General features: G+C 47.9%; 57 protein-coding genes and 1 tRNA gene (1 of these 58 only partly in view). 26 read left to right on the plus strand and 32 right to left on the minus strand.

Going from position 1 to position 56,838, the window contains the following annotated elements:
• Window positions 1–130 precede the first annotated feature (130 nt).
• The 11 genes from AC5JLB_RS14035 to AC5JLB_RS14085 all read left to right on the plus strand — a co-directional run bounded on the left by AC5JLB_RS14035 (window position 131) and on the right by AC5JLB_RS14085 (window position 10,848).
• On the plus strand, window positions 131–985 hold the full coding sequence (locus AC5JLB_RS14035; protein WP_495874446.1) for a transporter substrate-binding domain-containing protein: 855 nt from the start codon (window positions 131–133) through the stop codon (window positions 983–985).
• 18 nt (window positions 986–1,003) lie between these two features.
• Window positions 1,004–1,645 carry an amino acid ABC transporter permease gene (locus AC5JLB_RS14040; RefSeq protein ID WP_495874447.1) on the plus strand — a complete coding sequence of 214 codons (642 nt, stop codon included), beginning with the start codon at window positions 1,004–1,006 and terminating at the stop codon, window positions 1,643–1,645.
• Window positions 1,642–2,304: an amino acid ABC transporter permease gene (locus tag AC5JLB_RS14045; RefSeq protein ID WP_495874448.1), complete on the plus strand. Its 663-nt coding sequence runs from the start codon at window positions 1,642–1,644 to the stop codon at window positions 2,302–2,304. Before AC5JLB_RS14040 ends, AC5JLB_RS14045 begins: the two co-directional genes overlap by 4 nt.
• Window positions 2,291–3,097, plus strand: a complete 807-nt coding sequence (locus AC5JLB_RS14050; RefSeq protein ID WP_495874449.1) for an amino acid ABC transporter ATP-binding protein — start codon at window positions 2,291–2,293, stop codon at window positions 3,095–3,097. Before AC5JLB_RS14045 ends, AC5JLB_RS14050 begins: the two co-directional genes overlap by 14 nt.
• A 3-nt stretch (window positions 3,098–3,100) precedes the next feature.
• Window positions 3,101–3,490 carry a RidA family protein gene (locus tag AC5JLB_RS14055; RefSeq protein ID WP_495874450.1) on the plus strand — a complete coding sequence of 130 codons (390 nt, stop codon included), beginning with the start codon at window positions 3,101–3,103 and terminating at the stop codon, window positions 3,488–3,490.
• Window positions 3,491–3,535: 45 nt separating this feature from the next.
• Window positions 3,536–4,297: an HAD family hydrolase gene (locus AC5JLB_RS14060; RefSeq protein ID WP_495874451.1), complete on the plus strand. Its 762-nt coding sequence runs from the start codon at window positions 3,536–3,538 to the stop codon at window positions 4,295–4,297.
• Window positions 4,298–4,360: 63 nt separating this feature from the next.
• Complete coding sequence (locus tag AC5JLB_RS14065) at window positions 4,361–4,612, plus strand: hypothetical protein (protein ID WP_495695682.1); 252 nt, start codon at window positions 4,361–4,363, stop codon at window positions 4,610–4,612.
• Between the two features lie 87 nt (window positions 4,613–4,699).
• The gene (locus AC5JLB_RS14070) at window positions 4,700–5,947 is read left to right on the plus strand and encodes an MltA domain-containing protein (protein ID WP_495874452.1); all 1,248 of its coding nucleotides are present in this window, start codon (window positions 4,700–4,702) and stop codon (window positions 5,945–5,947) included.
• 310 nt (window positions 5,948–6,257) lie between these two features.
• Complete coding sequence (locus tag AC5JLB_RS14075) at window positions 6,258–8,150, plus strand: cation:proton antiporter (RefSeq protein WP_495874453.1); 1,893 nt, start codon at window positions 6,258–6,260, stop codon at window positions 8,148–8,150.
• A gap of 95 nt (window positions 8,151–8,245) precedes the next feature.
• Complete coding sequence (locus tag AC5JLB_RS14080; protein ID WP_495874454.1) at window positions 8,246–9,934, plus strand: DUF4394 domain-containing protein; 1,689 nt, start codon at window positions 8,246–8,248, stop codon at window positions 9,932–9,934.
• Between the two features lie 338 nt (window positions 9,935–10,272).
• Complete coding sequence (locus AC5JLB_RS14085; RefSeq protein ID WP_495874455.1) at window positions 10,273–10,848, plus strand: Uma2 family endonuclease; 576 nt, start codon at window positions 10,273–10,275, stop codon at window positions 10,846–10,848.
• Window positions 10,849–10,851: 3 nt separating this feature from the next.
• Here AC5JLB_RS14085 and AC5JLB_RS14090 read toward each other — a convergent pair whose 3' ends face one another.
• From AC5JLB_RS14090 to AC5JLB_RS14105, 4 genes are all read right to left on the minus strand, one after another.
• On the minus strand, window positions 10,852–11,445 hold the full coding sequence (locus AC5JLB_RS14090; RefSeq protein ID WP_495874456.1) for a hypothetical protein: 594 nt from the start codon (window positions 11,443–11,445) through the stop codon (window positions 10,852–10,854).
• Window positions 11,446–11,581: 136 nt separating this feature from the next.
• On the minus strand, window positions 11,582–12,421 hold the full coding sequence (locus tag AC5JLB_RS14095; RefSeq protein ID WP_495874457.1) for a metallophosphoesterase: 840 nt from the start codon (window positions 12,419–12,421) through the stop codon (window positions 11,582–11,584).
• A 93-nt stretch (window positions 12,422–12,514) separates the two neighbouring features.
• Window positions 12,515–14,062 (minus strand): mercuric reductase, encoded by a 1,548-nt coding sequence (locus tag AC5JLB_RS14100; protein ID WP_495874458.1) that lies wholly within the window; start codon window positions 14,060–14,062, stop codon window positions 12,515–12,517.
• Window positions 14,063–14,091: 29 nt separating this feature from the next.
• Entirely contained in the window at window positions 14,092–14,712 is a 621-nt protein-coding gene (locus AC5JLB_RS14105) for a TVP38/TMEM64 family protein (protein ID WP_495874459.1), read from the minus strand.
• Between the two features lie 308 nt (window positions 14,713–15,020).
• On the opposite strand from AC5JLB_RS14105, the gene ureE reads away from it, so the two are divergent.
• The 3 genes from ureE (at window position 15,021) to AC5JLB_RS14120 (ending at window position 18,340) form a co-directional block, all read left to right on the plus strand.
• Window positions 15,021–15,449, plus strand: a complete 429-nt coding sequence (ureE, locus tag AC5JLB_RS14110) for an urease accessory protein UreE (protein ID WP_495874460.1) — start codon at window positions 15,021–15,023, stop codon at window positions 15,447–15,449.
• 32 nt (window positions 15,450–15,481) lie between these two features.
• On the plus strand, window positions 15,482–16,171 hold the full coding sequence (locus AC5JLB_RS14115; protein WP_495874461.1) for an urease accessory protein UreF: 690 nt from the start codon (window positions 15,482–15,484) through the stop codon (window positions 16,169–16,171).
• A gap of 1,110 nt (window positions 16,172–17,281) precedes the next feature.
• Complete coding sequence (locus tag AC5JLB_RS14120; RefSeq protein ID WP_495874462.1) at window positions 17,282–18,340, plus strand: 2-oxoglutarate and iron-dependent oxygenase domain-containing protein; 1,059 nt, start codon at window positions 17,282–17,284, stop codon at window positions 18,338–18,340.
• Window positions 18,341–18,508: 168 nt separating this feature from the next.
• On the opposite strand, the gene AC5JLB_RS14125 is transcribed toward AC5JLB_RS14120, so the two are convergent.
• The 4 genes from AC5JLB_RS14125 to csaB all read right to left on the minus strand — a co-directional run bounded on the left by AC5JLB_RS14125 (window position 18,509) and on the right by csaB (window position 21,980).
• A complete protein-coding gene (locus AC5JLB_RS14125) occupies window positions 18,509–18,697 on the minus strand; it encodes a hypothetical protein (RefSeq protein ID WP_495874463.1) in 189 nt (62 codons plus the stop codon).
• A gap of 5 nt (window positions 18,698–18,702) precedes the next feature.
• A complete protein-coding gene (locus tag AC5JLB_RS14130; protein WP_495874464.1) occupies window positions 18,703–18,912 on the minus strand; it encodes a hypothetical protein in 210 nt (69 codons plus the stop codon).
• Window positions 18,913–18,937: 25 nt separating this feature from the next.
• Window positions 18,938–20,746 (minus strand): hypothetical protein, encoded by a 1,809-nt coding sequence (locus AC5JLB_RS14135; RefSeq protein WP_495874465.1) that lies wholly within the window; start codon window positions 20,744–20,746, stop codon window positions 18,938–18,940.
• Window positions 20,747–20,951: 205 nt separating this feature from the next.
• Window positions 20,952–21,980, minus strand: coding sequence for a polysaccharide pyruvyl transferase CsaB (gene csaB, locus AC5JLB_RS14140; protein ID WP_495874466.1), 1,029 nt, complete (start codon window positions 21,978–21,980; stop codon window positions 20,952–20,954).
• 116 nt (window positions 21,981–22,096) lie between these two features.
• Here csaB and AC5JLB_RS14145 point away from each other — a divergent pair, with 116 nt between their 5' ends.
• The 4 genes from AC5JLB_RS14145 to AC5JLB_RS14160 all read left to right on the plus strand — a co-directional run bounded on the left by AC5JLB_RS14145 (window position 22,097) and on the right by AC5JLB_RS14160 (window position 23,921).
• On the plus strand, window positions 22,097–22,405 hold the full coding sequence (locus tag AC5JLB_RS14145) for a DUF2499 domain-containing protein (protein ID WP_495874467.1): 309 nt from the start codon (window positions 22,097–22,099) through the stop codon (window positions 22,403–22,405).
• Window positions 22,406–22,469: 64 nt separating this feature from the next.
• Window positions 22,470–22,775 carry a DUF3593 domain-containing protein gene (locus AC5JLB_RS14150; protein ID WP_495874468.1) on the plus strand — a complete coding sequence of 102 codons (306 nt, stop codon included), beginning with the start codon at window positions 22,470–22,472 and terminating at the stop codon, window positions 22,773–22,775.
• Complete coding sequence (gene tsaB / locus AC5JLB_RS14155; protein ID WP_495874469.1) at window positions 22,775–23,416, plus strand: tRNA (adenosine(37)-N6)-threonylcarbamoyltransferase complex dimerization subunit type 1 TsaB; 642 nt, start codon at window positions 22,775–22,777, stop codon at window positions 23,414–23,416. The genes AC5JLB_RS14150 and tsaB overlap by 1 nt, the downstream gene beginning before the upstream one ends.
• 22 nt (window positions 23,417–23,438) lie before the next feature.
• Entirely contained in the window at window positions 23,439–23,921 is a 483-nt protein-coding gene (locus tag AC5JLB_RS14160) for an ureidoglycolate lyase (RefSeq protein WP_495874470.1), read from the plus strand.
• 92 nt (window positions 23,922–24,013) lie between these two features.
• Here the strand turns inward: AC5JLB_RS14160 and AC5JLB_RS14165 are convergent, their stop codons facing one another.
• From AC5JLB_RS14165 to AC5JLB_RS14175, 3 genes are all read right to left on the minus strand, one after another.
• Window positions 24,014–24,382: a hypothetical protein gene (locus tag AC5JLB_RS14165; RefSeq protein WP_495874471.1), complete on the minus strand. Its 369-nt coding sequence runs from the start codon at window positions 24,380–24,382 to the stop codon at window positions 24,014–24,016.
• 314 nt (window positions 24,383–24,696) lie between these two features.
• On the minus strand, window positions 24,697–27,027 hold the full coding sequence (locus AC5JLB_RS14170; RefSeq protein ID WP_495874472.1) for a transglycosylase domain-containing protein: 2,331 nt from the start codon (window positions 27,025–27,027) through the stop codon (window positions 24,697–24,699).
• 55 nt (window positions 27,028–27,082) lie between these two features.
• A complete protein-coding gene (locus AC5JLB_RS14175) occupies window positions 27,083–27,370 on the minus strand; it encodes a YiaA/YiaB family inner membrane protein (RefSeq protein WP_495874473.1) in 288 nt (95 codons plus the stop codon).
• A gap of 375 nt (window positions 27,371–27,745) precedes the next feature.
• Between AC5JLB_RS14175 and AC5JLB_RS14180 the strand changes: the two genes are divergently transcribed.
• Both AC5JLB_RS14180 and AC5JLB_RS14185 read left to right on the plus strand, forming a co-directional pair.
• Window positions 27,746–29,083 (plus strand): NAD(P)/FAD-dependent oxidoreductase, encoded by a 1,338-nt coding sequence (locus AC5JLB_RS14180; protein WP_495874474.1) that lies wholly within the window; start codon window positions 27,746–27,748, stop codon window positions 29,081–29,083.
• An 85-nt stretch (window positions 29,084–29,168) separates the two neighbouring features.
• Complete coding sequence (locus tag AC5JLB_RS14185) at window positions 29,169–30,479, plus strand: tetratricopeptide repeat protein (protein WP_495874475.1); 1,311 nt, start codon at window positions 29,169–29,171, stop codon at window positions 30,477–30,479.
• Window positions 30,480–30,622: 143 nt separating this feature from the next.
• Here AC5JLB_RS14185 and AC5JLB_RS14190 read toward each other — a convergent pair whose 3' ends face one another.
• The gene (locus AC5JLB_RS14190; protein ID WP_495874476.1) at window positions 30,623–30,811 is read right to left on the minus strand and encodes a CsbD family protein; all 189 of its coding nucleotides are present in this window, start codon (window positions 30,809–30,811) and stop codon (window positions 30,623–30,625) included.
• 355 nt (window positions 30,812–31,166) lie between these two features.
• Here AC5JLB_RS14190 and AC5JLB_RS14195 point away from each other — a divergent pair, with 355 nt between their 5' ends.
• Window positions 31,167–32,492: an MFS transporter gene (locus tag AC5JLB_RS14195; RefSeq protein WP_495874477.1), complete on the plus strand. Its 1,326-nt coding sequence runs from the start codon at window positions 31,167–31,169 to the stop codon at window positions 32,490–32,492.
• A gap of 154 nt (window positions 32,493–32,646) precedes the next feature.
• Here the strand turns inward: AC5JLB_RS14195 and AC5JLB_RS14200 are convergent, their stop codons facing one another.
• The 3 genes from AC5JLB_RS14200 to AC5JLB_RS14210 form a co-directional block, all read right to left on the minus strand.
• A complete protein-coding gene (locus tag AC5JLB_RS14200) occupies window positions 32,647–34,041 on the minus strand; it encodes a glycoside hydrolase 100 family protein (RefSeq protein WP_495874478.1) in 1,395 nt (464 codons plus the stop codon).
• A 495-nt stretch (window positions 34,042–34,536) separates the two neighbouring features.
• The gene (locus AC5JLB_RS14205; RefSeq protein WP_495874479.1) at window positions 34,537–35,676 is read right to left on the minus strand and encodes a hybrid sensor histidine kinase/response regulator; all 1,140 of its coding nucleotides are present in this window, start codon (window positions 35,674–35,676) and stop codon (window positions 34,537–34,539) included.
• A 3-nt stretch (window positions 35,677–35,679) separates the two neighbouring features.
• Window positions 35,680–37,818, minus strand: a complete 2,139-nt coding sequence (locus AC5JLB_RS14210; RefSeq protein ID WP_495874480.1) for a histidine kinase dimerization/phosphoacceptor domain -containing protein — start codon at window positions 37,816–37,818, stop codon at window positions 35,680–35,682.
• 641 nt (window positions 37,819–38,459) lie between these two features.
• Between AC5JLB_RS14210 and AC5JLB_RS14215 the strand changes: the two genes are divergently transcribed.
• Window positions 38,460–39,752 (plus strand): glycosyltransferase family 4 protein, encoded by a 1,293-nt coding sequence (locus tag AC5JLB_RS14215; RefSeq protein ID WP_495874481.1) that lies wholly within the window; start codon window positions 38,460–38,462, stop codon window positions 39,750–39,752.
• 19 nt (window positions 39,753–39,771) lie between these two features.
• Here AC5JLB_RS14215 and AC5JLB_RS14220 read toward each other — a convergent pair.
• The 7 genes from AC5JLB_RS14220 to purE form a co-directional block, all read right to left on the minus strand.
• Window positions 39,772–39,853: transfer RNA gene (locus tag AC5JLB_RS14220), tRNA-Leu, on the minus strand.
• Window positions 39,854–39,950: 97 nt separating this feature from the next.
• A complete protein-coding gene (locus AC5JLB_RS14225; RefSeq protein WP_495874482.1) occupies window positions 39,951–40,283 on the minus strand; it encodes a hypothetical protein in 333 nt (110 codons plus the stop codon).
• 187 nt (window positions 40,284–40,470) lie between these two features.
• Window positions 40,471–41,811 (minus strand): 2-succinylbenzoate--CoA ligase, encoded by a 1,341-nt coding sequence (locus AC5JLB_RS14230; RefSeq protein ID WP_495874483.1) that lies wholly within the window; start codon window positions 41,809–41,811, stop codon window positions 40,471–40,473.
• Complete coding sequence (locus tag AC5JLB_RS14235; RefSeq protein ID WP_495874484.1) at window positions 41,796–42,740, minus strand: o-succinylbenzoate synthase; 945 nt, start codon at window positions 42,738–42,740, stop codon at window positions 41,796–41,798. Before AC5JLB_RS14235 ends, AC5JLB_RS14230 begins: the two co-directional genes overlap by 16 nt.
• On the minus strand, window positions 42,740–43,645 hold the full coding sequence (gene menA / locus AC5JLB_RS14240) for a 2-carboxy-1,4-naphthoquinone phytyltransferase (protein ID WP_495874485.1): 906 nt from the start codon (window positions 43,643–43,645) through the stop codon (window positions 42,740–42,742). The genes AC5JLB_RS14235 and menA overlap by 1 nt, the downstream gene beginning before the upstream one ends.
• Before the next feature lie 131 nt (window positions 43,646–43,776).
• The gene (locus tag AC5JLB_RS14245; RefSeq protein ID WP_495874486.1) at window positions 43,777–44,217 is read right to left on the minus strand and encodes a hypothetical protein; all 441 of its coding nucleotides are present in this window, start codon (window positions 44,215–44,217) and stop codon (window positions 43,777–43,779) included.
• Between the two features lie 384 nt (window positions 44,218–44,601).
• Entirely contained in the window at window positions 44,602–45,120 is a 519-nt protein-coding gene (purE, locus tag AC5JLB_RS14250; protein WP_495874487.1) for a 5-(carboxyamino)imidazole ribonucleotide mutase, read from the minus strand.
• A gap of 39 nt (window positions 45,121–45,159) precedes the next feature.
• On the opposite strand from purE, the gene nagA reads away from it, so the two are divergent.
• From nagA to AC5JLB_RS14265, 3 genes are all read left to right on the plus strand, one after another.
• Entirely contained in the window at window positions 45,160–46,395 is a 1,236-nt protein-coding gene (gene nagA / locus AC5JLB_RS14255) for an N-acetylglucosamine-6-phosphate deacetylase (protein ID WP_495874488.1), read from the plus strand.
• A 514-nt stretch (window positions 46,396–46,909) separates the two neighbouring features.
• Window positions 46,910–47,593, plus strand: a complete 684-nt coding sequence (gene bchM / locus AC5JLB_RS14260; protein WP_495874489.1) for a magnesium protoporphyrin IX methyltransferase — start codon at window positions 46,910–46,912, stop codon at window positions 47,591–47,593.
• 134 nt (window positions 47,594–47,727) lie between these two features.
• The gene (locus AC5JLB_RS14265; protein ID WP_495874490.1) at window positions 47,728–48,105 is read left to right on the plus strand and encodes a VOC family protein; all 378 of its coding nucleotides are present in this window, start codon (window positions 47,728–47,730) and stop codon (window positions 48,103–48,105) included.
• 221 nt (window positions 48,106–48,326) lie between these two features.
• Here AC5JLB_RS14265 and tilS read toward each other — a convergent pair whose 3' ends face one another.
• The 5 genes from tilS to AC5JLB_RS14290 form a co-directional block, all read right to left on the minus strand.
• Window positions 48,327–49,316, minus strand: a complete 990-nt coding sequence (gene tilS / locus AC5JLB_RS14270) for a tRNA lysidine(34) synthetase TilS (RefSeq protein WP_495874491.1) — start codon at window positions 49,314–49,316, stop codon at window positions 48,327–48,329.
• A gap of 3 nt (window positions 49,317–49,319) precedes the next feature.
• A complete protein-coding gene (locus AC5JLB_RS14275) occupies window positions 49,320–49,685 on the minus strand; it encodes a KGK domain-containing protein (protein ID WP_495874492.1) in 366 nt (121 codons plus the stop codon).
• A gap of 195 nt (window positions 49,686–49,880) precedes the next feature.
• On the minus strand, window positions 49,881–50,855 hold the full coding sequence (gene ccsB / locus AC5JLB_RS14280; protein WP_495874493.1) for a c-type cytochrome biogenesis protein CcsB: 975 nt from the start codon (window positions 50,853–50,855) through the stop codon (window positions 49,881–49,883).
• Window positions 50,856–50,971: 116 nt separating this feature from the next.
• A complete protein-coding gene (locus tag AC5JLB_RS14285) occupies window positions 50,972–51,340 on the minus strand; it encodes a type II toxin-antitoxin system PemK/MazF family toxin (protein ID WP_495874494.1) in 369 nt (122 codons plus the stop codon).
• Window positions 51,306–51,557 (minus strand): hypothetical protein, encoded by a 252-nt coding sequence (locus tag AC5JLB_RS14290; protein ID WP_495874495.1) that lies wholly within the window; start codon window positions 51,555–51,557, stop codon window positions 51,306–51,308. Before AC5JLB_RS14290 ends, AC5JLB_RS14285 begins: the two co-directional genes overlap by 35 nt.
• Before the next feature lie 311 nt (window positions 51,558–51,868).
• On the opposite strand from AC5JLB_RS14290, the gene AC5JLB_RS14295 reads away from it, so the two are divergent.
• Window positions 51,869–52,897, plus strand: coding sequence for an adenosine deaminase (locus AC5JLB_RS14295; protein WP_495874496.1), 1,029 nt, complete (start codon window positions 51,869–51,871; stop codon window positions 52,895–52,897).
• Window positions 52,898–52,986: 89 nt separating this feature from the next.
• Here the strand turns inward: AC5JLB_RS14295 and psb27 are convergent, their stop codons facing one another.
• From psb27 to pstS, 5 genes are all read right to left on the minus strand, one after another.
• On the minus strand, window positions 52,987–53,382 hold the full coding sequence (gene psb27, locus AC5JLB_RS14300) for a photosystem II protein Psb27 (protein ID WP_495874497.1): 396 nt from the start codon (window positions 53,380–53,382) through the stop codon (window positions 52,987–52,989).
• Window positions 53,383–53,591: 209 nt separating this feature from the next.
• Window positions 53,592–54,398 (minus strand): phosphate ABC transporter ATP-binding protein PstB, encoded by an 807-nt coding sequence (gene pstB, locus AC5JLB_RS14305; RefSeq protein ID WP_495874498.1) that lies wholly within the window; start codon window positions 54,396–54,398, stop codon window positions 53,592–53,594.
• 125 nt (window positions 54,399–54,523) lie between these two features.
• Complete coding sequence (gene pstA, locus AC5JLB_RS14310; RefSeq protein WP_495874499.1) at window positions 54,524–55,411, minus strand: phosphate ABC transporter permease PstA; 888 nt, start codon at window positions 55,409–55,411, stop codon at window positions 54,524–54,526.
• A gap of 98 nt (window positions 55,412–55,509) precedes the next feature.
• Entirely contained in the window at window positions 55,510–56,466 is a 957-nt protein-coding gene (pstC, locus tag AC5JLB_RS14315; RefSeq protein ID WP_495874500.1) for a phosphate ABC transporter permease subunit PstC, read from the minus strand.
• Between the two features lie 122 nt (window positions 56,467–56,588).
• Window positions 56,589–56,838, minus strand: the end of a protein-coding gene (gene pstS / locus AC5JLB_RS14320; RefSeq protein WP_495874501.1) for a phosphate ABC transporter substrate-binding protein PstS. Its footprint extends 863 nt past the window's final position; 250 of the gene's 1,113 nt are visible here — the last part of the coding sequence; its start codon lies beyond the right edge, outside the window; it ends in the stop codon at window positions 56,589–56,591.

Here is a 56,838-nt window from a genome sequence, read left to right on the forward strand (position 1 = left end):
ACTGATTCTAAGCGAAATGCAATTCTAAATTCAACATCTACAACTGTAGTAATTTTTAGTTACAAATCACATTTCAATTCAGTGTTTGGCCGTGTCGCCTTCGTAAAAAAGCCATTATTGACTGGATACTATGATTCAGCGTCGATTTCTAGGTTGGATTGGGTTACTGTTGGCGACTTGCTTGGTGGCTATTGCTTGTAGCAAATCGCCCCAAATGTCGAGTTCTTCGAGTCCGGGTTCTTCGATGGCTAACAATGAGATTGTTGTTGCTTCAGAAGATGATTATCCACCCTTTGACTTCCTGGAAAACGGTCAACACGTTGGCTATAACCAAGATCTGTTAGCGGTTGTTGCTAAAGAGAAAGCGCTCAAGATCAAACAAGAAGTTTTACCATTTCAGGGTATTTTGGCAGGCATTGCTTCCGATAAATATACAGCCAGTAATGCATCGGTTGGAATTACGAAAAAGCGAGCTAACGTGGTTGACTTCACGATGCCAACGACCGAATTAACCAGCTTTTTCGTAGTCCGTAAAGGCGACAACACCCTTAAAGAACTAAAAGATTTTTCAGGAAAAACGATCGCGATTCAGCAAGGCGGAATTACTTCTGCAGTTTATGAAAATTATGCCAAGCCAGAACTGGCTAAACTTGGCGTGAACGTGGCTGGCGTGAAAGAGTACGGTGCGTTTGCTGAGGCGTATCAAGACTTGCTCAATAAGCGGGTTGATATTGTGATCAACAACATCGTTGCACTGAAGCGTTTAGTGAACGAAAAGCCCGATTTATACCAGATTGGCTCACAAATTGGGCCAAAAGTATACGCTGCTTGGGCCGTGAAGAAAGGCAACCAAGCCATGCTGGATGTGCTGAATGATGGACTGGCAAAAGCAAAAGCCGATGGAACCATGAAACAGCTTCAGGAAAAATGGCTCAAGGTCTCGTTTAGCGATTTACCCAATAAAGCAGAAATTCCTCCCGCTTAAATCACTGGTCAGAGCTTTATGGACAATCTGCCGTACTTTCTGGGTGGAGCCGCAATCACGGTTTTCGTTTCCCTGATTGCCTGGGTGCTGGGTCTTCCTTTGAGTTTGATTATTGCGATCGCTCGAATTCAACGCATTCCAATTGTTGATCTTGTCTTCAGCCTCTACGTCAGCTTTGTGCGGAGCTTACCGTCACCCTTGCTGGTGATGCTGCTCTACTTTGGCTTGCCAGTGGTTGGACTTGATCTCAATCCGCTTGTGGCAGGAATCATTGCCATGACGATCAATACCTCTGCGTTTAATAGCGAGATTTGGCGATCGGCGATTCTCAACTTTCCGTCCGACCAACTCGATGCCGCCCGCTCAGTTGGAATGTCACCCAATCAAAGCTTCTGGCGCATTGCATTTCCGCAAATTTGGCAAGCGAACATTTCTAACTTCATCAATGAAGCCACCTTTCTCGTGAAATCGAGTCCTGCTGTGGGAATTATTGGAATTGATGATTTAACCCGCCGTGCTGGAAAAATTGCCGCCAGCAATTACGAGCCTCTACCAACGATCGTATTAGGAATGATGCTGTACGTCGTCGTTCTATTTGCCGTTTCTCTTGCCAGCCGTCAGCTTGAGCGCTATTTCCACGATCGCTATCAATTGGTATGAGCCTACGATTTGACCTCATCTGGGAACAAGCTCCTGCATTTCTGAGCGGATTGTGGAACACCGTCTGGATTTGTGCGATCGGGATTTCGCTATCGCTGATTCTCGGCATTTTATTACTACTGCCATTATTTTCTCACCATAAAGTAGTGCGATTGCCCACCAAACTACTGGTTGAAGCTGCTAGAGCGATTCCATTTTTGATGCTGGCTTACTTGGTTTACTACGGTTTACCTTCGTTGGGGTTAACGCTCGATAGTTGGTCTACTGCGATTTTGACGATCGTGATCTACAACGCTGCCTATGTTGCTGATATTCTGCGATCGGCTTGGGTCAATCTACCGAAGGGGCAAACCGAAGCAGCGCGAGCCTGTGGGTTTACGGGCGTTCAGTTGCTGCGGCGAATTGTTCTGCCGCAAATTCTCATTGCGGCTGCTCCGATTTTGGGAAATCAAGCGATCCAAGTCATTCGAGATTCGTCTTTTCTGGCAATCATCACAGTGCCTGAGCTGACGTTTACCGCAAAGGCTGTTCAAGCTGACTCGTTTGTTCCCTTTGAATCGTTTATTACAGCCGCCCTACTGTATTGGGTGTTATGTTTACTGATTGAGTTTGGCGTTCAGCGACTGGAATGGGTCAGGAACTTTTATGGCAAAGCTTGAGCAACCAATTGATGCTGCACAACCGTTACCTGTCATTCAAGTTGTGGGGCTGAGCAAATGTTTCGGGTCGCATCCCGTCCTGACAGATATTAACTTGGCGATTATGCCCTCGGAGACGGTTTGTTTGCTTGGACCAAGCGGCTCTGGAAAATCGACGCTGCTGCGCTGCATGAATTGGCTAGAACGCCCAAGTAGCGGAGAAGTATGGCTGCACGGAACGCAGATGGGGTATCAGGCGGGGAGAAAGCGTTTAGCTTCAGAAGCAGAACTGGCAAAAATGCGGACTCGAATCGGCATGGTGTTTCAGCAGTTTAATTTGTGGTCGCATCTCACGGTGCTGCAAAACGTGATCGAAGCCCCGATTCATGTGCAAAAGCGTCCGAAAGCTGAAGTGGTTGCCGAAGCCGAACACCTCCTAGCCAAAGTTGGATTGCACAATAAACTACAGGCCTATCCGTCTCAACTATCGGGAGGACAAAAGCAGCGAGTCGCGATCGCGCGAGCCTTAGCGATGAAGTCTGACGTGATTTTGTTGGATGAACCTACCAGTTCTCTCGATCCAGAGCTTGTGGGAGAAGTGTTAGCTGTGATTCAGGATTTAGCGCAAGCAGGAATGACGTTGGTGATTGCGACCCACGAGATGAAATTTGCGGAAGAAGTCGCCAGTCGAGTTATCTTTTTAGATCAAGGTCGGATTGTCGAAAGTAGCGATCCAAAAACGTTCTTTGCACAACCCGAAACGGCGCGAGCGCGCCAATTTCTAGAACGCTATATTCATGTTGGAGCGATTTAACGAGTGCTAGAGTACATTACCTTACCGACCCTGCCGCCAGTTGCGCCTTACTCTCACGCTGTGCAGGCAGGCGATTTTTTATTTGTCACCGGACAGCTTGCCGAAGATCCTGAAACTGGTGAAGTGCAACGAGGGACAATCGAGGCGCAAACCAAACAAGTGATGGAAAATCTAAAGCTGGTTCTCACGCACGCAGGCACCGGCTTCGATCGCGTGGTGATGGCACGAATTTTTGTCACTGATTTTCGAGATTACGCGATCGTAAACGAAATTTATGCGTCTTATTTTGATCAAACTCGCTTGCCGAGCCGAACCACGGTTGGCGTTTTGGCACTCGCGGGTCAAGGCAATGTAGAAATTGATTTGATTGTTTATTGCGGTACTGAGCAATGATTCTAGAGGCTTGTTCGCTCAGGGCAAGTCCAAAAGGTTGAACTTATGACGCTACTTCCTCTTTCCCATGCCACCGATTTACAGTCGGTTCGACTCGTCGCGACTGACATGGATGGCACGTTAACGATTGCTGATAAATTCACGCCCCATGTTCTAGAAGCGTTTCAAGAACTAAAGCAGGCTGGAATCTCGGTTTTAATTGTGACCGGACGCTCGGCAGGATGGGTGAACGCGATCGCAGCTTATCTTCCAGTCGTGGGTGCGATCGCAGAAAATGGTGGACTCTTTTATCAAGGCGAATCGCAATCTCTAATCACGCCGATTCCCGATCTCAAACAGCATCGCCTCAAGCTGTTTGAAACCTTCAAAATATTAAAAGCCCAATTCCCCAAGATTCAAGAAACGAGCGACAATCAATTTCGCTTAACTGATTGGACATTTGATATTGAGGGCATCAGCCCATCAGAATTAGAAACAATGGCTGAAATTTGTCAAACTCAAGGCTGGAGCTTTACCTATAGCACCGTTCAATGCCACATCAAACCGATTCAACAGAACAAAGCAGACGGACTATTGCAAGTCTTAAATCGGCAGTTTCCAGAAATCTCACCAGAGCAGATCATTACCGTTGGCGATAGCCCAAATGACGAAACCTTGTTTAATAGCCAATATTTTCCGCGATCAATTGGAGTTGCGAATCTGTTGAAGTATAGCGATCGCTTAACTCATAAACCCACCTACATCACCACCTTGCCCGAAGGCAACGGCTTTTGCGAACTCGTCCAGCATCTCACCCAATCTGTTTAGAAACGAGTTACTTCCGCCGACTTCGTGCCCATACTAACGGGGTCATGCTACGGAAGACTCACCATGCCTAGAACACCCAGCGAATTTTCAGTCCATCTCATGCTCGAAGGTGGTCATCGCGAAGAAGTCAGATTCGCCACCATTCAAGACTTTCAAAAATGGTACAGCGGAGAACTCGTTCCCAAAGCCACATCCGACGACTTTATCAGCGTACCGATTAAAAACATTCAAGGTGAATACATGGTGGTGCGCCCCGCACGAGTCGTGAGCATCCGAGTTGAGCCAATGTTTGCGGGAAGTGTCGATCGCTATTAGCGCAACTATTAGCGCAACGGAGAGACAAAGGAACTTAGAATACTCTAATTCTGTCGAATCTGAGTGTCCGGCTTGGTTGTGCTGCTTATGAAACGTTTATTGGTCACTGGTGCGTCTTTTATTGCAGGGTTAGCGATCGGGACGGTCGTTAGCCTTTCATACAATGTTGTAGAAAACGCTCTACAAGCTCCTACAGAAGCCGCACCAGCAATTCCTACCCCAACCGTTAACCCCACTCCAGCCGCAACACCCAAACCGCAACCCACTCCAGCATCACCGCCCCTTGTTCTTCAACCCTTGCCAAAGCGTGCAGACTTTGGCTTAGACCCGCAAGTGTTGCAAGATCGGCAAGCGTTGATTCGAGGCATTGATCAGAGCTTACGCTATCTCCAAACGCCAAAAGCAATCGAAGCCTATCGACGGTATCCCGTTAAAGGAGTGAGCCGCGATCGCGTCGATCGCAGTCTCCGTCGCTTTCGAGAACTCGTCCTCAAATCTCGCTCTGCCGCAGAACTCCAAAAAGCGGTTCAGACCGAATTTGCGCTCTATCAATCGGTCGGCAAAGACAATCGAGGCACCGTCGGCTTCACCGGCTACTTTGAACCTGTTCATGCTGCCAGCCGAGTCCGCACCGCAGACTACCGCTATCCGCTGTTTCGCTTACCTCCTGGCTTTGACACCTGGAAAGGCAAGCTCACCCGAGAAGATCTAGAAGGAAAAGACGGCTTACAAACGGGGCGACTCAAAGGATCAGAACTCGTGTGGATGCGCGATCGCTTAGAAGCCTTCTTGGTTCAAGTCCAAGGCTCCGCTCGCCTAACCCTCACCGATGGCAGCACCATGACCATTGGAGTAGCTGGGCTTACTGACTTGCCCTACACCGGCATTGGACGCGAACTCGTCAAAGACGGCAAACTCCGCCTCGAAGACTTACAGCTTCCCAACGTCATCAACTATTTCAAACAGCATCCTGCCGATCTCAACGTCTATCTGCCGCGCAACAAACGCTTCGTCTTCTTTCGCGATACCGGAGGCGCACCTGCCCTTGGAAGTTTGGGCGTTCCGGTCACAGCAGAACGTTCGATCGCCACCGACAAAGCCCTGATGCCACCCGGAGCCTTAGCCCTGATTCAAACTCAGATCCCCGCTTTAAACGCCCAACGCCAATTAGAGCAACGATCGGTCAACCGCTATGTCTTAGATCAAGACACCGGAGGAGCGATCAAAGGCGCGGGTCGAGTCGATGTGTTTATGGGGACTGGAGAGCAAGCTGGTAACAAAGCGGGACTAGTGAATTCCACGGGACAGCTTTACTATTTGTTGCTCAAATCTTAGTAAGGAGGATAGGATGGGGAGCCTATTGGATTGAGGAGGAGCATTTGAGCCTACCAATCGCTTTGTAACGTTCCCAAAGGGTTAGCTTATATCAGTTCAGAGAAATTAGCGTTGCCAAGCTCAAAGAATAGTGCTGACCATTACGCTCAACGACGAAGTGCAGATTAAGAATTACAGTAATGGTAGGTTGTAAATTGTCCTAATCTTCGAGGGCAGTTAGCAGGTTTGAGAAACTGGCACGGGCGGTTTCATCTTGTTGCTCTCTGCTTGCTTTAGCGTTGCCGAAAGGCGTCCTTTCGTCTCCCCCTTTATGGATTCATCCTTAACCATCACCTTACAAATCGTGATTACCGTCATTGCGGGAATTGCGGCACAGGTGATTGCAGAACTCGTTCAGGTTCCTGGCATTGTGTTCTTGCTGATCATTGGCATCGTTCTTGGGCCGAGCGTTTTGGGTTGGCTCCACCCCGATCAGCTAGGCGTTGGGCTAGAAGTGATGGTTTCGCTGCTCGTTGCCGTCATCCTGTTTGAAGGGGGATTTAATTTACAGCTACGAGAATTAGGGCGTGTTTCAGATAGCTTGAGAAACTTAGTCACGGTTGGCACGCTGTTCACAATGATCGGTGCAGGCATGGCAGCCCACTGGTTAAGTGAGTTCCCCTGGTCGATCGCGTTTCTCTATGGGTCGCTGGTCGTCGTCACAGGCCCCGTGGTGATCAACTCTTTGCTAAGACACGTAAAAGTCGATCGGCAAGTCGCCACCTTGCTCGAAGGCGAAGGCGTGTTTATTGATCCGGTCGGTGCAATTTTGGCAGTGGTTGTTCTCAACGTTTTGCTAACCGATAATCCCAGCCCGTTAAATATTGGCAGCGACTTACTGATTCGGCTCGGCGTCGGAGGGGGCATTGGCGCGATCGGAGGTGGACTGCTAGGAGTCTTCGTCAAACGCGCCAAGTTTTTGTCTGAAGATCTTAAAAACTTAGTTGTATTGGCGAGTTTGTGGGGCTTCTTTGGCTTAGCTCAAACGATTCGCAGTGAAGCAGGGTTAATGGCAACGGTGGTATCTGGCGTTGTCCTTAGAGCCTCTGCGCTACCAGAAGAACGATTGCTAAAGCGGTTCAAAGGTCAGTTAACAATTTTAGCCACGTCAGTTCTGTTTATTTTGCTATCAGCCGATTTGTCGATCGCGGGAATTCTGGCCTTGGGCTGGGGTGGTTTGTTGACCGTTCTGGCGCTGATGTTTATCGTTCGTCCCCTCAGCGTTTGGGTTTGTACGTGGAATAGCGACCTCAATTGGCGTCAAAAGATTTTCTTAAGCTGGATTGCGCCCAGAGGCATCATTGCGGCTTCTGTGGCGTCGCTGTTTGCCATTGTACTAGCGCAGCGTGGCATTAACGGTGGCGATTCTATTAAAGCGCTTGTCTTCCTAACGATTATCTTAACCGTCGTGCTTCAGTCAATCTCAGCACAAGCGATCGCAGATCTACTGCAAATTACTTCCAAAGAAACAACAGGAATCGTCATTGTGGGATGCAGTCCCTTGAGTTTGCTGATCGCACGGCTGTTTCTAGAACGAGGAGAATCCGTTTCGCTGATTGATACCGATCCAGATTCGTTTCCAGAAAATCTAGATTCTAATATCAAACCATTCGTCAGCAGTGCCTTAGATACCGAAGTGTTAGAAGAAGCAAAACTCGCCTCAAGCGGAACCTTTCTCGCGATGACCAATAACGGTGAGGTGAATGCGGTAGTGGCGCAGCGAGCGGTAGAAGAGTTTGCGCCGCCGCGAGTCTTAGCCGTCTTTCCAGGCGATGCTCAGGTGACGGTATTACCGAAAGTTCAGCAAGCGTTTACGCCTCAACTGCTGCTCAAAACCTGGAACGAGTATTTAACGAGTGGAGACATCAAACTCGGAGAAACGACCTTTCGAGAAGAAGGATTAGAGTTTCAGCAAGCCCATTTACGAGCGCTGATTGAAGCGGGGAGTTTGTTGCCGCTATTGTTAGAGCGCGATCGCGTCTTGCAAGTGTTTCCCGCCGAAACCGAATGGCAGATCAGCGATCGCTTAATCTATCTGCTCCACGATCCCAAACCCAAACTGCTCAAACTGTTATCAGGTTCGAGTCAACTCCGCCTCACGCTAGAAGAACTACCCGAGATTGAAGAAATTCCGCTTCTTGAGAGCGCACCCAGTCGAGAGTAACTAACGATCGCGCTCCTGATATCTCTTATTGCACGCACACATCCGATTTGCCGTGGGCAGCGTACCGTTATTGTCCCAGCTCAACCATACTGACAATGACTTCCTACAACACCGATAAAATCCTTAATCAGTTGGATCAAGCGCTCAGTCGTATTGGAGTACAAGACAATGGAACGATTCGCGATCCAATCAGTCAGTTTTTGTCTGCCTCAAAGGTAGACCTGTCTGAAAACACGCTCAAACGGTTGCTCAGATCTTTAAAGAAAGATTCTCCTAAGCCTGATCCAACCACGGCTGATTTTGTAGGGCTAACGGCTAAAAATGACCTGGCATTCTTCAACGCAGACAATTTGAGTAATGTCACCACCGTAAAGGTGAAGGGACTACAAGGTAATGAAACGTTAGTGGGCGTTGACTTTCGCCCCAACACAGGTCAACTCTTCGGTGTCGGCAGCAGCGATCGCCTCTACACAATTGATGCTAACTCTGGCGCGGCTACTCAAGTCGGGACTGGCACGTTTGCAGTAGAACTAGACGGCAAGGCTATAGGTGTTGACTTTAACCCTGTTGTCGATCGCATTCGAGTCGTGAGTGATGCAGGTCAAAACCTACGGCTTAATCCCGACACCGGAGCGGTAGTGGACGCCAACCCGATGATGGATGGAGTCCAGCCAGACGGTAATCTCAATGGAGCCACCGACTCCATCGTGGCAACAGCCTACACCAATAGCTTTACAGGAACTCCCACCACGGTTCAATACGGCATCGATGCAGAGACTGACCGACTTTTCATCCAGAACCCGCCTAACAATGGTACTCAAACCTTGGTTGGTTCGTTAGGGGTTGATTTTGCCGAGGGTGCTGGCTTTGATATTGTCTTCAAGAACGGCACGAACTCTGCGTTTGCCACGTCTAACTCATCGCTATATTCCATCGACCTACAATCGGGTGCGGCTACCTTGCTCGGTAGCGTTAAAGATGGGAAAAAAACAATTGACCTGGTTGGCATTGCCGGAAGAAGCCCAATTGTGAAACCTGATCCCACTAAAGCCGAGTTTGTGGGGCTAACCGATTCCAGCGATTTAGTGTTCTTCAATTCTAATGCGCTAAACAATGTCACTAAGGTTGATGTCAAGGGACTACAATACGGTGAAACATTAGTAGGCGTTGACTTCCGTCCTAACACAGGTCAACTCTTTGGCGTCGGCAGTAGCGATCGCCTCTACACGATCGATGTGGTCACCGGTGCGGCTACTCAAGTTGGAACTGGCACTTTTGCAGTAGACCTGAACGGCAAGGCGTTCGGCGTTGACTTTAACCCGGTTGTTGATCGAGTTCGCATCGTCAGTGATGCTGGTCAAAACCTGCGGCTCAATCCTGATACTGGAACGGTCGTCGATGCTAACTCGATGTTGGATGGCGTGCAGCCAGATGGTAACCTCAATGGAGCCACGGACTCTATTGTTGCCACAGCGTACACCAACAGCTTTACAGGAACTCCCAACACGATTCAGTACGGCATCGATGCGAAGACTGACCGGCTGTTCATTCAGAACCCACCCAACAATGGGACGCAAACCTTGGTTGGGTCGTTAGGGGTTGATTTTGCCGAGGGTGCTGGCTTTGATATTGTCTTCAAAAACGGCACGAACTCTGCCTTTGCCACGTCCAACTCATCGCTGTATTCCGTTGACTTGCAATCGGGTGCAGCTACCTTGCTCGGTAGCGTCAAAGATGGAGTAACACCCCTTAAGTTGACTGGTTTTGCAGCAACTGGGATGTAAGCCTTACCTCGTCAGATCACCGTTGTGTGGCAACGGCGTAAAAACAGCAAGCGTGCCGCCAGACGCCATGTGATCGCTCAAATCCTTTGAGAATTTGAGCGAGCTTTTTTTGTATCAAAGCATTCGATTAAATATGGCAAATCAGCGATCGCTTGATCTATTTGCTCTACGATCCCAAACCCAAACTGCTCAAACTTTTGTCAGGTTCAAGCCAACTCCGTCTAGCGCTAGAAGAACTCCCGGAAATCGAAGAAATTCCGCTTCTTGAGAGTGCATCCAGTCGAGAGTAGCAGAAATTCTCCATACTAGAATTATCGCTTCTGAGGTTTCATCCTGCCATGCTCACCTACACGATTGACCTCAAACCTTTTATTGAATTGACGGACGATCAGTTTTTTCAGCTTTGCTGCAATCATCCCGATATCAAATTTGAACGTAGCGCTGGGAGGGAACTGATTATCGTGCCACCAACCGGAGGAGAAACGGGAAATCGAAATTTTGAAATTGCGACAGAGTTTGGAATTTGGAATCGACAGTACAAGCTCGGAGTCTGCTTTGATTCCTCCACAGGTTTTAACTTGCCAAATGGTGGAGATCGCGCTCCTGATGTTGCTTGGGTTCGTCAAGACCGATGGGACACACTCACCCCTGAGCAGAAAGAGAAGTTTCCCCCGATCGCGCCCGATTTCGTCTTAGAACTGATGTCACCGAGCGACAAATTATCAGATGTTCAAGCCAAGATGCAGGAATATATGACAAGCGGAGTTCGATTAGGTTGGCTTATTGATCGTAAGACTCATCGAGTCGAAATTTATCGACTCAATCAACCTGTAGACGTGCTGCAAGATCCAGAGACGCTCTCTGGAGAAGATGTATTACCAGAGTTTGTCTTGAGCCTCAATCCAATTTGGTAAAGTTTAATTCTGCCGCCCCTCTTGGAGATTGATCGAACCACCTAACTCCAACTCCGTCGCATCAGCTATTTCCCAAATTAGTGTCAGGATGTCCATAACAATCACTGCAAAAGCATATTCATCTATGCTAAATGATAACCTTCCCAAGCTTTTCCACTGTTGATACCTAGGACGGTGGTTTTTAGCACTATGTGCAATGGAGCCATAAACAAAGGTGTCAAAAATTTCTCGATTAGTAAATTCTTTTTCGTCAACAACAATTCCTATTCCTCCAGAGTGATCTAAATAAGAGTTTAGTTGGTCACGCTTCTCTATAAAAAGTTCTTTCCACTCCCTCGATAGAGTAGGCTCATTTAATAAGTTGCTGATATTTTCAATTGATATGGGATCGTTATTCTGAACGAACATTCGCAGCGTGACGATTGAAGCTTTTATAGATTCACGCTCAGGAATAGTGTGTTCAATTTGACTAGATGAGCCAACCTTGATTTCAAAGGATAGGCCATGCTCCATAATCAACTTTGTGAAGCTCCTGTCCTCAAGCACACGAGCTTTTTCTACAAATAGCTCAAGCGTTTCCCGCGTTTTGGCATCCATAATCACTTTCTCTCTACTTATCTCTTTTAGCTCCGAAAAAGCATTGTTTAAATGATTTTTCTATGATGTTTACGTTGTCTAATTCTTTAAACAAATGAAGATGAAGAGTGCAAATTTTGCTGTAAAAATTCTAAATTCACGCTAATTCAGAGCGCGTCAATCGAATGACAGTTACTTCAGGCGGACAGAACAATCGACCCGGAAAATAGGTGCCTAAACCGCGATTGACGTATAGACAATTGTTGCCGACCTGATGATAGCCTCTCACCCACTCCCAGTGCTTCATAACGCGATGGCAGGCTGCTAAAACTGGAAACCTGCGTCTTACCCGTCTGGGCAGATAGCGATACGCTTGAGCGCAACGGATCGAAATATTTCCAACTCCAGGAAAAATTATCTGTCCGCCGTGACTATGCCCTGAAAGCTGCAAATCGACGCGCCATTGCTGTAACGATTCGGCACAGTCGGGATTGTGTGCTAAGACAATTCGAGGAACGTTTGGCAGGTGATCCATCAATCCTGCGATCGCTTTATAGTCAGACGACCAAAAATCAGCCAGTCCAACTAATGCCAGTTCTTCACCCATCGGATAAGCAACCTGATTCCAAAGAACCTGCACATCAATTCTTGTGAGGGCATCAACGATCGCACCCCGGCTCCCTCGTCGATGTAAGTCATGATTGCCCAAAATTGCATAAGTCCCCGAGGACGGCTGCAATAACTTTAGTCGCAGTACCAGTTCATGAATCGGTGTCGGATCGTCTGTTACAAAATCTCCGGTGATTACCACAAAATCGGGTTCAGCTTCATTGGCAGCGTCGATCGCTTGCATTAATAAGTCATCTGACAGTCGCAGCCCGTCGTAGTGCAGATCAGAGAGTTGAACAATCGTAGTTCCGATCAGATGCGGGGATAGATCTGCGATCGCAACATCCAACGTTTCAACGCTCAACCCTTGGGTAAAAATTGGCTGCATAAACTCCGTCCCTTAAAGGAGCTTCCAGCTTAACAAAGACAACTAACTCCTAATGATGAAGGGATGATGAGAACAGCGGTGAAGGGATAAAGATTAGGAGAGCTTGGTCAGAATGCTGAGAAGTTTCTGACTCCTTGGTGACAGCAACGTACGACGGTAAGCGTCAGCGGCTTGTTTGATTGCTCCAGCTTGAGTGGGGTAGGGATGAATCACACTCGAAAGAGTATTGAGACCGCGTTTACCCACGATCGCTAACGTGATCTCACTAATCATCTCGCCTGCATGACGCGCGACGATCGTGGCTCCCAAGATTTGATCAGAGCCTTTTTTGTGCAAAATTTTGACAAATCCGTTTGTTTCGCCATCTGCGATCGCGCGATCGACCTCTTCCAGCGAAATCTCAATCGTTTCTACCTCAATGCCTTGTTCCTGTGCCTCGTGCTCATAAAGTCCCACATGAGCAATTTCGGGATCGGTATACGTCACCCACGGCATTACTAAACTACTGAGTTTCGAGCGACCCAACCCAAACGGAGAAAAGAACGCATTTTTGATCACAATGCGAGCCGCCGCGTCGGCTGCGTGAGTAAATTTCCAATCCATGCAAATATCGCCAGCAGCAAAAATGCGGGGATTTGTGGTTTGCAAATGGTCGTTGACTTTGACACCTTTGTGTTTGTCATATTCAACGCCAACCCCTTCAAGATTCAAGCGTTCTACATTCGGCGATCGTCCCGCACCAACCAAAATCTCATCCACCGTTAGCGTGTGTGACTCCCCATCTTGGCTAACGTGAAGCACTTTTCCGTCCGCCGTTTGCTCCACTCGCTCAACAGTCGCCCCTAACATTAGCTGAATACCTTCTTGAATGAAGGTCTGTTGCACAATCTCTGCGGCATCTCCATCTTCGCGATCGAGAATGTGATCACTCTTATGGATCAACACCACTTCCGATCCCAACCGACGAAACGCTTGAGCCAATTCAGAGCCGATGGGGCCGCCCCCAATCACCGCCAGCCATCGGGGACGCTCAGTTAGAGCAAATACGGTTTCATTGTTAAGGTAGTCCACTTCAGATAATCCTGGAATGGAAGGATGCGTGGCTCTTGTACCTGTCGCGATCACGGCTTTTTTGTAGCGAAGAGTTTGATTTCCTGTATCTGGATTGCTGATAATGACCGTCTGATCGTCGCCGAATCTGGCTTCTCCTAAAAACACATCGACACCGAGCTTGCGAAATCGCTCAGCAGAATCGTTGGGGCTAATGCTCGATCGCAGCTTTCGCATCCGCTCCATGACCGCTGCAAAGTCAACCTCAACTTGGTCTGGCGGCATCACGCCGAACCGTTCCGCTTCCCAAAACTCTGACACCACGCGCGACGAGCGAATTATACATTTAGAAGGCACACAGCCCACATTGAGACAGTCCCCGCCCATCAAATGTTTTTCAATCAGCGCCACCTTTAGCCCGACTCCAATACCAGCGGCTCCACCTGCAACGACTAGCCCTGCCGTGCCTGCCCCAATCACAACTAGATCGTAGCGATCGCTAGGAGTTGGGTTCGTCCAATCTAGAGGATGCACCTGGGAAACTAAGTGCTCATTGTAAGCATCTGCTGGAGAGATCAAGGACTGCGACATAACAAACTCCTGTCTGCTAGAAACCAAAATTACGACTGATCAAGATTAGTATTTTGTTCGAGGGCTTTACGAGCAATGCGAGTGACATAAAGCGTGACACCAACGGTTGCGATCAATCCAAGAATCCGACTGATCCATTGTGCTTTCTGAGCCTCCGGGTTGGTTGCCTGCGCCGTTCCGATCGTTGCCAAACTTCCGGCTAGAGAACCAATGTAGACATATAAGATTGTGCCTGGAATCATGCCAACACAACCTAAGAAATAGTCTTTAAGCGACACTTGGGTAACACCAAACGCATAGTTAAGTAGATTGAATGGGAAAACGGGAGACAGACGAATCAAGATTACAATCTTTAGTCCTTCTCTAGCAACCGCTTCGTCAATCGCCTTGAATTTAGAATTGTTTTCGATCTGTTTAGCAACCCAACTACGGGCAAGATAGCGCCCAATTAAAAAAGCAAGTGTCGCGCCGAGAGTTGCGCCTATAAACACATAAACCGATCCCCAAACAACGCCAAAGACAACGCCTGCACTCAACGTTAAGATTGAACCAGGAACAAAAAATATTGCCGCAAGAACATACACGCTGATGAATACAATGACACCTGTAGCACCAAGATTTTGAATCCAAAGTAGAGTATTCTGAAGCACTGTTTGAGAAATGGAATGTTTACAACGAAATAAGAATTTAGCAATGATTGCGGATCACATGGTTTGAAGAAGAACTGCGAAGCGATCCAAAGGAAATTGCAAAGCGATCGCATGTTCAACCTAAATTCATAGTGGTCGAGAATTCATAGTGGTCGAGTTTGACTGGTCACACTAACCTCTAGAATAGTTCCTAATTCGCATGGAATGAGTGGAATAATTAAAGCGACTTCGATTCTTGGAAGCTTGGTGGAGCCAGTCGCGCTGTCAGAATGAATAGACAACAGGTTGTTTGGAGATGAGTTGTGATTGTGTTTACTCGACGACTATCAGATCAACCGTGCAAAAAGGCTGAGTATTGTTTATCGCTCACCGCTGAAGAACGCCTGCGATCACGCCATGCCTACCAAACGGATGAGGGACAATCAGTGTATCTCAACTTGCCGAGAGGAACCGCACTCAAAGATGGCGATTGGCTGCAATCTGATGCTGGAGATGTCGCTCAAGTGTTTGCCAAACCAGAACCTGTTCTGACGGTAACAGCAACAACCTCTTTAGCCCTGCTGCAAGCGGCATATCATCTTGGAAATCGCCACATTCCGTTGGAGATTACAAATTCTTTTTTAAGGCTGTCGCCGGATTCTGTCTTGCAAAAGTTACTCTTACATCGTGGGCTGCATGTGCTGGAAGAGATCGCTCCTTTTCAACCTGAGACAGGAGCCTATGAGCATCAGCATTAGAGAAATCGGATCATGAAGGGGTGAGTGATTTAATGATGCAAACTCAGAATCGGACTCAAAACCACAGGCTTCTACGCTTGCTTCAACTTGCCAGCCCAGTACTGCCTGTAGGAGCGTATAGCTATTCGGAGGGAATTGAAGCGCTGGTTCAACAGGACACGATAGGAATGACAAATGCCGCCCATCTAGAGCAGTGGCTGAATGAAGAATTACAGTATGGTGCGGTACGGCTTGAAGCGGCCATTATGGTACGGGCATATCGTGCTGTCGTTGCTCAGGATCTAATTGCTTTGGAAGCGTGGAATGATTGGTTATCAGCGGCGCGAGAAACTGAAGAACTGCGATCGCAGAGTCTGCAAATGGGTCGTTCTCTCCTTCGCTTGTTTCAAACGCTCTCCCCTGAGACAGTTTCTCTTCCATCTCAATGTCACTTTGCGATCGCGTTTGGTCTGGTGGCTGCGACTTGGCAGATTGACGTAGAGTGGGCAACGCTTGGCTATTTGCACAGTTGGGCCACCAATCTTGTTAGCGCAGGCATCAAACTGATTCCTCTCGGACAAACGGCGGGACAGCAAATACTCTTCGATTTGGAACCTTCGATTGAATCCGCTGCGCAAAACATTCTCACCTTGCAAGACGATGACTTAAGGAGTTGCGGCTGGGGACTAACTCTAGCAAGCATGGCTCACGAAACCCTGTACAGCCGCTTGTTTCGAAGTTAGAACGGTTTAAGTAACAGACAGTGTTCACAATACCGAACTGATTCGCCTCTAGCAGAAGGGGAAACAACGTTCTAACTACATTAATTTTACAAAGCGACGCGGGCGATCGCTTGTTTCGATGATCGCATTGGTCAATTGGTTAACCAAATAAACAAATGAGTTCCCAAATATAGAAAACGGGTTCCCAAATATAGATTATGAGTTCTCGAATATAGAAAACGAGTTCTCGAAAATACAAAATGGGTTCCTAAATATAGATTATGAGTTCTCGAATATAGAAAACGAGTTCACGAAAGTAGAAAATGAGTTCACGAAAATAGAAAACGAGTTCTTGAATAGAGAAAACAAGTTCTCGAATGTAGAAATTGAAGGTTTTGCACACCCAAATCCAGCTTCATACTCTTTAGTTCTTCCTTAAAGAACAGACGGTTAAGGATGGCTACGCGCTTGATACTATTAATATAATTCTGTCAACTGCACAGGTACAGATAAATTATTAAGTTTTGTAAAAAAGTATTGCGGATAACAGTTACATCGCGCAACCATAGGCCATAGTTTGAGACAACACTAATTGTTGCTCAAACAATCTAAATTCTTTAACTTAGGTAATTTGTTACAAGAACGGACGAGGGCCACGTGCTTCCTGCCCACGTGGAGATCAATGAAAATGAACAATTTTCATTAGTGTTTGATTTTCTAGCTCACCTACTAATTTTTTAAGCGAGTCTGAATAGCTCCGTAAGCAAAGTCTGTATCCAGACAGTGCACAACACTGTTTGACTTTCAACTAGAAACAATTGCCAAACCTTTCGCTCGAAAGGAACTTTACCCTATGCGTACTTCAGAGCAACGCCGACGCCTTTAAGCGATCGCAGCATCCATTAGAAAACTACCCCACTGAATCTGGACGCTAAGCCGAAATAGCCTAGCGCCTGAATTCCGATCGTCAAGATCAACTAATTCACAAGCTTCAGAGTTACCAATATTGTCTGCCGCCACTGAACCTTTGCCCGCAGGCTTATTCGGACTCTAACCCAGGTTTATTTGGACTCTAACAAGGTAGCAGTCAATTCTGCCATCCTTCCCCACAAACAGTTATAGGAAATTGAGATGACTGATCTGCAAACATTTCATCTACCCGCATCTATCACCGGAACACAGAGCGATGTCGTTCTAGCACGCAAACTGATTCAAGCCTGGAGAACTGACGGAATTTTTCAAGTGGCAATAAACGCGATGCAGGAGCGCAAGTCTGAAAGTGCTTTTGCATCAAGTAAGCGGTTCTTTCGGATGCCACAGGAGGTCAAATCGCAATGTATCAGCGATCTGACCTACAGCGGATACATTGCTTTGGGCAAAGAAATCACTGCTGGACAAGCTGATTATTCAGAAATATTTACGGTCTGCCAAGATGTTCCACTTGATGACGCGCGTGTGCAGGCGCACTTACCTTGTCATGGACCAGCGCCTTGGCCAGATGAAGAGTACCAACAATCCATGAAAGCATTCATGGACGAACTTGGCACAATGGGTCAGAGATTGCTGCAACTAACGGCTCTTGGCTTGGAACTCGATGACATTAACACTTTGACCAACTTGACTGAGAATGGCTGGCACCATCTGCGCGTCTTGCGATTCCCAGCAGCATCTCAAGAATCTGCAAGGGGAATCGGCGCGCATACTGATTACGGGCTATTAGTGATCGCTGCTCAGGATGATGTAGGTGGTCTCTATGTCCGTCCACCAGTCGCAGGGGAAAAGCGAAAAAGAAATTGGTTGGCGACCGAAAGTTCAGCAGGACTGTATGAACATGAAGAGCTTTGGACATTCGTGAAGCCTGTACCGAAGGTAGTAACGGTATTTCCGGGTGATATTTTGCAATTTATGACCAACGGCTATCTGCTCTCAACACCTCATAAAGTCAGGCTGAATACCAGAGAACGCTTTGCGCTAGCGTACTTCCATGAACCTAATTTCGATGCCTGTGTCCGTCCTCTGTTTGAGCCATCAAGTGATGAGTACATTCACTACGGAAGGCACTTTACAAATATGTTTATGAGATCTTACCCGGATCGAATCACCACACGCCGCCTTGTGGATGAAGACCGCTTGTCAAATTTAGCTCCTGTGAAAAATAATGCGCTTCGTCGTTTGACTAAGGTGATGTAACTCGCTTCAACCTGTTAAGAGCGCAACGGGTTCATACAAGGTAGTGTTGTGTGGTTGCAACGATCGCATTGCTCTTGTACAGACGCAATTAATTGTGTCTGTACAACAGGGATTGCAGCCGAACAACAAGTTCACAACACTACCCAAGAATAGTTTAAGCTTCTGATTCTAGCGGTGAGAGATACTGCGATTAGCTCTGCCAAGCTCCGAAGGATCGCACTCTGCTTCTACCCCTGTTTCTACTTCTGCTTCAATGCGGTTCAGAAGCTGATCCATGACATATTTCATCACTACAGGCTGTAAGGTAAACGAGCCTGGCTTTTTTTCAATCAGCGATCGCTGTTTTAGTGACAACAATGCTCCTAACAAAGTCGAGGAAGAGATAGGAACAAAATTATGGTGTAATGCCGCGAGTGACGCCCATTCTTGATGAACAGCCAGTACGAAACCTGTTTTTCTAAATCAGACAATCGCTGAAACTGTTCGTCCAGCAACTCATAGATATCGCTAAACGTGATTGGGCCTTGCAGTAAAAAGGTTGTGATATTACTATCAAGCGATCGCTTACCCATTCCTCGCGGTTAATCGTCCCTTAGATCAACGACCTACTTTTTTCGGAAACGATGGGAGATCAACAGCTGCCAGAGATGGCAGCTTTTTCTGCGATCGCGTCGGATACACCACAGGAGAGGGTGCACTGCCGGAGGATGCCGCTACTCCAGCTTGTTCTAACGGTACAGACTGCTTTCTAGAAGAATTTAGTGTGATGAACGGAGACGATCCTTCATGATTCTCAAAGGTGACAAACGAAGCACTCTTGCTTTCTTCGTTCTTACCCTCTTCACTGCGCTCTACGGGGATTGCATTTGCTTCTAACGAAGTGAAAGCAGGTTCATCGACCTTGCCCAATTTGCTGATTTCAAGCTGGTCAATTTCAAGCCCATCTTGAGTTGCACGATCGTCACTGATAGCCACTTCATCATGGTTGTCCCCCGTCTGATCGACAGCGTCAAGCTGATCAGCGATGCCTTCTGCGACAAACCGATCTGAGTGTTCAGAAGGGGCGGTTGGTTCTAAAGAAATTGGGGCTGACCGTTGAACTTCCGCAGTACGTTGTACTTCCCCTGCCCGCAGGACGGGAGGCATCTCCGGTGGGGTGAATAGTTGAATTCCACGCTGAAGGTCAGCTAATTCTGAAGAGGCGTGCTTGATGGTGTAACTCAGCGCGATCGCTTTAGGAATCGGCGCAATGACGCAGTCCTCCGAACTTCGCTCTACAAAACTCTGCGGAGCCTGAGCGCGAACAGCACGTGGAGCGGCGCGGTTCAGTTCGTCTTCTAGGCCATGCAAGGCTTCCATCGAATCGTGCGACTCTTGAACTGAGCCTGACGCGGATTGTCCTTGTAACTCAAAGGAGTCAGAGGGAAGGTCTGTCATCCAGGATGTTTCGGCTAACAGATCGGCTGTCCACGATGCCTGATCTCGCGAGGTAACTTGCTCTTGGTCTAGGGTCGTCTCAAACTCGGCATCAAATGCTGGGAATCCGGGTGAGGCTGACCACGGTTGAACCGGCTGCGATTTGACAAAAGCGACCGAGGAGTCTGACAGATCCCCCTCTTCGTCTGCAAGTTCAACCTGTTCTGGCAGATGCACTGGAGCGTGAGCCGGCGCATCTAAGCACTTCTCAAGGGCAGCTTTGAATTGCAATGTGTAGCGCTGCTGACGATGCAGGCGCGATCGCAGATCCCGACAGAGGATTTCAGCTTGCCGCGTTCCTTGCAGTTGTTCACTGTAGCGTTGCTGCGTCAGAGCACATTCCCGCTCTAGTTGGGCAACTTGTTCTTGGCTCGATTCAAGCTGGGCGGTGAGGGTTTCGACCAAAATTTGCTGCTTTTGAGCGCTTTGATGAGCGATCTCTAATTCTTGAAAAAGCTGAGTCAAATGCTCTTGAGCCGTAACTAGCTCTTGAGTGCGCTGGGCGAACTGCACGTCTTGCTCGCGAATACGCTGTCCGGCGAAGTCTAAATCTTTGCGTAATTTAGCAATCAGAGCTACATGCTCGCGCGATCGCTGCTGAGCGCTTGCATACTGTGCGCCTGCTAAAGTTTCTAATCGTTCTGTTTCACTCTGTCGTAGGGTTTCAGAGTGAGCTAAGGCAGCTTCTAAGCTACTAACATGCTCCTGCAACTCCCCATTTTGCCGTTCTAATTCTTGGATGCGTTCGACAGGTTCAGCATGAGGAAGCGCATCGACCGGAATGGCGTCTGGAAAATCTACTGTTGTCCATTCTTCATGGGTTTGGGGCGCGATGGCAACAATCCCTTCCTCGATTGGCTGAGAAGCGTCCTGATCCGGATTGGACTCAAACAAATTAGAGGAGTTGTTAGGGATTTCAGCTTCACTCATTGCTTTTAAAACCTAAGAAAATGCGGTGTCCAGGCTAGTAACGACTCTCTACAAGAGACTCAGCTATTAGTTATAGCGACAGTTCAAGAGAATAGAACATATTCTTAAAAAAATCTGTCAAGCTAACAACTAAATTTTGTTAAGCCGACACTTAAATGTATCAGCAAGCAAAACAATATTAACGGGATTAAAGAACAAATTACGCTTAAACTCTTAAGATTTCCTGATGCATGAAGGCACGATCGACAAGAGATTGCCGCTGATCGTCTGAGAGGGCCTCTCCGTTCGCATACTCTTCTAGCCACAGGTGGCTTATCTGATTGGCGGTTGGCGGCAATTCTGAGAGTTCGCAGCCTGGTAATTCTAACTGCGTCATCAGTTGACTAACTTTAGGATCATAGCTGAGAGCAAACGTGCGACATCCTTCTGCGGCTGCCATAATCACTCCATGCAATCGCATTGCGATCGCCATTTCCACCCCTCGAAATACCCCTTTTAATAATTGCGGATCGTCGAGCATCAGAATTCGACTTTCTCCAGGCAATTGAGGCTGAATCGTTTGCGCGATCGTCAGATCTTGACTCGCCTGAAAGGGAACCAACAATACACACACCTGAGTTGCTTTCTGAAAGTCGATTAAGGCGCGAGTTAAAAGATGCAATCGATCGGGCGTGAGTAGGGGATGCGATCGCAAGTTCACTGCCACTCGCGGCGCAGGCAAATCCCACAAGCCTTCAACCGGCATTGACTCCATCGCCCACACCGGATCGGGCGCAAGCAGAAACGGAATTTTCCACTCGTGCAGCAGCGCTGCTGAACCGCGATCACGCACACTCACCGCCGTACAGTGGCGGAAGACCTGTTTTGCCGACCAGCGATTAAACGAGCGACAAATTGGACCAATGCCCTGCGCCCACGCGATCGTTTTTAATCCCATAATTTGCGCAATTGCCATCAACCCGGTGTAGTAAACCGGACTCAGCGCACTAGTCGCATCTTGAATTAGACTTCCGCCGCCCCAAATAAACAGATCGGCAGTGCGAAGTGCCCCAATCACCGCTGTAAAAGACTTACGATCGCAGCTTTCAACCCCATAGCGATCGCGGGTTTGCTCAGGATTACCTGACAGTACCACTGGCTCAACCTCAGGAGGTAACATTTGCAGCAATGACGCTAGCAACGCTTCGTCGCCGCCATTGCCCATGCCGTAGTAACCAGACAAAACAGCCCGCATAATAGAAGGAATAATAGGGTTCCTCAAACCTTACACTATCCTTGATCCCTGTTGTCTAACCTAGTTATCTAAACCTAGTCGTCTAACCTAGTTGTCTAACCCAACGGTTCAACCTTATGCACGCACTTTCAATTCCAACTTGGGTGATTCATATTTCCAGCGTCATTGAATGGATTGCGGCGATCTGGCTAATTTGGCGCTATGCCGAAGTCAGCGGCGATTCGACCTGGCGATCGCTCTCGTTTGGAATGCTGCCTGCTTTGGTCAGCGCTATGTGTGCCTGCACCTGGCATTTCTTCGATAATCCTCCGTCTCTCGAATGGCTCGTCACCCTGCAAGCGGCTATGACGGTAGTCGGAAATTGCACCGTCGCGATCGCCGCTTGGTGGATCTGGCGCGGCGGCAAAAAGCTAGAAGAAAGCTAACTTCACTCCTCCTGGCATCAGCATTGCCATAAAGCGACCCTCATCCCTCATCTCTCCCTCATCCATGTCCAAAGAATCCCTCTTCGCCCTCTCCCTCTTCCCTTATCTCGCTTTCCTCTGGTTCCTCACCCGCTCTGGAAAAACGCCCAGACTCGCCCTGATTGGCTTTTACATGCTCCTTGTATTTGTCGTTGTTACGATTCCAGCAGGCATTTACGCGACCATCGCGTATGGAGAGCAACTCGCTAACATTGACTGGCTCCACGGCGCAGCGGAATTCTTTCTCACGTTGTCCAATATCCTGGTTGTTCTCGGATTTCGGCAAGCCATCATCGACAAAACTCAGTCCTCTGACTCTAAACCCGTTTAATGTCATCCCGTTACACTCTCGCGATTCATACCAGCAGTCCAGATTTAGGATTGGCAATTTCAGATGGTGGAGACATTCGCCAGCAGGTTTGGCCTTTGGGGCGAGAACAGTCAAATCTCATGCATCATCATCTGCAAGCGTTTCTCCAACCTCAAACGTGGGCGGAGTTGAGCGCTCTTGCCGTCGCGATCGGGCCTGGTGGATTTACCGGAACTCGGATCGGCGTTGTGTTGGCAAGAACCTTGGCACAGCAGCTACAGATCCCCTTATTTGGTGTGTCAAGCTTAGCGGCAATTGCTCAGCAAGAAGCAGATCGTTTGTCCCACCGTTCGCTTCCTTCGGAGTTGTCCTTTGAGCAAATTGCGGTTCAAATGCCTGCCCAGCGAGGACAACTTTTTACTGGGATCTATCAAGTTTCAGATCAGTTCACGGTCATGCAATCTGATGCTGTCATGACTGAAGCAGTGTGGCAAGAAACCTTGGCAACCTTAGAGAAGCCCTATCATCTTGTCAAAGCTGAATCGAACCAGGGTGATTACGTCACCGGTGTTTTAGAACTTGCTCATCGAGCACGAACCGCCGGACATCAGCCAAATTGGTCGGACGTTCTACCCTTCTATGGACAACATCCCATAGAGTAACGTTGACGAGTAACGCTTACCTATGACCACTCACTCCCTTCAAGCTATTTGGATTACTTCAGAAGCGTTTTATCCCTTTGGGCAACTGATTCGCGCTTCTGACGATGGCGCACCCTATGGCACAAAAGATGCTCAACTGCACCTCCAGAATGGCATTCCTCGGTTTTACATCATGCGTCTGACACGGCGCGGTCGCCTCTTCGATCGCATTACCCGCCACCAGAAGTGTACGCAATGTCTCGGTTCGCTAGAAGGAAAAGATTGGCTATTGGCCGTTGCGCCGCCGAGCCATGACAGTCGCCCACCTCTAGACACGATTACCGCCTTTAGAATTCCGGGAGATTGCTTTATCAAGCTTGAACTGGGCACATGGCACGCCGGGCCTTATTTCGACACCGACTTTATCGACTTCTACAACCTGGAGCTGAGTGATACTAACATCACCGATCACGACACCTACAATCTCAAAACCGCTTACGGTGCTGCCTTCGAGATTTTGCTATGACGCCCTAAAAGCCATTTAGAAGTTTCCCTCCCATGCTTGGAAGAGGGATTTAGGGTGAGAGCAGAAGATGTTGGCAAGAAGTCTATCGGGCATTAACTAATCCTGATTCCAGTGGTTTCAACATCGCCCGTCCCGTCCATGCTCATTGCAATCTTCCTCAATTGCGCTAGCACCCGCGAATGCGGCAAACGTCCCATCAAGATCACTACACGACCCCGCTGTGTGACTCGCAGATCTTCTATCTCTGCGATCGCAACGCTCTCTCGAAAGGCTGCTAAAACCCGCTTTGACAGACCATTGTGATCATATTCCCCATTCAGCCCAATGCGTTCAGGTGGAATTGTGCTGAATAGAGCATAGGGCATTTCTTTCACCGTCGAGGGTTGGTTAGGTCTAGAGGGCAGTCTTTCAACCAGCGGTCTTTCATTCAATGGAGTTGGCATCTGCACCGAAGATTTCATAGCGCTCCGCGAAGAAAAGGTAGAAGTTCTCTTTATTAGAAATTTATAAAAGAGTTTCGACAATCTATCTCAAGGCGGAGGTTATTTTTAGTATCAAATCTAACAAATGCTAGAAAGAGCACTAATTGTATTGCAAAACACAATACAATCACCATGCTTTTCTCGATCACGAGAGCTGCACAGCAGTGATTAGCTCAGCCAAGTTCTAAAGGATCGCGGAAGGAACGATACCGAAATTAGATTGTAAGTCAGGACACTGTAAAACTCCAGAATTTGAAACTGGACGTTACTTCTAGCAATCAATTGCAACAGTTTTAGCGAACGACTTGTTTCATGTAGTTCCCCCATAACCCAGCAGCGATACCGCTATTCCCGTTTGTAGAGGTGTTCTCGTCGTTTCCTAACCAAATTCCCGTTACAATTTCGCGATTTGGTATATACCCAACAAACCATAAATCTATATTGTCATTTGTTGTTCCGGTCTTGCCTGCCTCTCCCAAACCGAGAGCGGCACTTTGCCCTGTTCCAGAGCGCACCACGCCTTGCAACATAGAAGTCATCGTATTAGCAACGTCCGCTGGAATCGCTTGAACGTTATTCTCTCCGTCTTGATCCGCGCGGTAAACGATTCGACAGGTGCTAAGGTCTTCGCGCGTTTTACAATCGCTACTGTCGAGAATGCGTTTAATCGTGTGGGGTCGATTCTGCACACCTTGGTTTGCCAAAACGCCAAAGGCTCCGGTCAGTTCTAGCGGAGTGACTTCGCTTTGTCCTAAAACGAGTCCGGGCACGGGATTTAGATTTGAGCGAATGCCCATCTTGCGAGCCGTATCAACGACTTGGTCGAGTCCGACTTCCTGAGCGACACGCAGTGCAATCACGTTCTCCGATTGGGCAACCCCAGTCGCCATATCCAGACTACCGCCGCCAGTCCGACAGCCATCAAACGTGCTGCCACCCCATGAGAGCGGAGCACACGAGAACGACGCACTGGGAGGAATGCCTTGAGCGATCGCACTGGTGTAGGCAAAAATTTTGAATGTTGATCCCGGCTGACGCTGGGCTTGAGTGGCCCGATTAAATTGGCTTTCTTCATAGTCCACGCCGCCGACTAGTGCCATCACCTCCCCTGTTTTTGCATTCAGGGTGACTAAGGCTCCTTGCGAAAATCCGGCGCTACTGCCTTGAGTCTCGACCGTGTTACGTAAGTTACTTTCGGCCGCAGTTTGCATTCGCTTATCGAGTCCGGTTTCAACAATGAAATTGCCTTCTCTTGCCAAATCTCCACCGAGCAACTCTTCTAACTCGTCAAACACCGCGCTGTAGTAATAGGGCGCGATCGTACTGGTTAATTCTTGGCGAGCCGCCGGACTGATTTCCAACCGCGATCGCCGCGCCCGCTGCGCCTCTTCTTGTGAAACCATGCCTTGCTCTGCCATCCGCGTGATCACGCCATCGCGATACCTGATCGCACTTTTATAGCTCCGAACTGGGTTAAAGCTGTTGGGTGCAGGCAGAATTCCGACCAGAGTTGCCGCTTCAGACAGATCGAGATCTTTGGAGGACTTGCCAAAGTAAAACTGAGCCGCATCTTCAAACCCGTAGATGCCGCTACCCAGGTAAACCCGATTGAGATAGGTCAGCAGCAAATAATCTTTGCTGTAGACCGTCTCCAATTTGAGCGCCACGATCGCTTCTCGAAGCTTGCGACCCGCAGAGTCCTGTCGCCCTACATAATCTCTGAATGTGTTTCGCGCGAGTTGTTGCGTTAGGGTACTGCCCCCTTCTCGAATTTCGCCGCCTTTGATATTGGTGACTAAGGCTCGACTTGTACCAATCGGATCGACGCCAATGTGCCAATAGTAGCGAGAGTCTTCAGACGCCATCAGGGCCTTGGGCAAGTAGGGCGAAAATTCGCGTAGGTTTTGCATTTCCAAGTGGCGTTGGGTGCGCGGCGTTCTCAACGGTTCGCCATCTTTAGACGACACCACCACTGGGCCTTGAACCGAAACGGGCAGTGGGTAAACCGAAAATTTTTGCCATTCAACGCCAATAATCAACGCGGTTAGGGCTGAAGCGGCTGTTACCCCATACAAGCCATAGCGCACCGCTTTGAGATACCAGGGAATGGGATCTTTGAACTCAAGGCGAACGGCAGCGGCGAGTTCTGGTGGCCCTAAGGTCAGCACATCACCGTTGTAAAGGGTTTTAGAGCGGAGTCTCCGCTTCCCGCGATAGATGCCATTGGTGGACTCTTCATCGCGGATTAAAAAGCGCGATCGCATCGGGATGCCCAAAAACTTGCGCTTGCGATCGCGCTTCACCACTAGATGCGTCTGGCTCACGACCGGATTTCGCACCACAATGTCACACGCCTTAGAACTACGCCCCAACACGTAGCGATCGCCCAGTAACGGAAAAACATCGGCGGTTGGCGCGTCTGCATCCTGCACCAAAAGCTCTGGTACACGGGCGTTAGGCTTAATTTTGAGACGAGAGAAGTTAATTCTTGTCAGCGTCGTCTTGACTGCCTGAGTCATTGTACCCAGCAGCGTTTTCGATGCCTTGCGTGAATTTCCAGCAGGGGGGCGGGGGGGTAGCGGCGGTTGAGTCATGCGATATCGAGCAGCAGTACTGCGTTCCATTCTAAAGGAGGAGACAGACGAAGCATCGCCCTTCGTCTCCTCTGAGTATCTCTAACTACCGTTTGAAGGGGTCGTGTTCCGCCAAAATTTTCTCTAGTTTTGCTTCATCGACTCGTGAGATTAATCGTTTTGATTCGTGAATGTCGCGTACTGTCTTCGACAAGCTGAACGTAGAGGCAATCGAAAACACCGTTCCCATGCCCACATAGGACTTAACCCAGCCATCCACAGGCAGGCAGAAGATGCCTACGGTGGTTGCCGAAACTGAAATCACGAACGCTGCCCACGATTGAACAATCCAGGCATTGCTATGGATTTGGGGAGCGGTATCGAGTTTCTGCATACTAACCTCAAAAAGAAAAGGAAATTGTGTTTTCACAATATCAGTTAATTCGTACGCGAAGTATTTTAAGTGGACACTCGACAAAGCGGCTTGAAAATGCACAATTTGAAATCTGGACAATTAAAATTTTGGACGAAAACGAATGCCCATTTAATCGTTTTGCATAGTTCAAAATTTCTGCCGTGTAAAGCTTTGATGAATTTTAATGACCTTGCAAATAATGAATGATGAGTAGCAATCTCTCACTTTATTCAGGTCTCCTAACAATCTTGTTAGACAGGTAGATATTGTCTGATTAAACTAGTAGTGAAGATTCGTGTGTAACGTTTCGCAATACTCCTCTCTGCCCTTTGTCCTACTCTCTTCTAAACTCACATGCTTAATTCAACCCAGCCTCATCGTGTCGTCATTATCGGTGGCGGCTTCGGCGGACTCTACGCTGCCAAAGCCTTTGCTCAGTCCGCTAACGTCGAAGTGACTGTAATCGACAAACGGAACTTCCACCTGTTCCAGCCACTCCTCTATCAGGTAGCTACTGGAACACTGTCTCCAGCCGATATTTCGTCTCCCCTGCGATCAATTCTCAGTCAGCAGAAAAATGCGCGCGTCTTGATGAAAGAAGTCGTAGATATCGATGCCGAGCAGCAAGCGGTAATTACGTCAGAGTCGGTGATTCCGTATGACACGCTGATTGTGGCAACCGGAGTGAGCCATCACTATTTTGGCAACGATCAGTGGAAGGAGTCGGCTCCAGGTCTCAAAACTGTAGAAGATGCGCTCGAAATTCGCCGCAAAATTTTCGTGGCGTTTGAAGCGGCAGAGAAAGAAACCGATCCCGAAAAGCGTAAGGCACTGCTGACGTTTGTGATTGTCGGTGCAGGTCCGACGGGTGTTGAACTAGCAGGCGCGATCGCAGATCTGGCATACACCACCCTGAAGCATGATTTTCGCACGATCGATACTCGTGAAACCCGCGTGATGCTGCTAGAAGGACTCGATCGTGTCCTGCCTCCCTTCGCCCCCGACCTCTCTGAAAAAGCCAAAGAAGCGCTGACTCGTCGTGGCGTCACCGTGTCAACCAGCACGCGAGTCACCCAAATTGAAGCTAATGCCGTTACGTTTCAGAAAGGCGAAACAACAGAAACGATTGCCGCGCAAACGATTCTGTGGGCAGCAGGCGTGAAAGCGTCCTCGATGGGACGAGTGCTAGAGCAGCGTGCAGAAGCTTCGCTCGATCGCGTCGGTCGAGTCATGGTCGAGGCCGATTTGAGTTTGCCAAAGTATCCCAACATTCTTGTGATTGGCGACCTAGCGCACTTCAACCATCACGATGGAACGCCGCTTCCAGGAGTCGCCCCGGTTGCGATGCAGGAAGGGGACTATGTAGCGCGGCTCGTTCAAGCGCGGCTGCAAAATCGTGCTATCCCTGAATTTGTCTACCGAAACGTGGGCAGCCTTGCAGTGATTGGACGCAATGATGCTGTCGTCGATCTAGGATTCATTCGATTCTCCGGCTTTATTGCTTGGTTTGTCTGGATCGTCGCGCATATCTATTACCTGATCGAGTTTGACAACAAACTTGTCGTGATGGTGCAGTGGGCGTGGGATTATGTCACCCGTAAGCGAGGGGCTAGACTCATCACCGGCACGGAGCTTGAAGAATTAGGGACAAAGCCAGCCTCAGAACTTGATAAATCTCCGATTAAGGTGTAGAGGAAGTAGGGCAGACAAGGAAATATGAGTAGGAGTGGGGAATGAGGTGACTCATTCCTACTCATATCTTTTTCTTGTGTTCACTATGTATCACGCCGTATCGCCTGCTCAACAGTTCTTTCAGCAAGGAGTCCGACTCGCGAAGGCTGGGGTTTATGAGGACGCGATCGCGCTCTTCCAAAAAGCGTTAGAGCGGGAGGCAACATCCTATGAAACTTGGTACGAATGCGGCAAAGCCCTACACACACTAGAACAATACGAAGAGGCCATCGAAAGTTTTGCAGAGGTTCTCACGCTCAAACCCGACTATGCTCCCGCTTGGAACAATCAAGGTATCGCGTTAGCACAGTTAGGCCGCTATGACGAAGCGGTTGCTAGCTATGATCGGGCGATCAAGATTTTCCCGCGTAACTACAAAGCTTGGTACAACCGAGGCAATGCTTTGATGCGGCTTAATGCTAACTATGAAGCACTGCAAAGCTACGAACAAACCCTAAAACTCAAGCCTGACTATGCTAGAGCTTGGTACAACCGGGGTATTGTTCTCACCCATTTTCAGCGCTTTGATGAGGCGATCTCTAGCTATAGTCGTGCATTATCCTTCCGTCCTCATTTTTCGGCAGCACACTATAACCAAGGCAACTTACTATACCGAACCGAACGGTATGCAGAAGCGTTGCTCAGCTATGAGCGCGTGTTAGAGATTCGTCCGACCCTGTATGAGGTTTGGTATAACCAGGCGAATGCGTTACACAAGCTGGGATTTGATGAGAAAGCTTTGCTTAGTTATGACAAGGCGTTGGAGTTGAAGCCGAGTGCGTGTGAAATTTGGTGCAGCCGCGCGACTGCCTTGGATGCTCTTGGTCGATATGACGAAGCCACTACGAATTTCCGTCGTGCCGTTGAGATTAAACCTGATTTTTATGAGGCGTGGTACAGCTTTGGCAGCAGCTTTCATCGACGCGGGCAGTACCAAACCGCGATCGCACAGTATGACAAAGCGATCGCTATCAAATCCGATTTTGCAGAAGCGTGGAGCAATCGTGGCATTGCCTTGAGAAAAATGGGGCGCTACCAAGATGCGATCGCCAGCTTTGATGCCGCGTTGAAAGTTAGCCCCAACGAGAATCGAACTTGGTATCGGCGGGGACGAGCCTTGGCCCATCTCGGCAATAGTGAAGGCGCGATCGCCAGCTATGATAGAGCGTTGAAAATTAATTCAAATTATGCCAAAGCCTGGTGCAGTCGCGGCGTTGAGTTGAGTCGTTTGGGTCAGCACGAAAGCGCGATCGCGAGTTACGATCGTGCGATCGCGCTTAATGAAAACCTTGTAGACGCAAAATCTCGACGCTCTGCATCTGCTAAAGCTCTAGATGCCGAATCAAGCAATTTTTAAGATTAAATGATTTATAAATGCGAAAATGATACCTACTAAAAATTCGTAGCTTGTCAGTTAAGTTAAGCCGTTAAGGGTAACAACTTAATAAACCGCAAACTACGAATTACGCTTAGGTGTTATTGAAGCGCAAAGTCAAAAAATTATGCTTTGTCAAGAGTATCTTTGACTGCATCTTTTGCATCTTCTTTAGTGTTGCGAGCTTCAGCTTCGGTCTGCTTAGCTTTACCTTCTAGCTTATCGCCAGGGTCGCCACTAACATTACCTGCTGCTTCTTGCACTTTGCCTTCAACGTTCTTAGCAGCAGCTTTAGCTTTTTCTTCTAAACTCATGATTTTACTCCTTAATGTTTTGACTAGACGCTCATACAACCGCGTCGCTTTATTTAACTGTATTCAATATAACCAAACACTTTCACACCAACATCTAACAGAAGATACAGTCTTAGTCGAATTTCTAATTTTGTTTCTCTGCCTAAAGATTGAATAAAGCATTGCACTGAACCATTCTGAGTTGGGAAAACGCTCTGATTAGAATTTATAAATAAACTCTAGCTTTTTCCGCTCCACAATAGATAAAAAGTACTGTTCATCGGTTTGGATCAAGAGGTTTGAATCAGAAATTGATCCACATCAATTCGTGTTGCCACATTAACTCTTAAATACCAACTCTTTTAACTCCTAAACTGTGGGCATCGTCAGCAAAAACGCCATGATTCGTCCGCTCAATCTTCAGCAGAAATTGCTCTATAGCTGCACCTCTGCTGGAATCAATTTGATGAATACTACCGTTGCCACTTGGCTTCTTTACTTTTACGCGCCTCCATCCAACTCTGGTCGCCCTCAATATCTTTCTGTCAGTTTGGTTGGCGTCTTGTTGACAATCGCTCAGCTATGGAATGCCGCGATTGATCCGTCTATTGGCTATTGGAGCGATGTTAGTCGTAGTCAGTGGGGGCGACGGCGACCCTTCATTGCGTTGGGAAGCTTGGTTACGGCTGTAGCGCTTTTGCTGTTGTGGACACCGCCTACTGCAAAATCGGGGTTGCTCAACGCTATTTACTTTTTGCTGGTGACGATCGCGTTCTATACCGGGCTGAGTTTGGTTGGCGTTCCCTACGATGGCAGCTTGGCAGAAATGGCGACTACTCCTGCTGAGCAAGTCAACTTAAGTATGTGGAAGAATGTGTTTGGCATCATTGGCGTGCTGTGTAGTGCCTTCATCGCCAGCGTTTTGTATAGTCATTGGGGCGCGATCGCAATGAGCTTGGCGATGGGTGCAATTTGGTTGGCATCAGTGGGACTGTCGCTACTGGTCTTACGCGAACGAATCCTTCCTGTTGCCCAAAGTTTGAGCTTTCGGCAAAGTATTGTTATCACCTTACAGAATCGACAGTTTTTAATTCTATGTGTCTCAACGATCGTCGTGCAGACGGCTTACGCGATGCTGCTCTCGAATCTGCCCTACTTTGTGACGCTGATTGTTCGTCAGCCGGAACCAACAGTGGGCAGGTTTCAAGGAATTATAGTTGTTGCGATGCTGCTTGCGGCTCCGATGTGGAATTGGCTGAGCCAGTTTTATCCCAATCGTCGGTTACTGTTAGTTTCCATGCTGGGATTAGCAACTAGCAGTGTCCTGCTGGCAGGAGTTGGAGTGTTGCCGGGAGTTGCGCTTGAGGTGCAAGCCGCGATCGCGCTTGCACTCATTGCTCCTTTTCTCGGCGGCTACTTTGTGTTGGTGTACGCACTCATGGCCGCAGTGGTTGAGTATGACGAATGGCTGACGCAGCAGCGCCGAGAAGCTTTTCACTACAGCGTTTTCTCTCTCTCAGCAGGAATAGGAGTTTCCTTATCGACGCTAGTGATAGCGCCCATTTTTTCACGGTATGGGTATACGGTAGAGCAGCCGCTGGGGGTGCGGGTTGTGTTCCTAGCCGCCGCTATTCTAGTTGCGCTGGGTGCGTTTGTGTTTTTGGGATACCGTCTGGGAGACACGCTCTCCGAAACGCAATAGAAAGACAAGATTAATTGCATCCGCCGCTATGCAAGATCTCCGATTTCTCGAAGAAATCGGAGATCTGGATAAGCCGTTCTTTGGGTTCACGGACTTAACGATACAAGACTTGCAGCATCTCTATAGGACAATCCTCACAGATGGCTTGAGAGTGCTAGATGTCGCTTTCGTAGGTGATGAGCTTTAAATGCTGAGCATTGACAATGAATTCTTTTGCTAACAAATACCCAGAGATCGTCCAAGTTTGATATTTTCTCGCCTCTTTACCAATCAAACGTCCATCTGGGCCGTCATAGTATTCGGGCCAATGATCGAGCAATAGACGACGCTCCGCAATTGCGATCGCATGATGTGCCAATTCTGCCCGCTCCATTTTTCGAGCCGCTGCTGCCAACATCCACAGCAACACGGGCCAACTTCCGCCATTGTGATACGACCACGGGCGATTTTTTGGATCGGCTCCCGTCACGGTTCGCCATTCTCGGTCTTCTAGGGCTGGATAGCATACCTTCATCGGCATTTGACCGACCAGATCGCTCCATCGCAGCTCAATCAGATTCAAAATGCGCTGCGATTGCGACTCGTCAGTTAACGCTCCCATAATCGCCATCAAGTTACCCAACGCAAAAAACCGACAGTCTAACTGAGACGGACCTAAATTACCTGCTAGGTAGCCTCCTGCTTCGGGTAGCCATTTTGCCAACCAGTAAAACGGAATCGAATCAGAGTAAAGGTTAAATTGGTTCAGTGCTTCTTCACCATATTCCTCAACCCGATAGCGGTAAATCACATTCAAGCGCTCCGAGTCTAGCCAGTAATTGTCTCGTAGTTGCATTCGCAGCGGCTGCAAACGGCTGTGAATGGCTCGTATCATGGCTTGATTTTGCGGATTGGGCAGCAGGAGTTCCAGACTGGCGCGGAGCGCAAAGTAGAACAGCGACTGAATCTCGATCGGGTGCCCATACAACCCCATGCGCCGATCAATCATCGTGGCTCCATCGGGAACCAGCATCATCGGGTACATATCAAATCGATTGACTAGACACAGTTCGAGAATGAGGCGAATTCCTTCTTGAACATCGTCTCGCTGACCGAGAGCCGTATCTTGAGTCGAAATCACGTAAGCGCGCAATAGAATGATCCACCACAAGCAAGCGTCTGCTGGAGCAACTCGCCCGATCGCATGATCACCAAAATCAGCTTTGAGATATTCCTTCCCATTAATTGACTGAATCTTGAAACTAGCAGGCATCAGCCCACGGCTGGGTCTCAAACAGTCAAGCTGAGTTGTTTTCGGCTGTAGTTTCAGTGTGGCTTCTAAGAAATTGCGAACAATCTCTGGTTTGCCTCGAATCAGAAACAGCAGCGCTGAGGAAATGAAGTCTCGAACAAAACACTGATCGTAATTTAGGGCAATAATATCTGGGTCAGACGCTGCGATCGTGCCAACGGGCTGTCCTTGATAATAAATAATCGACTTTTCCAGTGCATCCCACGCTTTTTCTGCAAGTTCTTGGTTGCTCAACGCTCCGCCCTCGTCTAAAGACAATGAATCAGGCTCTATGGTAGATCAATCCAACAAAGCTAGGAACGAATGCCAATAAACGCTCATATTGTCCTAATACAGACTGTTCTAAGCACATGAACACAAAAAACTGAGCATCCAAATTTTCAATTGTTTAAGAAATCAAAGATGTTTTTATATACAACTTCGCCCATAAGTTGGACATTTTTTGAACCACATAAGTTGAGCAAATTTGAGAAGGAAAACTGACCTTATCGTGCTGTCTCACCTTGCAACTTCGATACTTCTAGCCACAAGCTGAACAACAGTACAGACACACGAGCATAAACTAAACAAAGTTTTGTTTGTATAACTTTATGACTAAATCTGTTCTCATTTTCTACGTATTAAAAATTAGTTAAAGAAGCGACCACTCCAAAGATTTCTTCAATAAACTTTGCTTGTTTGAGAAATACTATTTCCTTACTCCATTCAGTTGTCCTTCGCAAATCATATTCATCGTTTCAATCCCTCGTAGCGTTAGTCTTGCCGTGTTGAAGTCCTTTCTAGTTGGCTGTCTACGTGCTGGCGCTGCGGTATTTTAGCGACAAAGGTTGTTCCTACGCCCACTTCACTCTCAACAGTGATTTGCCCACCGTGCAAGTCCAAACATCGTTTCACCATCGTCAGCCCTAGCCCAGTGCCAGGAATTTTACCCACGTTATTCGCCCGTTGAAAGGGTTCAAATAAATGCTTTTGAGCATCAGGAGGAATTCCAATTCCGGTATCTCGAACTTGTAACATAACTTGTCCAGCGGTACAGGAGAGGTCAAAATAGACCGGGCTACTTTGAGGAGAATATTTGACTGCGTTTGAAATTAAATTCGTGAGAATGTGTCTGAGGAGCTTTTGATCCAAGCAAGCATTCTCACAGTCACCTTGTTTATTGAACAAAATGGGGTGATTTAAACCCGTGCTGAATTGAATTTCCTCCAGTAAACCTTGACAGAACTGCTCCAAATCTAGAGGGGCTGGCTCAAACTTTAAGCTTCCGCCTTCGACGCGACCAATGGCCAATAAATCGTTCAACAATTGATCCATAGATCGGACTGATTGTTGAATCATGTATAAGAACTCGCGTCGTCGTTCTTCGGTTAGATTGTGATTTTCATGCTCAAGTAACTGAGCACAACCTAAAATAGAGGTCATCGGACCCCGGATTTCATGAGCGGCCATCGACCAAAACCGAGATTTTAGCTCGCTCAACTCTTTTTCTTTCTCTAAAGCAACGCGAATGGCAGTTTCTGATAATTGGCGGCGCAGGGCAACCTCGATCGCAACATGTAAGTCTCGCTCATCAAACGGTTTCACAATATACCCAAAGGGTTCTGTCGCTTTCGCTCGCTGTAATGTGGCTTCGTCGGCATAAGCCGTTAAATAAATAACAGGCGTATCAAAATCGGCGCGAATTTGTTCTGCAGCTTCGATGCCGTCCATTTGACCTTTTAGCCGGATATCCATTAAGACTAAATCTGGTCTTAATTCTGCGACCTTGTTAATGGCTTCTTCTCCGGAGGCCACCGATGCAGGTACGACATACCCCAACTTCTTTAATCGCTTTTCAATATCTCGAGCAACGACTCTTTCATCCTCAACGACTAAAATTCTTTCAGTAGCCATTTATTATACCTTTCCTGTATTTTCTAATTCTAAAAATGCGATCGTAAAGGTCGTTCCTGCCCCTTCTGCCTGATCGAGTTCGATCGTGCCCTCTAGTTGCTCAGTGAAGATACAGACTAATTCTAAGCCGAGTGATTCTGTGTTACGAAAGTCTAGTTCTGGCGGAAAGCCAATCCCATTATCTCGAACAGTTAATATAAATCGATTGTCAGAAGCAGGGGAAATCTCAATAAGGATTTCATTTTCTGAGGTTGGGGATGGAAAGGCATGTTTCAGAGCATTGGAAACTAATTCATTGATAATCAGTCCACAGGGAATGGCTGTATCAATATTGAGCCGAACGCCTGCCGCTTGGGTACGTAGCCTTGCTGCCTGTGAATTCGCGGCATACGATCGGAACAAATTGTCTGCCAAGTCACGAACGTATTCATCAAAGTTAATTTTGAGTAGATTACTCGATTGATGCAGCTTTTCGTGAATCAGTGCCATTGAACGGATCCGATTTTGGCTGTCCTTAAACAGTGTGAGGACTCTTTCATCCTTGATGTAGTCGGATTGAAGTCTCAAGACACTCGAAATCACCTGTAGATTATTCTTGACCCGGTGGTGAATCTCTTTCAGTAGGGCTTCTTTTTCTTTCAGTGATAGCTTTAGTTGCTCCTCGGTGCGCCTGCGCTCCTTAAGTTCGTTCTGGACTTGCTGATACAGTTCAGATTGTTGAATCGCGATCGCCATATGAGTGGCGAGTTGCTTTAGTAGCTCAACTTCAAATGACTGCCATCGCCTTGGTCCAGAACAGTGATAGGCACACAATAACCCCCACAAGTGTTCTCCTTGCAGAATTGGTACGACCAAACTTGCTCGAATATCGTATATAACCAGAATGTCGATATGACACTGAGTTAACCCAGCGGTGTAAATATCTTCACAAACCTGAATCCGCCCTTCTTTATAGGCCTGGGCATAGTTTTGTCCAAAGCACGTATCCCGAACGCTGCTGTTAAGCGCAGGTCTCCAACCGTCCTCGACCGACTCGACCACGGTCGTGCCACTCCAGTCTGGGTGGAACTGGTAGATAATCACCCGGTCGGTCTTGAGGAATTGTCGGACTTCCTCTACAGCCGTTTGGAGGATGTGATTGAGGTTAAGGGATTCGCGCATGTGTAGCGCCATCCCAGCTAGAATCTGGCTGCACTGCAGTTGTTCCAGCAAGCCTACCGGATTTTCTAGCAACTGCAGGTCTAACTCTGAACGCGGGTCTTGAGTGGATTGAGATCTTGAGGTCTCAAACTGCTCGATCGATCGCTGCAGTTGTTCCACAGTGCTGTGCATCTCGTTTGGGTTCAGAGCCTCCAAAAAACTCGTTGGTGAGACCACTCCTAAAAGGTCTCCCTGGTCTCCGTACACTCCAAACCGCTGCACTTTTGTTTGCTGCATTTTCCAGTAGGCAACTAATACCGACTCTGAGGATGCAAAGTGCAGGAATGGGGCGCTCATTACCGCTTCGGCCTGTATCTGCGATAAATCTAGCCCTAATGCCCAAAGCTGAAGAACATGCCGCTCTAAAATCAATCCCACAGGTTGGGAGCCATTCTGCGTATCGTCTGTTGCCATTAGCACCACACACTCCACTTCACGATCAACCATGAGTTGGGCTAACTCAAGAACTGTCGTTTTTGCAGGTGCTTGAACCACTGGCGAAGAAACAATCTCTGCTAACTGCTTTGATTTCAGTAATTCATCTAGTTGTAAGACATTGCGAAGACTCGCTGGGGTAATGATGCCGAGCCATTGCTCGTGTTCATCAACCACAGGAAGATGATGAATCCGATGCTGACGCAGTTGAAATAGGGCAGTAAAAGCGTTTTGATCCTCAGATTGGGTTAAGGCAATCACAGGTTGCCGCCCACCGTCAGCAACTGTTACCGCTGTTAAATCTCGCCCTGAGACAATTGCCCGTAGTGCGTCTCTTTCGGCAAACACCCCCAGAAGCTGTGTCCCTTCCACAATTAGAATACCACTCGCTCTTGCTTCGCTCATCAATATAGTATTGAGCGAGAGTTCCAAACCCGGAAGAACGCAACTGCTTTGCGCTTTGCTCATCATCGCGATCGCGTTGCTGAGAGACGTATCAGGAGACACAGTCAGCGGGCGTCGATCAATTGCAGGGTCTAAAGATAGGAAAGGGACTGATGAGTTTTGCGAGTGCATGGAGGCGGTAATTTTTTAGCAGCAGGACTCTATCGAGAGGCTTGTCGTTTAGCCGAGCACAATGGAGGTAAATCAACTGGAGGTTAATCAACTCAAGACGATTGATGTAACTTTTATATAAACCATATGCACTGAGTTGAGAATATTTCTCTTGATAGAGCTTTGGCCTCCTGGGTGGCTTAAGCAAGGAGTCGTTTTGCTGTTTAAGTCCTTCAAAATTCCAACGTTTCAGTTCAAGATTTTTTTGATCCAGTAGAAGCTGTTGAAAGAAGTTCAGATCCTCCTAATCTTCAAAGGGTGATATCTCAATCTTGCACCAGTTCACCAAAACTTGGGAAGAGCCAAAATAATTTGAGTCGCAGCAACTCTCAATCTCGTGCATCCCGCGTGAGGATCAGCGACAAAAAGCACGGAACTCAACACTCAAACTCAGCACTTCAAAGAAACGTGAACTTTATTTATTGACAAGCCCCAAGCTTTACAACGGCTTCATAAAGGGTTGATTCAGGGTATGTGATGATCAGTGACAACTTCAAATCGGTTGCTCTACCCATTACTTTTCTCAAAATTTTATGAAAATTGCTCTGGTCAATCAGCCTATTTGCCAAGTCTTACCACCGGGCTTATCGTCGGTTGGGGCGTGCAGCTATGGATTAGCGGCTTCTCTAGCGCAGCATCCTGAGAACCAAGTGTTTATTTATGCTCGGCAGCAAACCGTCAATCGGCAGCTTTATCCAGACGTAGAGAATAATTACGTCGATCGCAACATTCACTTTCGATTCTTGCCTTCGCCAAAATCTGATCAAATTCTCAGTAAGGCAGCACGCGGATTTTATCAGTACGTTCCATTCGCACCGATCTTTAATCGCGGCATGAAGCCTGCCCCCTCACAGGCAAACTGGCGATATCCAGGCTATTCTCGTCGCGTTGCGCAAGATATTGGTCAATTTGATTTTGATATTATTCACATTCAGCATAGTTCGCAATTTTTGCCAGCAGTGCGGGAATTTAGCCCAAAAGCAAAAATCATTCTTCAGCTTCATGCCGCGCTTCATCCGCAATCTGATACCACAATGCTGGCAAATCGTCTGCAATATGCTGATCAAATCGTGGCAGTGGGCAATCATGTGGTTGACAAGGTGCGACAACGGTTTCCTCAGTTCGTCGATCGCACAGCAACCTTGTACAACGGCTTTGATGCCAAGTATTTCATACAGGAAAAACAATACAAAAGTGATCCTCAATCCGTTAAGCGCGTCATGTTTGTAGGCCGCGTGACGCCGGAAAAAGGCGTTCACTGTCTGGTTCAAGCGTTTAACTCCGTTGCAGAACGCTATCCGAATGTGGAACTACTCGTGTATGGCGGAATGGGCGTCGGCTTACTCGAAGAAAGTTTTCCAATGAACGATCAAGCACTGCTGCAATCGATGCGTTCATGGTACAAAAATTACATTCAACAGCTTCAAGACCTGCTTGACCCTAAGATTGCACCTCAGGTGAAATTTTTAGGTTCTGTGCCTTACACCGAGCTGATGCAGCAGTATTATGCAGCCGATGTCTTTGTGTTTCCGCCGATTTGGGAAGAACCATTTGGGTTGCCGCCGATCGAAGCAATGGCAGCCGGAACGCCTGCGGTTGGAACACGCCTTGGGGGCGTCATGGAAACGATCGTGCATGGTGAAACCGGATTGCTGGTTGAGCCGAATAATCCAGCAGCGTTGGCAGATGCGATCGTACAGTTGTTGGAAAACGATTCCTTGCGCGAATCGATGGGACGCGCTGCGCGGCGGCATGTGTTCCATCACTTCACTTGGGATCGCATTGCCGATCGAGCGATGAGCTTATACAACGGGCTTTTGGGCTAATTCAATCCCTGATTCAGTATGCGGATGAAAGGACTTGAACCTTCACTTCTTGCGAAACCAGAACCTAAATCTGGCGCGTCTACCAATTCCGCCACATCCGCGCATGACATCCATCATATCAGGGTAGGGGAAATTGGGAACAAAACTGAGGCAAAAAAGCAAACTCTGTTCGCCCCAATTCCCATATTCCAACTCCTTCTAACCCAAGCTGCCCAAACTGAGTGGAATCAAATTGCCTTCGATCGTGAATCCCAGTAGCATTTCTTCGCCGGATTGAATCGGCGTTCCTGTAATAGCGCAGCGCTCGTCTTGCTGAGCGATCGCTTCAATCGTGGCTCGAATATCATTGGCAGACAGTTGCGGCGTAAAGTCGCCTGATCGCTGATGCACGTACTTCCACAAAATATCTCGAATCAACGCTTGATATCCTTGACTGCCAGAGAGCGTCTTGAGTTGTTCTTTTAAGTCTTTTTCCAAGCGGATGCTGGTGACTTCCATTTCGGTGGTGCTGGTGCGAGTTAAGGTAGGCATTGCTTCGTCTCCTAAGGTAAGTGTGGACAGGATATAATACAAGTGTAGTACGCGATTCGTAGACTGTACTCGATTTCTGAAAGTTCTTTGTCAAGCTACAGTTCTTTGTCGAACTACAGTTCTTTGTCAAACTGTCAAACTACAGTAGAAACGACGTGAGGGCGGTGAAAATCGGAGACGACATTTATCACAAGAGAATTTGGGAATGATTTAGAGCATTCATTACCACTTGCTGTAATTGCCCTTGATTCATTTTGCCTTGAGCATTTCTAGGAAGTTGTTTAACTGCAATCCAGTGCTTTGGATATTTATAACGACTCAATTTTCCATCTAGTCTCTGCTGAACTTGACTAGAAGAAACCTTAAACTGAGGAACATAGACAGCTACGATCGCTTGTCCCCAGGTGTGATCGCGAATTCCCAAAACCGCTATATCTTTTACTAACTCTGTTGATCGAATCGCAGATTCTACTTCTGATGGAAATACGTTCTCACCACCCGTAATAATTTTGTTGCTCTCTCGTCCAAAGATGTGTAAAAATCCTTGCTTATCGATGTAGCCTAAGTCATCTGGCTGGTAATCTGAGCGTTGATCAAAATTTGGATAATAGCCCAACATTAAGGACTGAGACTGAATGGAAATTTTATGGTTCAGAATTTCGATTTGAGCATGAGGAAGCACGCGCCCACAGCCACTTTGATCATTTAAGAAATCTGTTGGCTTGAGCGTTGCAATTTGAGACGCCGTTTCGGTCATGCCATAGGTCGGGGCAAGGGGAAGACGAAGCGATCGCGCCTCTTCTAACAGGGCATCCCAAGCAGGCGCACCGCCCAATAAAATCGCTCGAAATTGGCACAACCAAGATGCCGAAGAAGGTAAAAGGCGCTGAAGTTGTGTCGGCACAAGCGAGAGAAAAAAGCCTTCAGCCTCAAGCCGCTGTCTTGCTTCAACCGCTTTCCAAGGCAAAATGATCAGCTTGCCGTTCGAGAGCAGCGATCGCATCACTTGCATCAATCCGCTCACATGATAGAGCGGCAATAGACAAAATGAATGAACAGCATCACAGCCGAAATAATTTTGAAATCCTTGCACCGAAGCGCTCAAGGTTTCCCAAGTATGCATCGCAAACCGAATATTTCCCGATGTTCCACCCGTTGCAATCATAATTAGCGTCGAATGTTCATCCGCTCCATCCGCTCCTTGCGAAGCGTTGAAGGCGTTTGTTGCATAATCTGTTGTCACCTTGCCCCAAATTACAGTAGGGTTCGCCAACTGGAATACCTGCTGCCATTCAGAGCTGCCCCAATTTGGATTGCAGAGAAACACACGACAGGGAACGGAGCAAGCTGCCACAAATCCTGCTAGAAAGTGGAGCGGATCGGATTCAGCCAGAAAAATTGTTGGAGTTGAATAGCGACGCAGTTCCTGATACCGTTGCTGGGCTAATTGTAGTAATGCTTCAGCATCGTAACCAATCAGCCACGACTGTTTAGCCCAGTGTTCAAGCAGCGTTAGAGGCGTTGCCATAATTCCTCAAAGTCTTCCATCATCAACTCGTTAAACCAGTGCGTTATGCCATAGCCAGCGGCCCGATGGGATAATTCTGATGCAAGTTTTAAGCCCACATAACGTGCGATCGCGGTTTCAAACACCGAAGAAAACACAGCATCAATCTTATGATGTTGACAAAACTGACGTAGCCGCGACGGAAATCCTGCGATCGCGGCTTTAATCACAAAAATTCCTCGCCACCCATTTTCATAACAAGTTTGCAATTGCTCAAACGTTGCTACTGATTCATCTAGCGCGATCGCAGTTATATGTTGGGAACTCAGCGCTAACATTGTTTCAAACTGATGAATCGGAAGCGGCTGTTCTATAAACTCGATGATGTGGTGATCTGTCAGAGCTTTGTTCAACAAATCGCATCGGTCTAACCACTGCTGCGTTTCGATTAGGTTGAGTCCTGCATTGGCATCGAGTCTCAACTTAGCAGTGTCAGGAATTAATTCTACTAATCGTTCTAGCGTTTGCAGTTCATCTGCGATCGCGTTTACTCCAATCTTCCATTTGAAGGTGCGATAGCCCTGCTGCCAAAGGTCTTGCCAAGCGGAACAAGCCTGTTCTCCTGTCGGTAGCAACGCGCTCAGACTCTGCTCCATGCTTTGAATCGATCGAGGTTGGGCACTCTCAAACCCAAACTGACACGCAGGCAAATCATTGGGAATCGCACGAATGAGCGCATCATCGATCGCTGTAGGCAAGGATTGGCAGAATGCGATCGCGGTTTCAAACGTCTCTGAACCAAACCACTCCAACGGTGCAATCTCTCCAAATCTAACGATTTGATCGTCGCTCAGCCGCAAAATGATGCCCTTGCGGACGTGCCAAACTCCATGACTAGTCAGCAGAGGGGGATGGAACGCGCGGCAATAGGGCCGAAATTCAAACCGCATTACACCCACGGTAAAAAGAAGCCTAATCCCAATAGCAATCCACTCCAAAAATGCAGTTCAACAGCAATTAACCGACAAAAAGTAAGCTTATGGGGTTGATCATACTGCGTTCCAATCACGTGACAAAGCCGCTTTGCAACAGGCAAACTCAACATCGACAACAACGCCCAAAACGGAAAGACTTTTAGAATCACAAACAAAACCGTAAGCGCATAAATGCTGCTGCAAATCCACGGGAGCAACGCCGCTGCTCGTTTACTTCCCAGCCTGACAACAGGAGATTTTTTGTTGGTCGCCGCATCATCTTTAACTTGGTTGAAATGCGAACAAAATAGAATCAAACTAGTCGCAATACCCACCACGATCGAGGCAACAAGATTTGTATTCGACCAAGCTTTTGTTTGGCTGTAATAGGCAGCAGAAAAGGCTAATGGACCAAATGCCACAAAACACAAGGGTTCGCCAAGCCCCTTGTAACTGAGGCGGAAAGGAGGCCCTTGATAGACATAACCAATTCCACAACAGAGCAGAATTAAGCCAATTACGGTGAAATCCTTTTGTTGAAGTGCGATCGCGCTAATGCCTGCTAATCCCAACGCTAAACAAAAATTGCTAACCCAAAAGATCAGCGATTTATTCCCCGTCATATTCACAAGCGAATTGGCTTTATTGACATCAACTCCCGTTTCAGAGTCAAAAACGTCATTGCTAAAGTTTTCCCAAGCCAAAATTAAGATCGCTGAGAGCAGAAACGTGAAGAAGATTGGAAAATTGAATGCTTTTGTTTCAGCAAATGCAACAGCAGAACCAACCCAAATGGGCATGACAGCAACGCTGTACATGGGTGGCTTAATCGCGGCATACCAGAGTTTTCGATTTACACGCTCGATCGTCCTCGTGGTCATTCGCACTACTCCTATTATCCTCAAACGCTAGTCAAATATCCTTTCCAGTCTCCCACTCAGGTTTGAGAAATCTTCTGATCGGTTATAGAAACGTTACAGTATTGGGCTAGGTAGCTCTAGATGTTGCAACTCTACATCAAAGCTAATCCGACTACACATTCATCTGCAATAGTACCTGTGAAGGTCATTTTTCTGTTAGGAGCAATTACTTCAAGCTGTGTGGGAGAGCCAATGAATCGTTTGCCAAGCAGTAGCATGTCAAGCCGTTCTACAACCAAGCCATAGGGTGGATCTGCTTTTAGACGGAGACATTGTTGACCCCGACGCTCACGAATCGTGATTGCTCCTCCACTGAATTCAACGTCCCAAGAATCTGAACTTGCTTGCCATTCGTTGTCTTGAATCTGAAGAATCAAATTACCATTGCTGTTACAGAAGTTGGCAGATAAACGAAATGGTCCACCTTCAACTTCAGGACGCTGAATAGCAAACAGTGGTGTCTGCTGCACCAAAACCGGAACTATGCAGGAGCGCAAAGTAAGACCACCAAACTGGATTGATGGATGATTCATTCCAAAGTCCCAGCTTCCAAAGGAAAAACCTGTCTGTCTACATTTTGGTGAGGCAAGCGCTTCCTTAACCTTCTGTTTTGACCAGACGCCTCTCGTTACATATCCATGACAGGTAGGGCAAAGGAGCGCAATACATTTAGCGCAATGTTCAGTTGCTTCTGAAAATTCAGGGTCTACATGTTCGTAATCAATAATACTAGAACCGCAAATAACGCATCCAAATCCGCAAGCTTGTCGAACTGACCGCTTTATCTCAGCAGAAATAGTTCGCGACAGCCCAAATCGGTTCTTTTGAGCAGACACAAGGCGTCACCTTAAGTAGATTTTAACCGTCTAAAGTCTAGCTATCTAGCCGGACTCTATTGCAGAGAAATTGAATTTAATTTACATATTTTTAAGGTACTGATTGTAACCAATCTCCTTTAACTTTGCCTGCTTGTCTCGTACTATATTTGCAAGACTTTGACGGTACTGCTGGACTTTTGCTAACAACTGAGGATCGTGGCTTCCCAAGATTTGAACCGCTAACAGTCCAGCATTTTTTGCATTCCCGATCGCAACCGTTGCCACCGGAATTCCGGCAGGCATTTGCACAATAGAATAGAGCGAATCAATCCCTGAAAGCTGACGAGTCTGCACCGGAACTCCAATCACCGGAAGCGGCGTCAGTGATGCTACCATTCCCGGTAAATGTGCGGCTCCGCCTGCCCCTGCAATGATCACTTTGAGGCCTCGATGATGGGCTTGCTTAGCATAGTCCACCATTCGTTCTGGCGTGCGGTGAGCCGAGACAATTTCAACTTCATGAGGAATGTTAAACTCCTCGCAGACCGCGATCGCAGCTTGCATGGTCGGCAAATCTGAATCACTGCCCATAATGATGCCAATTAAAGGTTGAGTCATAGAATTGAAGACATATGTTGTTCTAATCGCTAAAAGCGGATGACCGATAGCTTTTTGATTATCAATGCTCGTGTGCCGCATTTCCAAGGCGTACAGCAAATTTGGATTCAAGATGGCGCAATTAGCGCCATTTCTGAAGAAACCGGACGAATTGCCCCCGTGCCCGTTCTGGATGTTGCAGGCGATTGGATTTCTCTCGGCGGAGTTGATTTACAAATCAACGGAGCGTTGGGTTTAGCCTTTCCCGATCTCAATTCCAGCAATGTTGATCAATTAGCAGCAATCGGTCAATTTCTTTGGGATCAAGGTGTTGACGGATTCCTGCCAACCCTTGTAACTACCTCCGTTGCCAATATTCAGCGCTCTCTCGCCGCGATTAGCTCTGCAACGCTTCAACGGGGTGAATCTTACTTCGGACACGCCTCTTCTTCCCAAATTCTTGGCGTCCATCTTGAAGGACCTTTCCTAAACCCGCAAAAACGTGGGGCGCATCCTGAGGAGTATTTACTGCCGTTGACCGTCGAGCAAATTCAGCGAGTTCTGGGCGATTATGCCTCTATTGTCAAAGTTGTAACGCTTGCCCCCGAACTTGATCCGACGGGAGACGCGATCGCTTACCTTCGTTCGCTTGGCATTATCGTTAGTTTGGGTCATTCTCAAGCAAGCGCCGAGCAAGCGCAGCAAGCCTTTGCTAGAGGCGCATTCATGGTGACTCATGCCTTTAACGCGATGCCCAGTTTGCATCACCGAGAACCCGGATTACTGGGAGCCGCGATCGCGGCTCCAACGGTTCAATGCGGTTTCATTGCCGATGGACAACATGTTTCTCAAATCATGCTGGATGTGTTCTTGAAAGCCAGCCGCTACGATGAAGGCGCATTTCTGGTCAGCGATGCCCTCGCACCCCTCGGTTTACCCGATGGTCGATACCCCTGGGATTCGCGAGAAATAGAAGTGATTGAAGGAACGGCACGCTTGCTAGATGGCACACTTGCAGGAACAACGTTATCTCTTCTAAAGGGAGTGCAGAACTTAGTTCAATGGAAGATTTGCGATGTCGAAACCGCGATCGCATTAGCGACAACGGCTCCAAGACGTGCCATTGGTCTCTCAACTTACCTTCACCAGCCTGCTCATCTTATTCGTTGGGTTCTGGATGACAAAACCGATAGCCTAAGCTGGCAGCGCATCACACCTGAACTTGTAGCTTCGCAATGCTTTCAAGAAATTAAATCTTATGTGCCAGATAAAATTCTGTCTGATACGAACCCGTAGTATTTAGGTCAGAGACGTAGAATTCAGATTATTGTTAGCCCTACACACGCAAGACTATTGTTATTTTGCCATGCTATCATTCTGTCTTCAGGGTGCAAGGGATAATGTCTAACCAGACCTGACTCAAACAGTCTTTAGAGCATTGAGCTGAAGAATCCTTATAAAAAACGGGGCACGGTTCAGGTGCCCCCAAGATACTCAGATTGACTTGTCAAAGCAAAAGTTCCTTCGCAGCCACCCGCAGACTACCGTGGTATTGTAGGCATCTGCGCGAGGTTGTTTAGGTTTTGCCTGTCCGTAGGATAACTGAGAAGATGCTGCCGTAGCTTAAGCTACACAAAAAGTTTATCAGAACCTCACGTTTGCAGGCGATTTACCCCATATCCAGGAAACAGCTTTCATACTTTAAATATGAAATTGAGAAACCGCTCCGTAATTCGCGTATGGGGCGTTTTTTATTCGTGCCCCATAAGTACTACCATAAAGCTTGGTGAAAATAAGCATAAACGAGTCTATGAACGGGACGGATGATAAGACTGAGGTGCGCGACTATTTCAACGCGACGGGCTTCGATCGCTGGCGGCGAATTTATGGAGATGGCGACGTTAATAAAGTTCAGCTTGACATCCGCACTGGGCATCAGCAAACGGTAGACACGTTGTTAGGCTGGCTTAGAGCTGATGGCAATCTTTCCCAATTGACGATTTGCGATGCGGGATGCGGGGTCGGTAGCCTCAGCATTCCGTTGGCTCAGGAAGGAGCCAAGGTCTTTTCGAGTGATATTTCCGAGAAGATGGTCGGTGAAGGAAAGGATAGAGCAACGGCGATCGGGTTGAGGGATAATCCAACGTTCTCTGTCAGCGATCTAGAAGAGTTGACCGGAACGTATCACACGGTTGTCTGTCTAGATGTGCTCATTCACTATCCGGCAGAACAGGCAATGGATATGATCAAGCATTTGGCGAGTTTGGCAGAGCATCGGCTGGTTCTCAGTTTTGCGCCAAAGACGTTTTTGCTGACGATTCTAAAGAAAATTGGTGAGTTTTTTCCAGGCCCAAGCAAGACAACTCGCGCTTATCAGCACCGCGAAGCTGATGTGATTCGCGTGCTAGAAGAGTGCGGATTCACAATTGGACGCAAGGCAATGACTAGTACGCGATTCTATTTCTCGCGGATGCTAGAAGCGGTTAAAGAGTAACGGGGTTGCGATCGCAGGTTGCGTTCTCAAGAAATGGATGTGCGATCGCACAGTTCGGCTAAATCAATACTTCTCCGCTTCTATTTGAGGTGTTGACAAGGCAATAGTTGAAATACCATCTCTGAGGGGTTGGCATGTTTAAGCATGTTTCTGAGATCATGTATTTTGTTTCTGATCGTCGTGCTGCGGCAGAGTGGTATTCAAATTTATTCGGCATTGAGATTACATTCTTAGAAAATCCAGAACACTTCTTTATTCGCGTCGGCAACCAAGAAGTCTGGTTTCATCAAGCAGACAGCAAAGTGCCATCAGGCACGGCAGGACATGTAGCCTATTGGCAGGTTGACGATTTCGATGCAGTACTTGAGCGAGTAACACAGTTGGGCGCGAAGCTCTATCGAGGACCTTTGGATCGGCAAGATGGGAGTTATATGTGTCAAGTTAAAGATCCGTATGGGAACTTGATTGGTTTCATTGGCTCAAGGTCTAGAGCAGAAAAAGGAAATGAATAAATTAGAGAATAGGTAAGGTAAGCATCAGAAGATTGTTTGCGCAAGTTTCTGCTTAACGCTGCCACATCAGTTCATGATTTGCGCATTCCACCTGAGAATCAATTAGATAAATTAGTTGGCGATCGCAAGAGGAAACATAGTATCCATAGCGATAATCAGTGACGAATTTGCTTTGTCTAAACATTAGCTTAGCTGAAACATAATCACTGCCTGAAAACAAGCTAATTTTTGGCTAATTTTCTGAGCCAGATCCAATCACCTTCAACTTCTGCGATCGCGTCCTTCAAAAACGGATCAGTCCGCGTCCGATTGGGTGCAGAAACCAACGCTATAAATTTTTCAACCTGCTCAAAATTTGGGTTGAACTGGAGAGTTTGTTGTAAAAACTGCCGCACCGCTCGACGTTGAAGCGCGAGGGGTGATTGCTTCAAAATCCGGCGGTTCAAACGGGAATCATCCAAGTCAGTCGCTTTTTCGCGCAAGGCAGAGGCTTCTGCTTCGAGATAGTCCACCTCTGCACTCAAAAGTTCCACCGTTTGTGCAAGATGCCGCTCTGTTTGAGGATTGAAGTGAGTTTTGAGATAGGGCAATAGCTCGTGACGAATTCGGTTTCGTGCATAGCGGAGGTCTTGATTAGTTGAATCTTCCCAAATTGGAAGATTAGCGTGTTGGCAAAACTCGCCTGTTTCAGTCCGAGTTGTCTCTAGCAAAGGACGAACCAAAGTTAGAGTTGAGCTGAGCGATCGCATCCAGCCTAACGATCGCAGCCCGTCGGCTCCGCTGCCTCGCATCAAATTGAATAGCAACGTCTCCGCCCGATCGCTGGTGGTGTGCCCAGTGACGATCGCGCTATACCCTTCTCGATTCGCGATCGCGCTCAACACGTCATAACGCCACACTCGCGCTTCTGCCTCACTTGCCGGAACCTGTTGGGCTATTTCTAAATAAAACGGTAGATTCCAGGTCTTAGCAACGTGGGCCACATGATCTGCATTGGCTTGAGCATCCGAACGCCAGCGATGATCGCAATGCGCGATCGCTAGCCTCCACTTCCACTTCGGCTGCAAATCGAGCAGCAATCGAGCCAGACAAATTGAATCCTGACCTCCAGAAACCGCCATCAGAACTGCTTGATCTGGTTTCAGCAACATGCGCTGACGAATCGTTTGATGCAGGCGAGCATGAAGCGGTGTCCAGAGGAGGCGGCTCATCGATTAATAATCGCTATCGTCAGAGTAAATATCGTCAATTGGGCGCGGACGCAGCTTATCAAGCGGTTCTGAACGAGCAGACGAACGCTCTGGCAGGGTTCCGGGCGGCTTGAGAGGCATGAATTCTAGCCGAATGCGGACTCTACCACGCTGCCAACCACCAGACGTAAAGCGCAGCGCTTCACACGGGAGTCCATCGCCAAACCACGCTTCATTCTCTTCTGTCCAGTCGCCTTGACGATCGCTGACTGCTTGAGCCAGTTGGTCGAGAAATTCGCTGACCTTGAACGTCGGATTCGACATCAAGACCCGACCGCGATCGGTAAACAACACTTCATCATCGCTCAAAGGTACAAATCCGTTATCCATAGTGATAGTTCGCTCTCAATCTCGTTCTGAATGTGTGAATTATAGGACTTACGCATCGGCAACGGATTTGATAGAGATGTAACCCATGCATGATTCTGATTTCAATTGAATTGTGATTCTGTTACATCCGCAGGCGAAGCCTCTTCCGAAGATATCCGCCAGCCGCTGCCAATGGGACTTTGTGCAAGTCCTAAATTATAGAAACCAACCGTAGCTATGAAGCCCTTTACCTAGCAGATTGACACCCAAGTAGCAGATCCATACGACGACAAACCCTGCTGCTGCAAGAAGTGCCGGACGCCGACCTTGCCAACCTTTAGTAATGCGGGCATGAAGATAGGCCGCAAACACAAGCCAAGTGATCATTGCCCATGTTTCTTTCGGATCCCAACTCCAGTAAGAACCCCAAGCTTCATTCGCCCAGACAGCCCCAGCGATAATGCCGATCGTCAGGAGGGGAAATCCAAGCCCAATGACGCGGTAGCTGATATTGTCCAACGTATCTGCGAGGCTAAGTCGCTGCGGGGAAAGGGTTGCTTCAGTCGAGACTGAATTTAAAACGGCAGTTCCGCCTCCTTGAATCGGAGTCTCTATTGGTTCTGCTCGGCGCAACTGATAGGAGCGCTCGCGATAACTGCCCGTCCCGACCGAACTTCCGCGCAACTCGACATTCTGACCCCGCGTGACCACGAGAAATGCGATCGCTAGTAGTGCCCCGACCATCAATGTGGCATAGCTCAACATCATGACGCTGACATGCATCATCAGCCAGTTAGACTTCAGCGCTGGTACCAGTGGAGCCGACGCTTGCATCGTGTCTGGCAACGTCAGAGCCGCAAACGCTGTAATTGCCATCGCCACCGGAGCCGTCACTACCCCAACTAGCCGACTGCCGCTCATCTGCTCGGCGACTAGGTGCATCGTTGTGATACCCCACACGAGAAAAAATAGCGATTCGTACAAGTTGCTGAGGGGGAAATAACCCGCTTCTAGCCAGCGTGCGCCCAGCAGAACGGCAGTGGAAAGGTTTGCGATCGCCATTCCTGCAGTTCCTAAGCTAGCGAGGTAGGATTGCGGAAAAGCCGCTCCAACCCAATAAACCAGCATCGTCACGAACAGAACCGCAAATGAAACGTTGTCTAATATGCCTTGAAGTGCGACCAAATCCATGTCGTGTTTTTTCCCCCTGCAATCAGCAGACTTTAGCATCTATTGATCATTGTAAAGGAGCAGGGAAAGGCAATGGAAACGACAAACAGCAAAACTGGCATTTATAGATTAAAACACTACAGTCCAAGCGTATGTTTTAGTGCTTTGTCAAGCTCGACTGTTGGCAGTGAGCCAATCACACGGTAGATTGCCAAGAGCGAGATTGTTGCTAAGTTATCGGTCATCACAACTGAATCTGTCAGCAAGCCCGACTCTTGACCCTCTGGAGAACTCAGCAAGATCGTGACACGACTGGGATGACCTGCTCGATCCATTTGGCTCGTGATCATTGCAACGATTACTTGGGATAAGCCGGTTTGCAAATTGTTGGCTTGTGCGACTAGAGCGGGTCGCGTTTTTGCAGAACTTAGATTGGAATTGGGAAAAAGCACCAGCGCGATATCGCCTCGCTTAATGATTGACTTTGACGGTGTCATAGTCGTCATAAATACTCATCTCAGGACTGTTCCAGTCATCCGAGAAGTTGGCTAGACTCGCTCGTAGAAGCTCAGCCTGTTCTCTGTCAATTCCTTGAGAGGCTAAATCAATGTCATCGGACTTCAGAAAAGTCACCACAACTCGTGTTCCTTCAAGCACATCGCTAGGGTTCTCTACGAGTTCTACGCGACCGTTCCGGTAAACTCCTTCAACACGGGTCAGCATCTTTCGCCTCTCTTTAAAGTTGTCAGAATTAAAGTTTTCAGAACTGAATTCATTATGAATTTGAGTGAAGCCACCGCAAACAGCCTTTGGCTCTCACAAGTAACTTTAGTCAGTCGCTTTAGTGCAGTTGGTTTCATCATCGTTCTGTAAGTCTACTGTCTAATTTAATATTTGGGGAGCTTCTGTGCATCTACAACTCTGCGACCCACTTTGATTTTTGATTTTTCTTTAAGTTGGTATCTATCACTGCCGGACAATTCTAGGTATAGACGCCACAATAGAAAGAATTATCAGAATCGGAAGAGGTGCTTGTGGCTTTATACGCAGAATTACATCGTCATCTCGGTGGGTCAGTTGTGCCGCGAGTATTGTGGCGCTACCTACAACGCAACGAATCAGACCTCATTGATCGCTTCAGTGAATATCCCGAATTCGAGGATTTTTATACTCGTCCTCGAAATACGTTAGACGAATACTTAGAACTGCATACTTTAGTCGAAGGCGTGCAGACGGCGGATGCGCTGCCGTATTTCATTTACCGCTTAATGCGCGGAGCCTACATTTTCGAGAACTTGGCTTATTTAGAGTTGCGCTATACGCCGTTCTTGAGAACAAATCCTACACTCACCCAGTCAGAGCGCATTGACCAAATGGCTCAGATTATCGAAATTGTGGGTAAAGCAAGTCAATTAAAAGAATATCCAATCGTCAGTAGCCAAATTCTGTGTATGCATTCGCGCCTGCCCTATGAGGTGAATCGCGCCCTAGTCGATTTAGCAGCGCAATCGCGAGAATATGTTTGTGGAATTGATTTGGCCGGGGGCGATGCCCATTACGCAGAGCGGTTGGATGAGTTTGTTGAATTGTATGCCTATGCGCGATCGCTAGACCTCAATACAACTTGTCATTTGTACGAAACAACCGACGGGCATTATCCAAAGCTTCTGCCATACTTGATGCGAATCGGACACGGAATTCAAATTCCGTTGCAGCATCCTCACTTGCTCAAGGAAGTTGCTGAGCATCAGCAGTGCCTCGAAGTATGCCCAACCACCTACCTAAAAACAGGAACATTGCAAGACTTACGGCAACTGAAGCAGGTGTTCGACTCATGTTTTGAGGCAGGCGTAGATATCGCCATTTGCACTGATAACGCTGGTCTTAACGATGTGCGGCTGCCGTTTGAGTATGAAACGTTGCTGACACAAGACATTATCGGCTTTAAGGAACTGCAAGCCTGTCAAGATGCTGCTTTCCGTCATGCATTTGCGTGGAGATATGCTCAGCGCCCCGCCTCTTTGCTCAATCGAATCTTAATGACGGATGCAACAGCAAGTTAGCCCTTCAAAAGACTTTAGATCTTAAACTTGAACTTCAATTCAGCTCGATTAAGATCTAAAGCCTTTTCTCAATTCACTACTGAATGAAATTAAGTCCCACGCTTGAGTGAAAGTTCGACCTGCTGAAATTCTTGGGCAACTCGATCTTTTAGCTTCTGAGGGACTGGGCGGTTTGGATAGGAGCTATAGTGACCTGCCAGAGAGTTGAGCGCTGTCCGCATCGTGGTAAAGGAACTCAGCTTGGTCAGATTAGAATCTTGACGGTAGCGAGAGGCAAAGTCATTGATCAACTGACGGGCACTGTTTTGCGCCGGAATTCGAGCCGGATCGTCTTGAGGCAGCTCGATCGCGGCTTTCAACGTGCTGATAACGGACAGGGTATCTTCCTTGTAATTACCTGTCAGCCCACTGGGAGAAGAACACCCCACAAGAGCGATCGCCGCCACTAACACCAAAGCCAGCAGACGAGACAAATAGCGCTTCATAAGCCTTTATGTGTGAGTGAATAAAAGTAACAGTTTTTTAATCCTACCGTGATTAGGAACAGCGGGATCACTGTCACGTCGCTCCGCAAGTTTGCCACAGAATCTACACCTAATTTTCTACCTAGAGTTAGAACTGGGCTAAAAACAACCACCGGAGAGACACCTACCAATCGTCTCTCCGGCGGTTGTAAAACTTCAATCGGCTTGGTTTAACCGAAACGCCCACTGACGTAAGCTTGAGTTGCTTGTTCTTTCGGACTCTGAAAAATTACTTCTGTGCGATCGTACTCCACAACATAACCGGTTCGCTGTCCTTTGCTATTCGCTTCTACGTTAAAGAATGCCGTGTAGTCAGAGGCACGAGAAGCTTGCTGCATGTTGTGAGTCACGATCATAATCGTGTATTTCTCTTTGAGTTCTTGTAGCAGATCTTCAACCTTAAGAGTTGAAATCGGGTCGAGGGCAGAACACGGTTCGTCCATCAAAATGACATCTGGCTGTACGGCAACGGCTCTAGCAATGCACAAGCGCTGCTGCTGTCCACCAGAAAGGTCAGTTCCAAACGCTTTGAGCTTATCTTTCACATCGTCCCAAAGCGCTGCTTGCTTAAGCGACTGCTCGACGAGTTCATCCATGTCGCCCTTATAACCCAGCAGCCGAGGCCCAAAGGCGATGTTGTCATAAATTGATTTTGGAAACGGATTCGGCTTCTGAAACACCATTCCAACTTGCCGACGCACTTCTACCGGATCAATCTCTGAGGCATATAAATCTTGGTCGTGATAGTAAATCTTGCCTTTGATGTGAAATGACTTGATCAAGTCATTGAGCCGATTGAAACAGCGAAGAACGGTGCTTTTGCCGCAGCCAGACGGTCCGATAAATGCCGTGATCGAATTTTTGGCAATATCGATCGAGAGATCTCGAACGGCTAGAAAGTTGCCGTAGTAAATATTGAGATCTTCGGTGTGGAAAACGGAATCGGTTTGGCGGGCACTTTGAAGTCGGGAAGTCATAAAAGTCTCATTGAGTAAAAATGACTAGTCAAGAACCGAACAGAATTAGACTATAGAGTGGATGAGATCGCCTGAAGCTTGGCAGAGCCGATCGCAGCAGGCGTAACCCAAGCGAGGGTTAGCAATCACTTACGTCTCCGCTGAGTGACCAAACGAGCCAATATGCTCGTTACAAGCACCAACGCCACCAAGACTAAAGAAGCCGTCCAAGCCAATTGTTGTTGGCTTGCGTAAGGAGCCGTTGCAAAATCAAATACCAAGCGTGACAGCGTGGCAGTCGGTTGCCAAACCGTAGTATTCCAGTATCGGCTAAATGAGGCAGTAAACAAAACTGGGGCAGTTTCGCCTGCCGCACGGGCGATCGCTAGCATGATCCCCGTTAAAATCGCTGGAACAGCAGCAGGCAAAACAATTTTCAGCGTCGTCTGCATCCGAGTTGCGCCTAACCCGATCGCCGCTTGCCGGAAATCATTGGGTACAGCTTCTAAAGCTTCTGCCGCCGTGCGGACAATGGTCGGCAGCATCAAGATCGCCAACGCTACCCCCCCTGCCACAGCAGAAAACGTTCCAGTAGTCAGCACAACAACGGCATAGGCAAACGCCCCGATCACGATCGAGGGAACGCCGCTTAGCACGTTAGTGAAGAAGTTAACCCATTCTGCAAGCCGAGTATCACGACCAAATTCTGACAAATAAATGGCGGCGACAACCCCAAATGGAATGCTGATGGCAGCCGCGATCGCAACAGTTAAGAGCGTGCCAAGCAACGCATTTCCAAAGCCGCCACCGCGTAATCCAGGAGCAGGGGGAAGTTGAGTAAACGCTGCAATGTCTAGCCGAGGTAAGCCATTTACCACCACATAGACTAACACCGCAACCAACGGAATCAGGGCAAGCAGGGTAAATAGAACTGAGAGTACCGTCATTGCGGAAGCAAATAGCGTCCGGGGTGAGGTAGGCGATCGGTTCAAACTCCCGGGGCGTCGAGCAGTGGCAAAGTCTGGAGCAGGCATGTCAACGGTTCCTAAAAGCTAACGAATTCTCAGTCTCAGGTTCTTAGGTTAGGGTCTTAATCTTGCAAACTTTTAGTTTCACAAAACTATCGCCTCGCTTACAGTTTCAGACTAAAGCGGCGAACCACAATTTCAGCTAAAACATTCACCACTAGTGTCAGGCCAAACAGCACCAACGCAGCGTACATCAGGGCAGAGACCTGAAGTCCCCCCGCTTCCGCAAACTGATTTGCCAACAGCGAAGAAACGGTTGAGCCTTGAGACAAGATAGAAAATGAGTCGATCGTGTTGGAGTTACCAATCAGCATAGTGACTGCCATCGTTTCGCCCATCGCTCGCCCAAGCGCCAACATCACACCGCCAGCAATACCAGAAAATCCTGCTGGCAGAAGAATCTGGAAGATCGTTTCCCACCGGGTAGCTCCTAAACCATAGGCAGCTTGGCGCAATTCAGCCGGTACAGCGACCATGGCATCACGGGAGATGGCGGCAATAATAGGCAAAATCATGATCGCTAGAACAAGCCCGGCGGCATAGATGCCAGGACCTGCCGGTGCAGTGCTAAAGAGCGGAATCCAGCCCAAGTTTGCGTTTAACCAAATCCCGACGGGGCGCAGAAAAGGAATTAAGACAAAAATTCCCCAAAGCCCATAGACAACGCTAGGAATGGCTGCCAGCAGTTCAACTAAAAAAACAATCGGCTGCTTGATTCGAGGGGGCAAGAAATCTTCGCTCAAGAAAATCGCCACTCCCACTCCAATGGGTACGGCAATGAGGAGGGCAATAAATGAAGTGACGAGCGTGCCATAGATTTGGGTCAGTGCACCAAATGCACCGTCAATGACGCTCCATCGATTGGAGACTAGAAAGCCTAGTCCGAATTTCTGAATTGCTGGCAGAGCATCTGTTCCGACTCTCAGGGCGATCGCAACCAACAGCAAGCCGACCGCGATCGCGACCGCCGCCGTGCCCCAGACAAATCCGTTGTCTATCGAGCGAGCGGTCGCCGATCGCTTACGATTCATCGGTGAAGAATGATCAGTTGTCGAAGCCATAACATCTGTTGGCAAAAAAGGTTAAGGAGCGAATCGCAAGGGTCAAATGCTGTTGCCAGTTCATCAAACGACTCACTAATAAACTAACAGCAGCACTCGCCACCTTTAGCTAAATCGTAGATTTACTTCGTTGCCACTTTGATTGTATCTAACGCAGACGCTGCCTTCGTTGATAAATCATCGGGTAGAGGAATGTATCCCAGTTCGGTAGCAATTTGCTTACCCGGCGCAGAATATGCCCACCTCATAAATTCAGTCATTGCTTTAGTTTTGGCTGGCTCTTCAGGATTCTCATAGAACAGCAGCCAGGTTAAGCTGACGATTGGGTAAGCATCTTTTTGCTCCGGATCGGGCACAGAGAGGGCGAAATCA

The organism is Myxacorys chilensis (assembly GCF_059505265.1).

What these genes read in the sequence shown, in the direction of transcription:
- AC5JLB_RS14135 (WP_495874465.1), bottom strand. Translation starts at nt 20,746, where the DNA reads ATGAGTGAAGCTGAAATCCCTAACAACTCCTCTAATTTGTTTGAGTCC.
- AC5JLB_RS14065 (WP_495695682.1), top strand. Translation starts at nt 4,361, where the DNA reads ATGCCTAGAACACCCAGCGAATTTTCAGTCCATCTCATGCTCGAAGGT.
- AC5JLB_RS14080 (WP_495874454.1), top strand. Translation starts at nt 8,246, where the DNA reads ATGACTTCCTACAACACCGATAAAATCCTTAATCAGTTGGATCAAGCG.
- AC5JLB_RS14120 (WP_495874462.1), top strand. Translation starts at nt 17,282, where the DNA reads ATGACTGATCTGCAAACATTTCATCTACCCGCATCTATCACCGGAACA.
- AC5JLB_RS14180 (WP_495874474.1), top strand. Translation starts at nt 27,746, where the DNA reads ATGCTTAATTCAACCCAGCCTCATCGTGTCGTCATTATCGGTGGCGGC.
- pstC (WP_495874500.1), bottom strand. Translation starts at nt 56,466, where the DNA reads ATGGCTTCGACAACTGATCATTCTTCACCGATGAATCGTAAGCGATCG.
- AC5JLB_RS14150 (WP_495874468.1), top strand. Translation starts at nt 22,470, where the DNA reads ATGTCCAAAGAATCCCTCTTCGCCCTCTCCCTCTTCCCTTATCTCGCT.
- ccsB (WP_495874493.1), bottom strand. Translation starts at nt 50,855, where the DNA reads ATGGATTTGGTCGCACTTCAAGGCATATTAGACAACGTTTCATTTGCG.
- AC5JLB_RS14100 (WP_495874458.1), bottom strand. Translation starts at nt 14,062, where the DNA reads ATGTCGCAGTCCTTGATCTCTCCAGCAGATGCTTACAATGAGCACTTA.
- AC5JLB_RS14190 (WP_495874476.1), bottom strand. Translation starts at nt 30,811, where the DNA reads ATGAGTTTAGAAGAAAAAGCTAAAGCTGCTGCTAAGAACGTTGAAGGC.
- AC5JLB_RS14040 (WP_495874447.1), top strand. Translation starts at nt 1,004, where the DNA reads ATGGACAATCTGCCGTACTTTCTGGGTGGAGCCGCAATCACGGTTTTC.
- AC5JLB_RS14235 (WP_495874484.1), bottom strand. Translation starts at nt 42,740, where the DNA reads ATGCGGTTTGAATTTCGGCCCTATTGCCGCGCGTTCCATCCCCCTCTG.
- purE (WP_495874487.1), bottom strand. Translation starts at nt 45,120, where the DNA reads ATGACTCAACCTTTAATTGGCATCATTATGGGCAGTGATTCAGATTTG.
- AC5JLB_RS14090 (WP_495874456.1), bottom strand. Translation starts at nt 11,445, where the DNA reads ATGGATGCCAAAACGCGGGAAACGCTTGAGCTATTTGTAGAAAAAGCT.
- AC5JLB_RS14165 (WP_495874471.1), bottom strand. Translation starts at nt 24,382, where the DNA reads ATGAAATCTTCGGTGCAGATGCCAACTCCATTGAATGAAAGACCGCTG.
- tsaB (WP_495874469.1), top strand. Translation starts at nt 22,775, where the DNA reads ATGTCATCCCGTTACACTCTCGCGATTCATACCAGCAGTCCAGATTTA.
- menA (WP_495874485.1), bottom strand. Translation starts at nt 43,645, where the DNA reads ATGACCACGAGGACGATCGAGCGTGTAAATCGAAAACTCTGGTATGCC.
- AC5JLB_RS14070 (WP_495874452.1), top strand. Translation starts at nt 4,700, where the DNA reads ATGAAACGTTTATTGGTCACTGGTGCGTCTTTTATTGCAGGGTTAGCG.
- psb27 (WP_495874497.1), bottom strand. Translation starts at nt 53,382, where the DNA reads ATGAAGCGCTATTTGTCTCGTCTGCTGGCTTTGGTGTTAGTGGCGGCG.
- pstA (WP_495874499.1), bottom strand. Translation starts at nt 55,411, where the DNA reads ATGCCTGCTCCAGACTTTGCCACTGCTCGACGCCCCGGGAGTTTGAAC.
- AC5JLB_RS14115 (WP_495874461.1), top strand. Translation starts at nt 15,482, where the DNA reads ATGATGCAAACTCAGAATCGGACTCAAAACCACAGGCTTCTACGCTTG.
- AC5JLB_RS14275 (WP_495874492.1), bottom strand. Translation starts at nt 49,685, where the DNA reads ATGGATAACGGATTTGTACCTTTGAGCGATGATGAAGTGTTGTTTACC.
- AC5JLB_RS14050 (WP_495874449.1), top strand. Translation starts at nt 2,291, where the DNA reads ATGGCAAAGCTTGAGCAACCAATTGATGCTGCACAACCGTTACCTGTC.
- AC5JLB_RS14060 (WP_495874451.1), top strand. Translation starts at nt 3,536, where the DNA reads ATGACGCTACTTCCTCTTTCCCATGCCACCGATTTACAGTCGGTTCGA.
- csaB (WP_495874466.1), bottom strand. Translation starts at nt 21,980, where the DNA reads ATGCGGGCTGTTTTGTCTGGTTACTACGGCATGGGCAATGGCGGCGAC.
- AC5JLB_RS14075 (WP_495874453.1), top strand. Translation starts at nt 6,258, where the DNA reads ATGGATTCATCCTTAACCATCACCTTACAAATCGTGATTACCGTCATT.
- AC5JLB_RS14160 (WP_495874470.1), top strand. Translation starts at nt 23,439, where the DNA reads ATGACCACTCACTCCCTTCAAGCTATTTGGATTACTTCAGAAGCGTTT.
- AC5JLB_RS14175 (WP_495874473.1), bottom strand. Translation starts at nt 27,370, where the DNA reads ATGCAGAAACTCGATACCGCTCCCCAAATCCATAGCAATGCCTGGATT.
- AC5JLB_RS14130 (WP_495874464.1), bottom strand. Translation starts at nt 18,912, where the DNA reads ATGGGTAAGCGATCGCTTGATAGTAATATCACAACCTTTTTACTGCAA.
- AC5JLB_RS14045 (WP_495874448.1), top strand. Translation starts at nt 1,642, where the DNA reads ATGAGCCTACGATTTGACCTCATCTGGGAACAAGCTCCTGCATTTCTG.
- AC5JLB_RS14205 (WP_495874479.1), bottom strand. Translation starts at nt 35,676, where the DNA reads ATGGCTACTGAAAGAATTTTAGTCGTTGAGGATGAAAGAGTCGTTGCT.
- nagA (WP_495874488.1), top strand. Translation starts at nt 45,160, where the DNA reads ATGACCGATAGCTTTTTGATTATCAATGCTCGTGTGCCGCATTTCCAA.
- AC5JLB_RS14225 (WP_495874482.1), bottom strand. Translation starts at nt 40,283, where the DNA reads ATGCCTACCTTAACTCGCACCAGCACCACCGAAATGGAAGTCACCAGC.
- AC5JLB_RS14145 (WP_495874467.1), top strand. Translation starts at nt 22,097, where the DNA reads ATGCACGCACTTTCAATTCCAACTTGGGTGATTCATATTTCCAGCGTC.
- AC5JLB_RS14290 (WP_495874495.1), bottom strand. Translation starts at nt 51,557, where the DNA reads ATGCTGACCCGTGTTGAAGGAGTTTACCGGAACGGTCGCGTAGAACTC.
- AC5JLB_RS14185 (WP_495874475.1), top strand. Translation starts at nt 29,169, where the DNA reads ATGTATCACGCCGTATCGCCTGCTCAACAGTTCTTTCAGCAAGGAGTC.
- pstB (WP_495874498.1), bottom strand. Translation starts at nt 54,398, where the DNA reads ATGACTTCCCGACTTCAAAGTGCCCGCCAAACCGATTCCGTTTTCCAC.
- tilS (WP_495874491.1), bottom strand. Translation starts at nt 49,316, where the DNA reads ATGAGCCGCCTCCTCTGGACACCGCTTCATGCTCGCCTGCATCAAACG.
- AC5JLB_RS14215 (WP_495874481.1), top strand. Translation starts at nt 38,460, where the DNA reads ATGAAAATTGCTCTGGTCAATCAGCCTATTTGCCAAGTCTTACCACCG.
- AC5JLB_RS14095 (WP_495874457.1), bottom strand. Translation starts at nt 12,421, where the DNA reads ATGCAGCCAATTTTTACCCAAGGGTTGAGCGTTGAAACGTTGGATGTT.
- AC5JLB_RS14245 (WP_495874486.1), bottom strand. Translation starts at nt 44,217, where the DNA reads ATGAATCATCCATCAATCCAGTTTGGTGGTCTTACTTTGCGCTCCTGC.
- AC5JLB_RS14085 (WP_495874455.1), top strand. Translation starts at nt 10,273, where the DNA reads ATGCTCACCTACACGATTGACCTCAAACCTTTTATTGAATTGACGGAC.
- AC5JLB_RS14230 (WP_495874483.1), bottom strand. Translation starts at nt 41,811, where the DNA reads ATGGCAACGCCTCTAACGCTGCTTGAACACTGGGCTAAACAGTCGTGG.
- AC5JLB_RS14285 (WP_495874494.1), bottom strand. Translation starts at nt 51,340, where the DNA reads ATGACGACTATGACACCGTCAAAGTCAATCATTAAGCGAGGCGATATC.
- AC5JLB_RS14265 (WP_495874490.1), top strand. Translation starts at nt 47,728, where the DNA reads ATGTTTAAGCATGTTTCTGAGATCATGTATTTTGTTTCTGATCGTCGT.
- AC5JLB_RS14035 (WP_495874446.1), top strand. Translation starts at nt 131, where the DNA reads ATGATTCAGCGTCGATTTCTAGGTTGGATTGGGTTACTGTTGGCGACT.
- AC5JLB_RS14170 (WP_495874472.1), bottom strand. Translation starts at nt 27,027, where the DNA reads ATGGAACGCAGTACTGCTGCTCGATATCGCATGACTCAACCGCCGCTA.
- bchM (WP_495874489.1), top strand. Translation starts at nt 46,910, where the DNA reads ATGAACGGGACGGATGATAAGACTGAGGTGCGCGACTATTTCAACGCG.